This window comes from Clostridium sp. CM041, from assembly GCF_055081035.1.
The window spans coordinates 403,699-461,369 of record NZ_CM143648.1; the positions used below are offsets into that span (position 1 = coordinate 403,699).

A 57,671-nucleotide genomic window follows, 5' to 3' on the forward strand; every position below is an offset into this window, starting at 1 on the left:
ATATTTGTAAAAGGTGCTCGTTTTGATCAATTTCCTATTTCTATTGTTGTTTGCGTAGGGTTAGGTTTCTACCTTTTATTTTCAAATCATTTTAAAAGTATTAGCAATAAAAACAAAATTTTAAAAGCAATATCTAATTTAGGCATACTACCTATTATAGCACTTGCGATAATATTTGCGCCTATAGTTGGGGAAACAGCTTGGCCTAAGGTAGAATGGGGTATAACAAAACCAGCTTTTGGAGTTTTATGGACACAATGGACTTTTTTTCTAAAGATATAGGGTTTCCTCCAGTTAAAATGTTTATTAATGCTCTACCAATGGTTATTTCTGCATATATAGTTTTATTTGGTGATATGATACAATCTCAAGCGTTAATAGGAGACTGTAAGAAGGATCGTCCAGATGAACTTATAGATTATAATTCGAATAGATCTCACATAATATTTGGTCTTCGTAACATGCTAATGTCTGTAATAGGACCAGATCTTACAATGTGTGGACCACTATGGGCAGCAATGCAAGTTGTTATTTGTGAAAGATATAAGCATGGCAAGGAATCTATGGAGTCGATATTTGGTGGAGCGGGTTCCTTTAGATTCGGTACGCTTACTGGATATTTACTCTTACCAATAGTTTCCCTATGCAAACCTATCTTAGGAATTGCACTAGCATCTACAATGCTAATACAAGGGTATGTTTCAATAAGGGTAGGAGTTTTGAAGTCACGTACAGCAAATGACCTAGGTATTGCAGGTGTTATGGCTGCTGTAGTTGCAACAAGAGGGGCAGCTTGGGGATTAGCAGCAGGCATTGTACTTTGTATAATCATTCAATCAGGAAATAAACCAAAATTTGATGTTATGCTGTTTGAAAATGAAGAGATGGAGGCATAAGCAAGAGAAAGACTTTGAATAAAAGGAATAGAAGCGAGGTGATTTTACACTTAATTATCCTGCTTCTATTTATTTTCATGTCTTAGTACCTTTTTTATTTTGTTAAGTTTTGTACAAAATAAAAAGGCTAATAAGATTTATGAATTTTCAAAGCAATGACTTTAATAAATACATGGAAAATATGGTTATATATATAATAGAAGAACTTTATTTAGGTATACAAGTTAAGAGAATTAGTGTATACTAAAAGAACAATAAGTGGAAAGAGAAGCCAATTAGTATGATGTGAAAATGAACAAGTTGAAGAAATGCAGGAAGAAGAACAATAATTATTAGTATATATATTATGCAGGAGTTTATAAATTTCTGTAAATTTACTTTCTAACATTTGTGAAAAAAATCACAATAATCTGTTGAAATGCTAGCAAAAATGTGCTAATACAAATTTTAAGAAATATTATAATCTTATTTATGACAACGTTTCCTTGGAAATGAAACTATGATATTAAAATATTTAATATATAGTAAAAAAAAAATTTATAATTTAGGAGAGTGATTGGTATGAACTTAGAAGAGATTTATAAATCAAAGGTGATTACGGCGCAGCAAGCGGCTGGGAAAATAAAGTCTGGAAACAGGGTAGTGACAGGACATGCTTGTGGAGAGCCAACAGAGAGTATAGCTGCGATGGTAGCTAATTGTAAGGCTTATGAAAATGTTGAAATTGCACACATGGTTCCTATGGGAAAAGCCGAGTATACTAACACTGGAATGGAAAAACATTTCAAGCACAATGCTTTATTTGCAGGTGCTCCTACAAGAGAGGCTATTAGAGATGGAAGAGCAGACTTTACACCTTGTTTTTTTTCTAAGATACCTGAGCTATTTAAGAAGGGTTATCTACCAGTAGATGTGGCAATTGTTCAAGTTTCAGCACCAGATGAGCACGGTTATTGTAGTTTTGGTGTATCTGTTGATTATACTAAGACTGCAACGGAATGTGCAAAAATGGTAATTGCAGAAGTAAATAATAAAATGCCAAGAACTATGGGAGACTCTTTTATACATATTTCTGATATTGATTATATTGTAGAAGTAAGTCATCAAATAATAGAGCTTAATCCTCCTAAAATTGGAGATATTGAGAAAGCTATTGGAGAGCATTGTGCTTCTTTAGTTGAGGATGGTTCCACACTTCAACTTGGAATAGGGGCTATTCCGGATGCAGTACTTTTGTTTTTAAAGGATAAAAAAGACTTAGGTATACATTCGGAAATGATTTCAGACGGAGTAGTTGAACTTGTTGAAACGGGAGTTATAACAAATAACGCTAAGACACTTCATCCAGGGAAAATAGTAGTAACTTTCCTTATGGGAACTAAAAGACTTTATGATTTTGTTGATAATAATCCAATGGTTGAAATGTATTCTGTAGATTATGTAAATGATCCGGCTATAATTGCAAAAAACAGTAAAATGGTTTGTATAAATTCTGCTATTCAAGTAGATTTAATGGGACAGGTAAATGCAGAAACTATTGGATTAACTCAGTTTAGTGGGACAGGTGGACAGGTTGACTTTATTAGAGGTGCAAGTATGGCAAAGGACGGTATATCTATCATTGCAATGCCTTCTACAGCAAGCAAAGGAAAGATTTCAAGAATTACGCCTTTGCTTGATGAAGGAGCAGCGGTTACAACTTTGAGAAACGAAATACAATACGTAATTACTGAATATGGTATTGCGGAGCTAAAAGGTAAAACATTAAGAGATAGAGCGAGGTCGCTCATAAATATTGCTCATCCAGACTTTAGACCTTCACTTATTAAGGAATGGGAAAAAAGATTTAACTGTAAGTTTTAGTAAAATAAATAATAAAAGCTAAAGTTATAGTAAAAAGAAGCAGTGACTTTGTATTTAGTCATCCTGCTTCTTTTTATTTTCATATTTTACTGTAGTATCTAATGAAAATGGATATAACACAAAAAAATGAAAAAATATTACATAAAAAAAGAAGGAAAATCATGTAAGTTATAGAATATAGAATAAAGGTACATTATTTAGATAATATTGAAAAAATGTTTTAATTTAAAATGATTTGGGGGGAAGAAAATGCATTTAAATTTTGAAAATAGCGAGGACAAATTGATAGTTTACATGTTTGGAGAACTAGACCATCATAGTGCTGAAGAAGTAAGGAACATTATAGATGATCGTTTAGAACGAGATAGTTACAATAAATTAATTATGGATTTCAAAGATGTGACGTTCATGGACAGCTCCGGTATTGGTGTGGTCATTGGAAGATACAAAAAGTTACATATGAGAAATGGGAAAGTATGCGTAACTAATATTAAATCTTCAGTAAAAAGAGTATTCGAATTGTCAGGAATGTTTAAGATTATTATGTCATATGATGACGTTGAACAAGCTGTAAACAACATTTAGTGGGGGGATTAGTATGTGTTACAATAGAATTAAAATTGAATTTTTAAGTAAATCGCAGAATGAAAGTTTTGCAAGAGTAGCAGTAGCAGCATTCGCTTCACAATTAGATCCTACAATTGAAGAAATTACCGATGTTAAAACAGCGGTATCAGAAGCAGTTACTAATGCAATTATTCATGGATATGATAATGAAGAGGAAATGATTAATATAGAAGCTATTATTAATGGAACCGAACTAACCGTGATAATAGAAGATGTAGGAAAAGGAATTGACAATTTAGAACTCGCTAGGCAACCATTATACACTTCCCGCCCAGATTTAGAGAGGTCAGGTATGGGTTTTACTGTAATGGAGACTTTTATGGACAGTTTAGAAGTAAAGTCTGATAAAGGTAGGGGAACAAGTATAATAATGAAAAAAATATTTAATCCTTTAGGTTAGGTGGAATATTATGGATCAAAAAATAGTAAGAAAAGAAAACTATACTTATGAAGATAATATGCAACTTATTCAATTGGCTAGAAATAAAGAACCGGGTGCATTAGATGCGTTGGTGGAAATGAATTTACCATTAGTTTCATCAATAAGTAAAAAATTTCTTAATAGGGGATATGAATATGATGATATATTTCAAATTGGATGTATTGGCTTAGTAAAGGCAATTAATAATTTTGATACTAAGTATAATGTGAAATTTTCTACATATGCTGTACCTATGATAATGGGTGAAATCAAAAGATTTCTTAGAGATGATGGAATTATAAAAGTAAGTAGAAGCGTTAAGATTACTGCAAGACAATTACATTATGATAAAGATACTCTAACCAAACAATTGGGTAGGGAGCCTACTATTGACGAACTATCGGTTTTTTCAAAAATTGAAAAAGAGGATATAGTATATGCATTAGAGTCTGCTAGCAATATGCTGTATTTATTTGATACAATACACCAAGATGATGGTGCCCCAGTACTATTAATAGATAAATTAAGTGAAAAATACGAAGAAGATAATCAGGTTTTAGATAAGATTTCCCTTAAAGAAGCACTTAGAAAACTTGATGCAAAATCAAGGCAAATAATTATGCTCAGATATTTTAAAGATAATACACAAATTCAAGTTGCAAAAATGATGGGAATTAGCCAGGTACAAGTATCGAGAATAGAAAAAAAAGTTTTAAAAATAATGAGGGAAAAGTTGAGCTAATAAAAGTGAGTGTATAAGATGAGATATAAATAAGGAACTTCAATTTTAAATTTTGAAGTTCCTTATCTATAAATTCGTCTTATTTTTTTGACTAAAAATAATATTAATGTAAATACTAACATAAAGAATTAACATATTATATTTGCATAATACAACATAATAAATGATTAATAGTGACTATTAAAAGCGACAAGGAGGACATTTCATGAAAGTGGAAGAAAAAACTATTCGAAAAAAATTTGATAAACTTAATTCTAATAACATCCCTAAACCTAATTTAGGATTGCATTGCTTTAATGCTTTTTGGGTTGGAGGCTTAATATGTGTAATAGGACAATTTATCAGTGACATTTTTTCTGGAATTGGTATTCCTAAAGATGAGGTAGGGACATATGTTTCTATAGTTATGGTTTTTCTGGGAGCTGTGCTTACTGGCATAGGGGTATATGATAAGCTAGGTGATTTTGCAGGAGCAGGTTCGGTTGTACCAATCACAGGGTTTGCAAATTCAATCGTTTCACCAGCAATGGAATTTAAAAAAGAGGGTTTTGTTTTTGGTGTTGCAGCTAAAATGTTTACTATTGCAGGACCCGTTTTAGTATATGGAATAGGTTCATCTGTAATTGTAGGAATTTTATATTATTTTTTAAGGTGGTGATTTAAAATGGGTAGAAGAATTGGTCTTCAAACAGTAGAAATCGAAAGTAAACCTAGAATTATCAGTACATATAATATAGTTGGGCCTAAGGAAGGTCAGGGACCATTAAAAGAGTATTTTGACCGAATTTTAGAAGATGATCTTAATGGAACTGAAAGTTTTGAAAAGGCTGAAACTAGTTTATTATATACTGCTATATCAGAGGGCATAAAAAAAGCAAAACTAAAAGAAGTTGATATAAATTATCTACTAGCAGGTGATTTATTAAATCAGTTATCTTCTTCATGTTTTGCAGCTAGAGATTTGAATATACCATTCCTGGGGCTTTATGGAGCTTGCTCAACTATGGCAGAGTCCCTAAGCGTTGCCTCAATGATAATGGAGGGTGGGCTGGCTAATTATGTTGTAGCAGCTACTTCATCACATTTCTCATCAGCTGAAAGGCAATTTAGATTGCCACTGGAAATGGGTAGTCAGAGAGCTCCAACAGCTCAATGGACAGTTACAGGTGCAGGAGCAATGATTTTAGGTAAAAAAGGTAAATTTCCATATGTTACTCATGTTACAACTGGAAAGGTCAAAGATTATGGAATAATTGATGTGAATAATATGGGAGTTGCAATGGCACCAGCGGCTGTAGACACTATTAAACAACATTTTATGGACACGGGTCGAAAGCCTTCGGATTATGATATTATAGCTACTGGAGATTTGGGCATTATAGGAAGAGAATTTACAGAAAAACTACTACTAGAATATAAGTACGATATGAAGGGTCATTACATTGACTGTGGTGAGGAAATTTTCGATGCACAGACACAAGGAACTAATGCGGGTGGTAGTGGTTGTGGATGTTCTGCAGTGGTTGCAACAGGGTACTTACTAAAAAATATGCTAAAGGGAAAATTTAAAAGAATACTACTAGTTTCCACAGGTGCACTTTTAAGTTCAACTTCACCGCTTCAAGGAGAAACAATACCAGGAATTGCTCATGCTGTTTCAATAGAGTTTGGGGGTGAATAAATGAATAATTATATTATGTCTTTTATAGTTGGAGGGGTAATTTGTATAATAGGTCAAATACTTATGGACACTACTAAATTAACTCCAGCTAGAATACTAGTTTTATTTGTAACTGCTGGTGTAATATTAGGTGCATTAAATATATATGATGTGGTGATAAAATATGGAAAAGCAGGTGGAAGTATACCTCTTCCTGGGTTTGGGTGTAGTTTAGCTAAAAGTGTAATGAAGGAAGTAGATGAAGTTGGTATTATAGGAGCATTTACAGGAGGTATAAAGGGTACTGCGGGCGGTATTACCGCTGCAATTTTCTTCGGATATATTATGGCGTTGTTATTCAATCCTAAAACTAAAGGGTAATAAAAAACTACTATCAAATATTTGATAGTAGTTTTTTATTTATGTGTTAAGGTTTAGTAAAATACTTACCTTTAGTTTTAGGAGTGCTAGATTTAGGAGTGACAACTGGGGGGGATATACTATTATTTGAAAAGGTGTCAATTGCTGTTGGCAATACAAAAGCAGAGTCCTCTAGAAATGCATTAGGTATATAATTTCTCTTTATAAAAACTTTTGTTTCAATTTTGCCAGGTGGCGTGAATTCTGATGCAAGAACATATTTACCACTTGGGTCTTTGATAACCTTAGCTAAAACATGTATGCTATCAAGGGATGTAGGTTGAGTTCCATCAATAAATAGTTCCGAGTAAACTCTATTTCCTCTTGGGTCTGCATAAGTTAAATCAGTAGGTATATCACCTGAATCTTTTGATACGGAATAGGGAGATATACCAGAAGGCATTTCTAAGTTTTTCACTGGAAGAGACGTATGGGCTTTTTTCATAATATTTCCCCATAGTAAAGCGGCATCATTACTTCCAATATTTTCAAGTTCATCTCCCTTATCTGTTCCAATCCAAACAGCTGTAGAGTAATATGGAGTTAAACCAACAAACCACAGATTCTTAGAATCGGAAGAAGTACCAGTTTTACCTCTGACTGGCATGTCGCCAAAAACAGCATTTGTTCCAGTACCACCAGGACCTACAGGGCCTTTTAATAAATCATACATAATGTATGCACTTTGAGGAGATAAAACAGGTTTTATTTCAAGTTTTGTTTCAAGCAATACTTTACCAGATCTATCGACTACTTTAGTGTATAATCTGGGAGTTGTACGTAGCCCATTGTTACCAAAAACACCATATGCCGCTGACATAGTGAGGGGATTAGTGCCCTTATAAGTACCACCATCTAATTGTCCAAGGGCCATAGCAGATATACTATTCTTATCTTGGTCATCTAACTGCAACCCAAACTTTTCGCCATAAGAAACGCCAGTCTTAAGACCAATCATATCCTCAATTTTTACAGCGGCTACATTAACAGAATATTTTAAGCAATCTCTAAGAGGTAAATATCCCTTATATCCAAGCGGGGAATTTCTAGGATTATAAGGAGGTGCACCTGGAGCAGAATATTTCTTGCCAATGTCTTCAGGTATAGGTGAATCTTCAATAATAGTAGAAGCTGTAGCTATTTTTGAATCGATAGCTGGACCATATACGGTTAGCGGCTTAATGCTTGATCCAGGAGCCTTTAAGTAGTCATTCGACGCACCTCTGTTATAAGACATAGGAACTTGGTCACCACGTCCACCTATAATAGTTTTAACTTCACCTGTATGATAATCTGTGATAACACAGGCTGCTTGGAGGCCTGCTTGCATTGATTTCATAGGATCATCAATTAGTTTCTGTGATGCATTTTGCATATCTCTATTCATGGTTGTATAAATTTTTACACCATCGTACATAAGCATTGAATATGCTTCTTTCTTACTGATATTATTTTGTTTCATTAAATCCTCAGCAACCTGTAGGAGTACAGGTCTTGAGAAGTACTCATAGTTCATTTTGTTTGCATCTTTTTGTGAAAAACTAAATTTTAAATCTTCAGCCATAGCTGAATCAAATTGTTCTTTGCTGATTTTGCCACTATTGTACATATTATCAAGAACGGCTTTTGTTCTATTTGAATCAAAAGCTTCTTTATTTTTATTTGATTTAGATGCCAAATTATATGAAACACTAGGGTTTTGTGCAGCGCTAGCAAGAAAAGCGCATTGTTTTAAGGTCAAATCTTGAATAGATTTGTTAAAATATTGATGAGAGGCTGCTTCTACACCATGAGCATTTCCTCCTAGAAAAATAGTGTTCATATAAGTCTCTAAAATTTGAGACTTGGTCAAAACTTTTTCTATTTGTAAGGATAAAGACATTTCTTGAACTTTTCTCTTAATAGAGGTTCTGTTTTCCATAGAATCTTCTAAAAACACTCTATATTTAACTAATTGTTGAGTTATAGTTGAAGCGCCCTGGAGACTTTGACCGCTACCAGCTATTTTTATCTTTATATCATTTAAAATAGCACCACCAAGTCTTTTTAAGTCAACACCTGGGTGTGTTTCAAATCTAACATCTTCAATACTTATAAATGAATCCTGAAGGATGACCGGAACTTTATTAATAGGTACATTAATTCTTCTTTGTGAAATAACATATTCATCCATAGTCTTTCCAGCATCGTCTAATAATATTGTAATCTCATCCAATTTTAAAAATTCATTAATATCTAAGATAGGAGCTGTCTTAATCATAGCTAGAACTGCTCCTCCAATAACTACACTGCTTATTAAGGCTATAATTAGAAAAGTAAAAACAAGGGTTCTAAAAACATGTTTCTCAGTTTCTTTTTTTTCTTTTTTATTAGGTTCTTCTTTTTCCATTAAGTATCCTCCTTGCATTTCTCAGGAGCAGAAAACACTTATTAAGTAGCTTTCCGCATTCTAAAAATCCATCTTGTTTAACTATAAGTAGCTTTTAATATTATACCATATAATCATATTATTTATTTGAATGTGACTTAATATAAAATATTGAGTTTGAGTTGGTTATTTAAATTCTTTACCGTAAAAAAGTTACATATAATAGCATATAACCTTAGATGGAGGTAATAAATATCAAAAATAAAATTAAAGTTAGGATATTAATAATTATAGCCATAATTATGATAAATTTTACAATATTCATATACATTTTTGATAAAACCATAATGCCAACAGTAATGGCGGTAGCGGATGCAGAAATGAGAGCAAAAGCTACAGAGATTGTAAATAGATCAATTATTAATGAATATTCCAAGCAATTTAACTACGACCAGGTTATAAGGGTGGATAAAGATTCACAGGGGAATATTGTAATGCTAAAAGCGGATACTCTAAAAATGAATAAAATAGCATGTGATGTTGCTTTAGAATCCCAAAAGGAACTTATGAAATTGGGGGAGGTTGGTATGAAAATTCCAATAGGTTATATAACAAGAAATAGTATTTTATCTTATTATGGCCCTAAAGTAACAATAAAAATGCAGCCTATAGGCCATGTAGAAACTAAATATTCTTCTGAGTTTGAAAGTGCAGGTATAAATCAAACAAGGCATAAAATTTATGTTAAAGTAAAAACTACCGTTAAAGTAATTGCTCCTTTAAAAAGTAATGATATCGAAGTAGCTAATGAAGTGCCTATTGCTGAAACTATTATAGTGGGAAAAACACCTAATACTGCAGTTCAATTAGATTTAAATGGTACAGGTTTTAAACTGGGCAATGGTGGTAGTGATTAATAAGAATATAAAAAATAAAGTACGCTATTAATAATAACGTACTTTATTTTTATAAACTAACAATATGTATTTAAGGAGTATTGAAAAAGCGAGTTATTAAATAATCTTCTGCGGAGATGCAATATTAACGACTTTCCTTCTGAAATGCCGTTAATATGGACTTCTCTGATATAGAAGGTTATTAGTCTTCCCAATTAAATACGTATGGTATATTCCTATAGTAATCTCCGTAATTTAATCCATACCCAACTACAAAAAGATCTGGAATTTCAAAACAACAGTAATCAGGTGTTATATCAATTTTTCTTCTAAGTGGTTTATCTAAAAGAACGCAAGATTTAACGCTGGTGGCACCTAAAGACCTAACGTGAGCCACAACGAAATCCATAGTTATTCCAGTATCAACAATATCATCTACTATTAAGACATCAAAACCTTCAATATTGTCAGGAATATCATTTATAACATTAATCGATCCGCAAGACTCTTCATCATCACCGTAGCTTGAAGTTGTCATAAATCCTATTTTTGTAGGCACAGTAATTTGACGCACAAGGTCCGCAGTATATATAAAGCTACCTCTTAATAATGAAAGAACATACAATTTTTTTTCGTAATAATCTTTCGAAATCTCAGCGCCAAGTTGCTCTATTCTTTCATCAATTTGATCTTTAGTTATAAGAATATTTCTTTTTTTATCATCCAATGTTAATCCCACCCTCTATATATATTTACAATAATGCTCTAATGGTATAAAATTATATGAAAGTTGTCAAGTATAAGTATAAGGATAGTGGTTAAATATTATTAGAATGGAGTGATTTACGTTGATATATGGAAATATTGGTGGAGTTAAAAATTCAATTTTAAATAAATTGGAAAATGCTTGTGATATAAGGGTTTCCAAAGATTGTATTTTATCTGAAGAACTGGTAGACATACTAGTCGAGGTAACAAAAGATTTGGATAGAGAAATTAGCGCTGCAATTGATAGAAAAGGTAAAATAATTAGTATGGCAATTGGTGATAGTAGTACAGTGGAATTGCCGATAATCGATATAAGAGAAGGTCGATTATCGGGGGTTAAAGTAGTACACACTCACCCAAATGGTAATTCTAGATTATCTGCGCTGGATATGTCAGCTTTAACAAAATTAAAGTTAGATTGTATAGTAGCTATTGGTATAGGAGAAAAAGAGAATTTAAAGTATAACATAGGTTTTTGTGGAATAGAAAAGAGCATTTTAATAGAAGAAGAAATAGGACCAATCAACATAAATGAAGTAATGGAATATGATATTTTAGGCAAAATTAGATATATTGAAAAATTAATGAAAACAAATGAAATTGTTGAGGATGATGCAGAACGAGCTATTTTAGTAGGAATAGAAAGTGAGGATGATTTAGTAGAACTTGCAGAACTTGCAAAAGCCTGTAATGTAGAAACTATAGATACAGTACTTCAGAATAGACATAAAATAGATTCGGCTTTATATATAGGTAGAGGTAAAGCAGAGGAGGTAGCTGGTCTTAGGCAAGCAATAAGAGCGAATATAGTTATCTTTGATGATGAATTATCAGGCTCTCAAGTTAGAAATTTGGAAGAAGTACTTGGATGTAAAGTTATAGACAGAACTACACTAATACTAGAAATATTTGCACGAAGAGCAAGAACTAGGGAAGCAAAAATTCAAGTTGAACTTGCACAATTAAAATATAGATTACCACGTTTAACAGGACTTGGAACTATACTTTCAAGAACAGGTGCGGGAATTGGAACAAGAGGACCTGGAGAGAAGAAATTAGAAATAGATAAAAGGCGAATAAGAGAAGGTATTTATGAATTAAATAAAGAACTCGAAAAAATAAGAAATACTAGAAATGTGCAAAGAGAAAAGAGAAGTCGCGATAGCATTTCAAAAGTATCTTTAGTTGGATACACTAATTCTGGAAAATCAACACTTAGAAATGCATTATGCGATGTAGCAGCGTTAAAAAGTATTGTGCAAAAAGAAAAAGTGTTTGAAGCAGATATGCTTTTCGCAACTCTAGACGTAACAACAAGAGCACTACTATTGCCTGATAATAGAGTGGCAGCAGTAACTGACACAGTAGGTTTTATAAGGAAACTTCCCCATGACTTAGTAGAGGCATTTAAATCAACCCTTGAAGAAGTGGTATATTCAGATTTGTTGCTGCACGTGGTAGATGCATCATCTGAAAACGCAGTTCTACAAATAGAGGCTGTAGATGGGGTCCTAAGAGAATTAAGCGCAATTGATAAGCCAACAATATTGGTGTTGAATAAAATTGACAAAGCATCACAAGAAAATATTTTAAAAATCAGAGAAAAATATAAAAATTTGAAATCAATTGAAATATCAGCTAAAGATGGTACAAATTTGGAGGAACTTCTAAAAGAAATTTGTAAAGATCTTCCATATAATCTTAAAAAATTTAAGGTGCTTATTCCATATACTGATCAGGCAATAGTGGCATATTTGCATAGAGGATCAAAGGTTGATTCAGAAGAGTATATGGAAGAAGGAACCCTTATGTCAGTACAAGGGGACGACGAAGTTTATAATAAGTGTGAAAAATATATTTTAGTGTAGTTGAAACTTCTTTTTTATAAAAAAATTCTTCATAAGTGTAATAAATTCAATGGGCATCTTATATAATTTAATATTAGACCCGTAGCATTTATCAAAGAACTTAGGAGTAGATATGGGAGAAGAAAGGTCAAATCCAGATAATGAAAAGAGAAAAAACAAAAAAATAAATCAGTATAATGTCAATAACCTAATTAAAAAAATTATAGATGATATTAATGAACAAAATAAGGTACCCAATGATGGTCAATTTGATACCTGTGACACATCCAATAATTTTGATGTTAAATCATTAGCAGATAAGGTTGTAAATATAAATGTTTTAAGATTCGAATTAGATAGATTGCAACTAAATTTTAAAGCAAGTGCGTATTTTGAAAATGACGTAAGACCATTAATAGACACTCTATATACTTTAGGCCTTGCATCTATTAATTTTTCAACTGCTGCAAGTAATATGTCAAATACAAATTTTGGACGCAGTTCAGAAATAAAAAATGCTATAGGCTTAGCTGAAGATGTTAATGATATTTCTGAAGATTTAATTAAAGTATTGAGATGTAAAGTTGATAACATGCTGAAATTATCAAAACACGATTGTAAATAATTTTCATAATGATAAGGAGAACAGGGTTATTAGTATTAAACTTGTTTCTCTTTATTTTTTTATTAGAAAATCATAGGCTTTTCTTTTTTATATTAAGATTATTATAATAAAAACTGGTAAAAATAGATATGATAATGAATTAGGAGGTAATATCATGAAAAAAATATGTCCAGTTTGCAATAATTTAGAAAGGAATATTTGTAATTGTGAAAAATGTAGTGCTATAATGAACGATAAAGGAATAATACAAGAATTTTATGATGATTATACTGCTAATATGGAGATTGATGACAAAGATCAATTTTGTATTCATATATATCAGTGCAGTAATTGTGATTTTTATGAGAGAATTAAAGTTAATAAAATATTCATTTAGGAATTTGATTTTTAAGACACCTAAACATATTTTAAAATAATAAGGCACATAAAAACTTGGGGGAGGCAAGGAAATGATAAAAACTATTTTGCAATATCAAAAAGCTTTTAATAGTGTAGTAGATAGAATAAAAATGGACGAATCTGTTTTATCAGTAATGGTTTTTGGAAGTATGGTAACAGGCGATTTGTGGGAAGAATCAGATATTGATATTTTCGTAATTGTCAAGGAGAAATTCAGTGAGATTAGGGACATATATGCACAAGAGAAGGATGTTCCTATTCATATTAAACTCATGGGTAAGGAAAAATTCATACAACTTTATTCTGATAATCTAAAGGGCGGATATATACATAGAATTTTCTCATCCTCAAGACTTATATTCTCAAAAGATATGGATATAACAGTAAGGTACGACGGTGGTAGATTTTTCCCGGATGTAGATAGAGAGCGGTGGGGAATGTGTTTCCTAGGAAAACTCTTAAAAGATATTGGCGTATGTAAAAAATATTTATCAAGTGGTGGTATATATACGGCATATAGTACTGCGATAAGATGTATAGAGAAGTATTCAAGATTATTTGTCAACTCGTCGGGATATATGATTAGTAAGGATGTAATGACTATGGCGCTTAATTTAAATGAAGACTTTAAACTTTGCGTTGATAAATTGTTTTTTGAAAAATCAAATACAGTGGAGACAATTCAAGAAACTATGACATTTTTAGAACAAAGCATAAACTCAAGTATTAAGAGTAATTGTAGCCTGCTTTTAAACTATATGAGAGAAAAAGATAAGTTTTTAAGTGCTGAGGAAATTATGACGGAGGATTTGTTTAAGGATTTTGATATAGAAATGGAAGAATTGCTTAATAAACTATGGGAAAGAAATATTATTAAAAAGGAAATTAGGGATTTTAAGATAAACAATGATAAAATCTTATTTAATCAAAATGTTTACTTTGTTTAATACCTTCGGGATAGATAGGTGGAGATATGCATAAGTATGAAATTAAATTTATCTCCGAAATTCCTAAGTATATAGAGATATCAAAGCATATAAAAAAAATGATTGATGAAAATATGGTTGACGACGGTGAGAAATTACCCTCAATAAGGAAATTATCAAAACTGTTGGTGGTTAATGATGTTACCGTAGTTAGTGCTTATAAAAAACTTGAAGCTGAGGGCTATGCGTATCAAAAGATGGGGAGCGGAACTTACGCTAAACGTAGAGATACAAACAGCAAGTTTAAAAAGGAATATTCTAATACCTTAAAAAAAATTTCTGGTCAAGACCTGAAAAAATATATAGATTTTACAGGAGAAATTACAAGTAGTGAATATTTCCCTGTAACAGTCTTTAAAGAGGTATTAAATGAGGTATTAGATAGAGATGGCACGGAAGCCTTTGCCTACAAGGAATCTTTGGGGTATGAGGGACTTAGAAATAGTATAAGTAGTTTTTTTTGGGATAATAAAGTAAACACTGAAGATATATTGATTCTCTCAGGTGCGCAACAGGGTATTGATATAGTTTCAAAATCTATAATAAATGTTCATGATAACGTTGTTGTAGAAAAGCCGACCTATGGTGGGGCACTAACGGTCTTTAAATGGAGAAGGGCAAATATATTTGAAGTTGATATGTTAGAGGATGGCGTGAATTTACTCCAATTTGAAGAGATACTGAAAAAGAATAGGATAAAATGTTTTTATGCCATGAGTTATTTTCAAAATCCTACAGGGGCCACCTATAGTTTGGAGAAGAAGCTAAGGATATTAGAACTCGCAGAGCTATATAATTTTTATATCGTTGAAGACGATTATTTATCTGAACTAATATATGACCAAAAGCAATATAACAGTTTTAAGAGCTTAGACATATTTGATAGAGTTATCTATATAAAGAGTTTTTCAAAGATATTTCTACCAGGAATAAGGCTCGGATACATGATATCACCAGAGAAATGCAAGGAGCATATTCAAAATTCCAAAATTAACACAGATATATCAACTTCAAGTCTTATGCAACGTGCTTTAGATTTATATATAAATAAGGATCTTTGGAAAGAACATATAAGTCGTCTAAATATGGCTTATAAGGACAAATATAACTTTATGATAACCTGTATAGAAAAAAACATGGGTGAAAAGGCTAGTTGTTATACCCCTGGAGGGGGAATTCATTTTTATTTTAAGGTAGCTACTGGTTTGAAGATTAATTCCATGGAATTGTTTTATTTGTGTAAGAATAGAAAAGTTTTAATAACACCAGGGGTTTTATTTTATAAAAATGCTAAAGAAGGTAATGATTACTTTAGATTAAGTTTTTCAGAAATAAGAAAACCAGAAATAGAAGAAGGAATTAATATTATTTCAGAGATACTAAGTGGAAAGTAGAAAAAATGGCTACAAGGTAAGGAGAGGAGCTTTTGAAAAAGGGATTAGTGGACATTGATTGGTTGTGCATTAGTAAATATTCTAACGAAGAGATATCTTATTTCTTGTTTTTGGAAGGGAAAACTATGGAAGCCATATGTAAAATTAGAAACTTGGATAATGCCATTGTGCAAAAACACATTATAGATGGTAAAATAAAATATAGATTTTTAGTGCATAGCAATGATACTGATGAGCTTTTTAAGAGTATTGCTAAAGCAGGAAAAGAGGATAAAATTTATTTCTTAAATTCATTGGAAGAGGATAATAAAAATAAATTAACGCAGCTAATAAAAACGAGTTATGTGGAGATGCACCCTAAAGATAAAGAAGTCGCAGTTTGGATATTAGGAGAATTAAAAGAAAAATCTTGTTTAAACATTTTAATCAAAGCTTCCGTGCATAAATTCTTAAATGTACGCAGAATGGCAGTTTCAGCTATGGGTAAAGTGGGAGATGCAAGAGCTGAAGGAGCATTACTTAGAGCCTTAGAGGATGAGAATCCACAAGTAATAAGCTATGCAATAAAATCTCTAGGTAAAATAAAAAGTGAAAAAGCTATTACAAAAATAAAATACATATATGACAACACAGAAAAAAAATACATAATTGATGCTGCTGAGAGGTTTTTGTTGCTAATGGAGCAAATATAAATAGAAATTAGAGTGGGATCTTAAATTTTTATTTGGAATATTTAGTAATAGTTAGGAGAAATGAAATGGGTTACTTTACAATAAAAGATGAATCAATCGCTGAATTTAAAGAGAAAAAGTCCATTTTTATTGGACATGGAAAAAGAGTTGAAAGCGAAGATGAGGCTAAGGAATTTATCCAAGCGGTTAAAAATAAACACAAACAAGCAAGACACAATGTTTATGCCTATACAATTGGCGAAAATAGAGGGATACAAAGGTATAGTGACGATGGAGAGCCTCAAGGTACGGGAGGAATTCCTATGCTAGAAGTTTTGAAAAAAAGTAATATTACAGATGTAGCGGTGGTGGTTACCAGATATTTTGGAGGAATTCTTCTAGGCACTGGAGGCCTTGCAAGAGCATATTCGAAAGGTGCATCACTAGCTATTAAAGAGGCAGGGGTAGTGGAAAAGGTTGAAGGTATTTCAATAGATATTCTAATTGAATACGATTTACTAGGGAAGCTACAACATGTCTGTGCTAAAGAAAATTTTTATATAGAGAACGTAGAGTATACTGACAAAGTGAGGATTAAAATACTTTGCAAGTTTAGTAATCTAGAAAAATTAAGGGCAGAAATAACCCAGGTTACTTCAGGAAAAGCTCTGTTTTATGAAGAAGATCCAAAAATGTACTTTAAATTAGAACATAGATTATATGATAGTGAAATTATAAACACTATCCTTTAACAATATTTCAGCTCCGCAGGAGATGATTTAACATATTTAAAATGTATTGCCGATTTGTGCTTTTTTATTTGAAAAATGCTTTATTTCTATGATATAATGGGAATGTAATGTATTTAAAACCAATTGATAGAAATATTGGTATTTATTAGAGAAGGTTAGAATATTTCATATGAAAAATAGTTAGTTGGGGGGGATATCAAATGTCAGGACATTCAAAATGGCATAACATACAACAGAAAAAAGGTAAGATTGATGTTATAAGAGGTAAGGTATTCACAAAATTAGGTAAAGAAATAATAATGGCAGCTAAAAATGGTGGGTCTAATTTAGACATTAATGCTCATCTTAGAGATGTAGTTGCAAAAGCTAAATCTAATAATATGTCTCTAGAGACAATAACTAGAGCAATTAAAAAAGGTGCTGGAGAGCTCGAAGGCGTAAACTATGAAGAAATAGTTTATGAAGGCTATGGAGCAGAAGGCGTTGCTATAGTAGTTAATACGCTAACGGACAAGAAAAATAGAAGTGTGGCAACTGTAAGGCATGCTTTTGATAGACATGGTGGAAACATGGGAGCGGCTGGATGCGTAAGCTGGATGTTTGCTAAAAAAGGACAAATCATCATAGAAAGAAATGAAACTATGGATGAAGATGAGATCATGATGGTAGCATTAGAGGCGGGTGCAGAAGATTTTAATGCGGAAAAGGAAATGTTTGAAATAATTACAGCTGTAGAAAATTTCGCAGAAGTAAGAGAAGTGTTAGAAACAGCGGGTTTTGAATTTGCTTCTGCAGAGATTACAATGATACCAGATAACATGATGCCTATTAGCCTGGAAGGCGCCGGTAAAGTGCAAAGACTTATAGATGCACTTGAAGATGATGATGACGTGCAGGACGTTTATCACAATGCAGAGTACCCTGAGGAATTTGAGGGATAGATGGTTTGCAGGTGATCATCAGATTTAGATGTGTGTATAATGACATGCATGTTACCGTAGAAAATTTAAGACAATTATATACTAAATTTAACCACTTTCCACAATAGATACACAATGTATCGTTATTGGAGGTGGTTTTTTATTTTACAGGTAAATATAAGATGAATTTATATAGTAGTAAAATAGTATATTTTTATTCAATTATTCTAATAATATAAAGAACAAATAATCTTAGGATGGTGTAAAAAATGAAGAATGTAAAAATTGCTTCAACATTTATAATAATTAGTATATCTATTCTGCTATTTACTGCTTGTAATTCCATGAAGTCGCCGACTAATACTACTAAAAAAGCTATCCTTCCAACAGCAACAAAAACAATTTATTCTGACACTCTTAAAGGACTAGTTACGGCTAAGACAATAACACAAACCCAGTCAGATAAAGTAATGGAAGAGGCAACAAAAAATGTGTCGCAAGTTAAAGGTAGTATTAATAGATTAGGTACATTAGTAGAAAATCGTGTAATTACTCAAATACAAGCTGATAAAATAAACCAAGAAATTGAGAAAGGTATGAAAAGGATTGAGGGTAAGTAGCTAAGGGTAAGATTACCCGTAGAATAATAGGGAAGCTTAGAGATGAGCTTCTTTTTTGTTGCAAAAAGGATGGTAATATAGGGGGCTCTATGAAAGATTGCTCTAATGTAATATTTACATCATATTAGTAGGAGAACTACTACTTTTGTTTTTTGTTTATAAAAACATCAAGTTTATTTAAGAAAATTGAAAAATTAGTTAACCAAATTTTTCATAATTATAAAATATTATGTAAATTATGATATAATATGGATATGTATAAAATGGATATATAAAAACAGATATATAAAAACGGATAAAAAATAATTATATACGAGGTGGATAAGATGAAGTATTTTAATAGTTTCTTAAAAAATATGTTAATTAATGATTTAGAACGTAAGGCATATTATGAAAGTAAGAAAATATTAGAAAAAAGAAAGCCTATTTATGTATCAAGAAAAAAATGGTTAAATATTCGCAAAATCGCTATAGATGAATTTGTAGGAGAAAACAAAAATCCTAGAAATATTAGAGAACTTGAATTTAGTACATGCTATAAATTTTTGAATAATAATAAGCCTTCTTATATTAATAACAATGAATGGGATTATATATTGAAAAAATCTACAGAGATATTAGAGGAACAAATCAAAAAAATAGTTTTGGAAATAAATTATTACAATGATTTTTCAGTGCTTTTAGGTTTGAATAAACCTAAAAATATTAAGCAAGATATATGGAATATAATACAAAATAAAATTTTTGATGTATTTATTTTATTAAAAAAATACAATGCTAGTCAATATTGTTTTAATACAGATAAAATCCTGGATTTACTAAAAGAAAAAAAACAAAATGGGATGGCAGAAGATAAGTGGCTGGATTACTATAATTTTTTAACAGAGTTGTATTTACAAAATTTATTAGGCAAATTATATTCTATAAAGTCTCCAATTGAATTTATAAAAAATCATCCGCTAGAATATTTGGAAGACGAAAAAATTTATGAATTAAATCATGAAGCATATAGATTAGAATTACTTGCCTTTAAAATACTTTGTTATACTAATAATCCAAAAGAATTAATTAAAAAGGAAAAACCAGCTTGGATTAAAGATATTGATTTTAAAATAATAGTATTAGATTTAAAGGGTAAAATTGAGATTGACGAAAAGAGAGAAGAATATAAAGAAAAAGTACAATTGATTAATGGAATTTTAAAATGCAATAAATTACAGATGGATAAACCCAAAAATATAAATGAAGAAGACTGGTCATACTTATTTCATCTAGAAAAAAGTATAAAAGATAAATTTGATAATAACAAGAAAAATGATAAAGCGAAAAAACTAATTGAAGATGAAGAAGAAACAAAATATATGAAAAAAATCACTAACATATTATAGGATAATAAATTAGTACAATAGATATTCTAATAAAATTGTTTCATAATGGCAAAACACCTTAGTGTATTGATTAATTATAAATACACTAAGGTGTTTTTGCTTTGATTTGGCTGAAATTAGCATTATATGTTGTAAATTGGTTTGTAATGCATTATTATTAAAATTACTAGTAGAAATTGGACAAGCCTATTTTTCATTGCTATTTCTATGAAGTTGAAATGCAAACAAAGTTAAATATATTTATCTTATTTGTATTATTAAGACTAAAAAGGGGAATAAAATTAATGAAAGATATTTTGAAATATATACCGGGTTTTAGAACAAATAAAAAATGGAAAAGAATAGTTGCAATAATATACTATCTATTTTGTTTGTTCATATTAATAGATGGGATTTTTTCATTTTTAATAGTGGCATCTATTCCAATTATAATATTTGCTATTGCGAGTTTTGGGAAACATATAAATAAAACAGCGGTATTAATGCTCATAGTGGGCATAATAATATTTAGCATGGGTATAAAATTAGATGACTCAGCATCTAAAAATAAAACTGCAAGTGCAACAACACAAGTTATATCTAACAAAGTAGTTTCACAAAAGAAAGAAAAAATTGCAATAGAGATTAAAAAAGAATCAGATACAAAAGAAAAGACTGATTCTGAAATTAAATTGGATGCAGATGCAAAGGTGAAATTCTATGCTAAAGAGGGGTTAAACGTACATTACATAGATGTTGGCCAAGCAGATAGTATTTTAGTGCAACAAGGATCAAACTCTATGTTAATAGATGCAGGAAATAACCCTGATGGTACTCTAATTAAAAAATATATAACGGAGCAAGGGATTAGTAAATTAAATTTCATAGTAGGAACACATCCTCATGAGGATCATATAGGTGGATTAGATTACGTAATAAACAGTTTTCAAGTAGGCAAAATATACATGCCTAAAAGAGCAGCAACAACCAAAACCTTTGAAGATGTAATTAATGCAATTAAAAATAAAGGACTAAAAGCTACAGCGCCAACTCCAGGAGAAAGTTTTAAGTTAGGCGAGGCTACATGTACTATATTAGCCCCTAATGGAAGTGATTATGAAGATATTAATAATGAGTCTATAGTTATTAAAGTAAACTTTGGGAGTAGTTCATTCTTATTTACTGGAGATGGAGAAGATATATCGGAAAAAGAAATGCTATCAAAAGGGTTTGACCTTAAATCAGATGTGCTTAAAATAGGCCATCATGGCAGTGATAGTTCAACAACACAAGAGTTTTTAGATAAAGTTAGTCCCAAATATGCAGTTGTAAGTGTTGGAGTAAATAATAGTTATGGTCATCCACATAAGGTAAGTATGGATAGACTTAAGGCAAAGAATATTTCTGTGTACAGAACTGATGAATCCGGAACAATTATTGCAACTAGTGATGGTAAGGATATAACTTTTAATGTTAAACCAGGAAGTTACGCTTATAATGGCACTGGAGCATCTGATAATAAGACAATTAGTTCGTCAACTAATGTAGTCAATAAAGCATCATCAATCATAGTTGTACCCCCCGTGGTTAATCCATCCCCTGAGAAAAAAGCAATAACAAATCAAAATAAGAGTATTACAGTATATATTACTGAATCAGGTGAAAAGTATCACAGTGATGGGTGTAGATACTTAAAGAAAAGTAAAATACCTATAAGTTTGGATAATGCAAAAGCGGGCTATGTACCATGTAGCGTTTGTGGGGCACCTCGTTAAGGAGTTGATTGTATGAAAATAATAATAGATAGATTTGAAGGCTGTTATGCGGTATGTGAAAAAGAAGATAGAACTATGATTGATATTAAAAGGATTAAATTACCTCATAGCGCTAAAGAAGGAGACGTACTTAATATTGATAATGGTATAATCACTATTGATACAATGGAAACAGAAAAAAGAATAAGAAAAATTGAAAAATTAACTGAAGATTTATGGGGATAGAATTAAGCAAGGTGTTTTTTATGTTAATGAAAATAAATTAAGAATAACAGCACCTGGATTTCACAAGTGCTGTTATTCTTCATTTATATTATAAAGTCTAAGATATACTCATCATTTAGACTTTTATATTTTTCTACAAGATCTTGTAGCGTTACTGAATCCATTACTTTATTGATTTGTTCATTAACCTCTTGCCATACTAGAGTGTTTATACAAACTTTTATGGTTTTATCAACATCTAAGGCGCCACCATCATCTCCAGTAATTTCTAAATCGCCTTCAAGGGTTCTTAAAACTTCACCTACTGTGATTTTTGATGCTTCTTTTGATAGGGTATAACCACCCTGGGACCCTCTTGCACTTTTTACAAGATTAGCCTTTCTAAGTACTGAGAAAACTTGTTCTAGATAATTTTCTGAGATAGACTGCCTTTCAGCGATAATCTTTAAGGGTATATAGTCTCCAAATGAATGCACAGCTATATCAACCATTGCCCTTAAACCGTATCTTCCTTTAGTAGAAATATTCATGGTAAGTTAATTCTCCTTATCTATACTAAAATATACATATTATGTGTAATGTAATATTTATTTATCAAACTAAATGATACTATATTGAAAAGAATAAGTCAACTTAACAATGCCACAGCGATGCTTTCTGGGGAACTATAAATTTTCGAATTCATTTAGTGTTTTTAATTTGCTCTCAACTTTAGCCTTTTCACTTCTTATATTATCTAATTGCTGTATTAGTTTTTTGTTTTCTACTTTTATGTTTTTGGTCGAATTGTGCTTAAGACCTGTTTCTGAAAGTTCTAATGTATATTGAATTTCTTGCTCAAGCTTGCTTTTATAAGTTTCCTCAAATTCCTTCTCTACCTCAGTTAATTCTTCATTTAAAGTTGTTTTCATATTGTCAATAACCTGCCTAGTAACTTCTGATTTAATTTGTTCTTCAGTCTTCATAATTATTTACCTCCTTATAGTTTATTGATTTAATATTTTTGTTAATAATGAACTCTAACTAACCAAAATTTAATGTTTTTATCGCTCCATCCAAGATCCCAAGGAACTTTATTTCTATCTGAATTATGACAGCTGACCAAGGAATATCCTCTTGAATCAGATCCTGTAACAACAGAAATATGAGTTATGTCATTTTTCTTTTCATAGGCAACAAAATCTCCTGGCAGTAGATTATAACTAGCTTTATATACTTTGTCATAGCTGCCATAGGAAATTATTGATGCTCTACCACTATATAGCATATAGTTTTTAAAACCATCCGCATTTAGCCAAGATCTTGTTGCTCCATTTTTGTCGTAGTTCCAAGCAGGATTTTTTCTGAATTTACTTCCTTCTAAAAGAATTTGTGATGCAAAGTTTGCACAATCACCACCTTCGGGATTATAATTTCTGTACTTTTTATTATACTTGTATTCGTATTCTGCGGTGCTTGCAGCCCCGCAATATTTATCAGCATATTCTATAGCACTTACTCTTCCTTTATCTATGGCAGATAGATCTCGTGCGCTTTGGGATAGTATAAATTTTTTTATAGAATCTGCCTTAATATTATCTAAGTTTAAAGAGTTTGCAAAAGGGTCTTTATACCATTCTTTGGAAATTACCCAAGAACCATCTTTACTCATAAGTTGTAAATTGTGATAGGTTCCAATTCTAGACGTATTTTCTAGTCCGGGCTGATTTTCATATTCATATTTATATTCTGTGGAGCATAATAAATAAACTGAAAGATTATTATTGCTACCTTTAATATTTTTTACAATTACAGTTGGTATAATATGTGTAAACTTAACTCCTTGTTTTTCTGCCCAATTATTAATATACTCCATCTTTCTTTTTTCATATTCATATGCCCAGGTTCCATATTTTGTGTCCATATTATAAAGTGACTGTATTAATTTTAAATCACCGCTAAGTAGGGCTTTGTTTCTTTTTTGAAAAATTTGATCTATATAACTAGTAACTTCTTTTTTTGAATAATCCGTAATAGCATATGTGTAACTATTGCTATATAACTGTATTAATAAAAGAAGTATGATAAATATAAGTAATCTACTTTTAGATAATTGTAACTTTTTAATTTTACAAAAATTCATAATATTATACTCCTATTATTTTATTAATGTATTGATTCTATCAATTGCATTTTTTATAGGCACTTGGTGCCATGGTGCACCTTCATACCAAGCATTTTTTGCATCTACAGTACCTGTAAAATAACGAGCTTTTAAAATGATTTCAGGTCTATATTCGAAATGTAGGATATCAAAGTGTGACCATTTACCACCCCATACAAAGCCATTATTTTCAAAAACTTTTACAAGCTCATACGGATATGAGGATAATCTGTTTTCACCTGCATCTTTAGAGGCCCATTTCCAATAATCACTTTTATCACTAGCGAGATCAATAGCGATACCAAAAGAATGAGGGCTTAATCGATTTGTACCTGCAATTACGCGATAATTAAAAGTGCCACTACAGGGAAGAAGACATCTTCTAACATTTTGGTTTCTTTCTGAAAGAGGAATCAGTTCACCCATAACAGATTGAAGTGAATCGGATGCACTATTACTATTATTGAATTGAAAATTGCTATAACCTACCTTGACTTTTGTAAGTTTGGATTCTACAACTTTTTTGGAAGTGCCATAAACCTCTGATAATAAACCATATGACCGAAGGCGACCAGGATCAAAGTTAGACTCCATAATGTTTTTAACAGCAGAAAGGGGATAAATTTGATCTAACGTATCTTGAAGATCTGGGTTTGCTAGTTTTTCTTGTAAATCTTTCTCTTTTTTGTCATCATAGCAAATCTTTTTTCCAGACTTCATTATTAAATATACGTGCCCATTATTTTCTTCAATATTTGTAATATATTGAGGATAAGCTAACATTAGGCAGAGTAGGTCCTGCTTCATTATTATGTTATATTTATTAGCATTTTGATCTGTAAAAGTAAAACTTGTAGCCGAGGCTATTGTCATATTGCATGTATTAAGAAGTAAACTAATAAAAAGCGTTAAAGTAAAAATTTTGCTTTTGATAATATCCTCCTCCTTAAAAAAATAAATTATTTTTAGAGATTTTTAAGAGATATATAAGGTGCAAATTACTTATTGATAATAGTACATTGGTATATATATTTGCCAATGTGCTATTATTATATGTGTGGATATATTAACAAATTAAGTGAAGGTATTTCCAATAAAAATAAAATAAATTTTAGAAAAATTACAAAAGGAGAGAAGTAGAAATAAGGATACTACAAAGCGAACAAAATAGGCCTCAAAAAATTGATGCCTATTTTGTATTTTTCTACTTAGTTGTGATAAGAAACATGCCACTTGAAACCTGGATGATGCCAAGTATTAACCATTTATAATATTGCCACCATTTACATGAATAGTTTCACCACTTGTAAAGGAGGCACCTTCGGAAGCTAAAAACACATAAGTTTCAGCGAGTTCTACAGGTTGACCTGGTCTTCCCATAGGAGTGTTGCTTCCAAATTTACCAACCTCGCTTGCGCTGAAGGAAGACGGTATAAGAGGTGTCCATATGGGGCCTGGAGCCACTGAGTTAACTCGTATTTTTCTACTTGCTAGTGAAAGAGCTAAAGAACGAGTGAAGGTAACTATTGCTCCCTTAGTTGAGGAGTAATCAATTAAGGTTTCGTGGCCTTTGTAGGCTGTAACCGATGAAGTATTTATAATAGTAGCACCCTCTATTAAATGGGGTAATGCAGCTTTAACCATATAGAACATGGCAAAAATATTTGTTTTAAAAGTTTTCTCTAGTTGCTGCTTTGTAATATCTTCAATACTATTTTGGGGATGTTGCTCACCGGCGTTGTTCACAAGAATATCTAATTTGCTCAATTCTTTTATTACTTTGTTTACAGCATCATTGCAAAAGGTATCGTCTCCTATATCTCCGGCAATTAAGATACATTTTCTACCCTTTGCTTCAATAAGTTTTTTTGTCTCTTCTGCATCTTCATGCTCATCAAGATATACTATGGCTATGTCAGCTCCTTCTCTGGCGTATGCGAGAGCAACTGCTTTTCCAATGCCACTATCGCCACCTGTAATTAAGGCAACTTTATTCATTAATTTTCCAGAGCCTACGCAATTTAAATTTTCAAAAATAGGTCTTGGATTCATAAGAGTTTCTAATCCGGGTTGATTATCTTGTTTTTGCTCAGGTACGTTCATAGGGTAATTAAAGTTTTCATTCATATAAATGTCTCCTTTTGTAAAAAAAATTTTATAGATATAGTTTGTGGAAAATCAACATTTATATTCAACATTTATTTATGAAAAATAGAAGAATAGCAACAAGAGTCGAAATATGTTATAATAAAAAAATATGAGTGCAACGAATAGTTGAATTAAAACAGTTATAAGATTGAAGTTGATATAAAAGAAACATATTTATTTATACATCATAGACCTACAAAGTCGGAGCTAAATGAAGAAAAATCAGCCTAAATATGCTCATATCAATAATAAAAGGGTGGTTTCTTAGATGCAATATAATCATGTAAGAAAGTTGTTGTTTCCAATTTTCGGGAAAATTCATAACAGGATATCAGTGATTTGTGACATTTAAAGTCAAAGACAGCCACTTCCAAAGGAGAAAAAATGTTATTCGAAGACTTAAATCTTATTACGCCAATAAACAAGGCTTTAAAAACTGAAGGTTATGTGCAACCTACGCCTATACAAGAAGCTGCAATTCCTACTATATTGGAAGGGAAAGACTTTCTAGGCTGTGCTCAGACAGGGACTGGAAAGACAGCAGCTTTTGCTATTCCTATACTGCAAATTCTTTGTGGGAGACAAAAAGTTATAAAGGGACCCAAAAATATAAAGGCCTTAATACTCGCGCCTACTAGGGAACTAGCAATTCAAATTGGAGAAAGTTTTACAGCCTATAATAAACACATGAATCTTACTAGTGCAGTTATTTTTGGAGGCGTATCACAAAAAAAACAAACTGATGATTTAAAAGATGGAGTAGATATTTTAATTGCCACTACTGGTAGATTACTCGATTTAATGCAACAGAAATACATTAACATACACCATGTGGAAATGTTTGTGCTTGATGAGGCAGACCGTATGCTTGATATGGGATTTTTGCGTGACGTAAAAAAAATTATAGCGCAACTACCTAAAATTAGACAAACTATGTTATTTTCAGCAACTATGCCGCCAGAAATCTCAAAGCTAGTGGATTCTATTCTTGTGGATCCAGTAAAAGTAGCAGTGACACCTGTTTCATCTACCATTGAGCTTATTGAACAATCAGTATATTTTGTGGATAAAAAAGATAAGAAACCGCTACTTATTCATTTGCTAAAAGATAAGTCCATAGTTTCTGCCTTAGTATTTTCAAGAACAAAGCATGGTGCAAATAAAATCACTAAAGACCTTAACAATGTAGGAATAGAAGCACAAGCTATTCATGGTAATAAATCTCAGAGTGCGAGGCAACTTGCTTTAAATAATTTTAAAACGGGTATTACAAGAGTATTAGTCGCAACGGATATAGCAGCGAGAGGTATTGATGTTGACGAATTGTCTCATGTAATCAATTTTGATTTGCCAAATATACCAGAGACTTATGTTCATAGAATAGGAAGAACTGGCAGGGCAGGACTTGGTGGAGTTGCACTTTCGTTTTGTGATGAAGAAGAAAAACCTTTTCTTAAAGATATTCAAAAGGTTATATCAAAATCAATTCCAGTAATAGGAGATCATCCTTATCCTGCAAGTAATGAACCTGTAATAGCAAGTAATGATAAGGTAAATAAACCTTCAACAAGAAAGCCTCAACAATCAGGAAATGCTAGAAGAAATGGAAGAAATCAGAGTGGGAATCAGCAACCTAAAAATTTTAGATCAACAAGATAAAAAATATAAAGCCAATGATTATATAAAATAATCATTGGCTTTACTAATCCATATTAAAATATGGATTTATAACTCCGTATTTTAATTTACATACGGAATTACTTAGTAGTCCCCATTTTTAGCCCCAGCAATATTGCCTACGCTTAAAATTACAAGTGGTTTACTTATTAACATAACTAACATCTCCCTTTTATAAGTTTAATGTTTGTTTGTCGACTACAATAATAGTATATCCCGTGATTAAAAAGATATACATGAAAAACTAAAAAAATGTAAGAAGATAATTTAAAATTATATTCTTACATTTTTAGTTTATTAAAATTATTTTAATGCCTTTTCAAATATACCATTAATAATATTTTTAGAGGCAACGCCTTCATGAACTTTAACTCCGTCAACATAGTAGGTAGGGACATAATAGTATGTATATTGTTTTGCTATATCCGGTTGAAGCTCTTCATCAATTATTTTAATATCAATACCAGCGTATTCTGGATTTTGTTTTTTTATAGTGTCCATCCAAGTAAGTGCTTTTTTACAATATGGACACCATTCAGTTACAAACATAATTACAGGTTTCATTTATTATCATCACCAAACTTTCTTATTAGTATATATATTATACACCATTTTTCTTATTCTTCGTGTATTATAAAATTTTAAATTTAGTACATAGAGTAATTAATAGAAATAAGTTAAATAATTTGATATAATGAAATAGCCGAAAAATAATTTATTGTAGCGAAAAATCAAAATGATGTTTAAATTTCAACGAATTTAAACAAAAAAACAATGAAGGAGCGCCTTAAATGCAAACAATAACACCATTATTTAACAGAAAATTCTTAGAAAAAATGCTATTACTTTTATCAATAATATTATTTGCATATTTAATAAGATCCATTTTAAATTTGATTCTATTAACATTTGTGATTACTTATTTAGTTAATAGTCTACAAAGTTTATTAGTTAAACAAATTAACAGGGTAGTAAAAGTAAATCCAACTATTATTACTATAATTATATATATGTTTATGACAGGAACTATGGTTCTTCTAGCAGTTAAATATATACCAATTGCTATTTCTGAAAGTATATCTATTTTAGACAAGATGGAATATATTGATTTTTCTGAAAATACAAAAGGATTTACGAAGTATTTAACACCAATGTTTGATCAAATTAATATTTCAAATTATGCTAAATCGAGTATTCAAAGTATTATGACTTTTGTAACTAATTTTGGAAAGTGGAGTTTAAATTTTTTTATGGCACTTCTACTAAGCTTAGTATTTATATTAGAAAAAGACAGTGTGTTAAAATTTGTACATAAGTTTAAATATAGTAAAGTATCTGTGGCATATAACCATTTGAGCTATTTTGGTAATAATTTTTTAAATTCCTTTGGTAAAGTAATACAAGCTCAAATAATGATAGCCATTGCAAATACAGCATTATCAGTGATAGGACTAACTATAATGGGATTTCCGAAATTATTCGCTCTTGCATTTATGATATTTATTTTAAGTCTTATACCAGTAGCGGGGGTATTTATTTCGTTAATTCCCCTATGTTTAATTGCTTTTAAAATGGGTGGGTTAGTTAAAGTAGTTTTTGTGCTTATTATGATTTTTATAATTCATGCTATTGAAAGTTATATTTTAAACCCAAAGTTTATGTCTGATACCACCAATCTTCCAATATTTTTTACTTTTGCCACATTAATAGTGTCAGATCATTTTATGGGGATTTGGGGTCTACTCCTTGGAATACCAATATTTATGTTTATATTAGATTCAATTGGAGTAGAGTTTAGCAAAAAAACCATTTCAAAATTAAAGAAGATTAAAGAAAGGCAGTGATTTTGTGACAATAGAAAATAAAGAATCTATATTGAAATGTCCCGTGTGCAATTTAAGTTTAAAAAAGTATGAAAAACAATATATATGTTTAAATAATCATAGTTATGATATAGCAAGTAAAGGACATATTAATCTTTTGCTTGCTAATCAAAAGAAAACAAAAGACCCTGGTGACTGCAAAGAAATGATGGAAGGGCGTAGAGACTTTTTAAATAAAGGGTATTATCACACTTTTTCTGATAAACTAAATGATGTAATTATATCAAATATAAGTGGAAATAATATAAATATACTTGATGCTGGGTGTGGAGAAGGATATTTTTTATGCAGGTTAAAGGAAGCCATATATATAAAAGAAGCTAGCTACACTCGAAATAAAGTAATTGATTTTTTTGGCGTAGATATTTCAAAAGCTGCAGTCACTTATGCAACTAAGAGAGATAAAAAAATAAAATTTATAGTAGGTAGTAATTTTAACCTACCCATAATGCCAAACACAATAGATATAATTATAAGAAATTTTGCACCGTCAGATGAGACTGAGCTTAATAGGGTTCTAAAGGATAACGGTAAGCTAATTGTTATAACGCCTGGAGTTCAACATTTATATGGATTAAAAGAAATATTATATGTAAATGCTAGAAAACATGAGGAAAAAGTAACAACATTTGGGGGATTTAAGTTAACTCAAAGCGTGGAAGTTAAGTACAGCAGCGATGTGGGAAATGCTGAAGATATAAAGAGTCTTATTGCAATGACTCCTTACTATTGGAATATTGATAATGCTATGAGAGAAAAGGTTAATGATACCTCAAAGCTTTCAACTTTGCTCCATTTTAATATAAGTATATATGAAAAGAATTAATAATCACCCCCATTTGCGCTTTTATAATTTTATTGAGAATCCATGTTAGTTTTGCCGAAATTAAAATATAATTGTAACTAATGAATTATTAGAGGAGTTTGCGTGGGTAATATCATAAATATTCGATTTTTAGAAGAATTTTTAAAAAAAAATACTAATTTAATTAGAAATGATTTATTGATGTTATTTAAGATGGTATAATGTATTTGATAAATAAGAAATTTGAGGTGCATCCATGACTAATGATGAAATGTATAAACGTATAATAGCTATGACTAGTGTTAAAACTGCAAAAAGCTTTATTAAAACTTGTGATATAAGTAAAGGGGACCTAGGCAAGCTTTGCAAGAAATTTAACATATTTGTAGAAGGTAAAGCTACTAAGGAAGAAATGATTGATAGATTTATAGGCGAAACCCTTGGGAAAAAATTAAAAAAAAAGGTGATCAATAAATACAACACTAGATAAAAAATATTAAGTTTATAAAAGCACTGAAATATAGGGAGAACGGTATATATTTTTATACCGTTCTCCCTATATTTTGGTTTCTATGGTAAATATAAAACCGCGGTTTTATTATGGAATCAGTAGGTGCAATAATTATTGTGTGCTTTTAAGTGATAATAAGTAAGAAATAAGAAATAAGGAAGACTATAAAGGAGCTGAGATGTATAAATAACTTTGTTTAATAAAATAATTAGTATAGTCGGAAAACAATAATTAACAATTTCCATATTTAAGTATTAAAAGTGCTTATTTGAATGAAAAGTTATATTTGAATTAATTACGGGCATGACAAAAAGACTTTTTTATACACTATTAAAAAAAGCCGTAGGCTGGTTATTGAATTGAAATTTATTTTAAATTACGCAGCTATATTTTTAAGAGTTGGGAAAATATCAGCAAGGGCTATTAATTTTTCTGATGCCCAAGCATCTATGAAACAGCAAAATGCACCAAGAAATACCCTTGTTATTCTATACCCAACAGAATAAATAATTGCATCTTCAGCATGAAAATTATTATTTATTCTATCCCAACACCTTTCAGTAGTTGAACGTCTTTTATAAAGAGATTTCCATTGTTTTGAACCTCTTAATATTGGAGTAAAATACCTTGGGTTATCTAATGTTTTAGTGTAATAAGATTTATTGCTTTTCATAGGACATTTTTCACAGTTTTCACATTGAACTGGGAATAACCATTTATGTCTATATTGTTTAGTAATAATTCCCCAATTACGAAGCTGATGTCCACAAACAGTTCCGTGTGGAATAGCATTCTTATCAAGTTTAACAAATTCACTATTTGATGATGGTTTTGAAGAACGTGAATTTAAATCAATAATAGGATTTATTCCATAATGCATGCATAAAAGATAAAAAGCATTAGCATCATAAGCAGAATCTAAGGCTACAGAATGAAATTTAATTTCAGGATATAAATCTACAAGTTCTTTAAGTGCATAAACTCCAGTAACAGCATCATGGCGTGCCGCGCTAACAAATTTAATATGGATAGGTAGGCTGTAAAAGCTATCACAGGCAGTAAATCCATGATAGGTATGACCATAGTAATAATGTTCATTAAAGCTATCCCAACCCCAGCTAGCACTGGGGTCGGTAAACTTTCGATAACAGTCACAATGTTCTCCTGGTTTAAGTTTGCAATCACAAACTTTTTTACCGTAAGGCGAAGCCTGTGTTGGCATACAGGTTCCGTCGCCAGCAATATTTAGTTTAGAAGGATCGCCCAAAATACCCATTGATAAAGAAGGAATAACAAATAATTCTTTAAGTATGTTGTTCATTTTGGATTCGCTTCTGTCAAGGAGCTTTAAATTATCAAATTTTAAGATTCTTTTAACTAAACGGTCAACTACACCAGATTTGGAGTTATTCATCTTTTGGTTTTTCTTTTGCTTTTTACGTGGTTTACGTTTAATTTTACGCAGTTTGGATTTATTAAGGATCTTATCCTTATGAATCAGCCTATCCATAAAATCATAAAAAGTACCTACACCAGGAAGTCGGTCAACATGTATGCCTTCGGCTTTAGAGTCTGAATAGCAAGCGGGTATAAAACCAGATAAAATTGAATAGAAAGGGTCTGAACGTAATGTTTTTACCCAAGAGGATATACTAGTTTCTTTACAATAAGCCATGATAATAAGTGACCTGAGTAATGCTGCCGCATCTTTTGGCGGAGCTCCTTGATTAGATTTAGAATAAGTACTTTCTATTAGAGGGACAATTCCGGTTAGGTCGGTAGACCATATTTTAGTTATTTGTGAACTACGCTCAAACAAAGTGATTTGTTGATTGGTTTGAATATAGAATTTTTCTAAAAATGTTTCAAGAAAATATTGATATTGGGAATGAGAAACCTTAACAGTTAACATAAAAACACTCCTCGCAAATGAAATAATGTAAAAAATATACATATTTAATTTTGCGAATTTTTACTAGCTGTCAAGTCTTATTTCACAATGTTTAAGTAAAAAAAATAAAAAATAATACGAATAGCTTAAATTTTCTAGGTTATTCGTACAATATGAGGCACCACGAATTTTTGAGGTGAAGTTGATTTTTGAGCAAAATGAATCAAGAGTTAGCAGTGCCTTAAGAGTTTCCGAGAGTGCACAAAATAATACTTATGAGGTGAGGATAATGGAGTTATTTATACCAGACATTGCATATATAGATCCTAAAGTTCTGAAATATGATGCAGCAAAAAAAGTTATAGAGCACTTAGAAAGCTTAAAGGTACCCATAGTTAATTCTAAAAGAGTAATAATAGATTGTGGATCACCTGAAAAAAATTATGCAATGTCTAAAAAGGTTGTTCTTTTTACGATAAACGGTCAAAAAAGATTATCGAGTTGCAAACCATCTGCTGATTATCAATTTTCACTATCAAGTTCATGCCCTGCAAATTGTGAATATTGCTATCTTCAGACTACTCAAGGTGAAAAACCTTTCATGAAGATTTTTATGAATATTGAAGAAATTTTAGAGAATATACAAACTTATATAGAGGATAACAAGCCGAATATTACGACCTTTGAATGTGCAAGTATAACAGATCCCATTGCGCTTGAACACTTAAGTGGGAACTTAAAAAGATGCATAGAGTTCTTTGGAGAAAGTTCCAATGGTAGATTGAGGCTTGTAACGAAATTTAATGATGTTGATCCATTTTTAAAGCTAAAACATAACAAGCACACAAAATTCAGATTTACTTTAAATTCGCGTTATGTAATAGATAATTTCGAACACAATACTTCTAGTTTTCATGAGAGAATAGACGCAGTTAAAAAAATTGCTGCTGCTGGATATCCAATAGGATTCATAATTGCACCTATTATGATATATGATAATTGGAGGGAGGAATATAAGGAGTTATTTGAAACACTAAAAATAGCACTAGGTGATTATACTGGGGAAGTAAGCTTTGAACTTATTCAACATAGATTTACTAAAGCGGCAAAGGAGTTGATAGTTCAACGATTTAAAAATACTAAGCTTGATCTGAATGAAGAAAAAAGGCAATTGAAATGGGGGCCGTATGGAAAATTCAAATATGTCTATAAAAAACCAGACAGCGAGGATATTAAAAATTATATCTCAGAACTTATAAATAATAATTTTAAGCAGGCAATAATTGAATATTTTACTTAGTATTCTTTACCAAAGATAAGATGGTAGCATACTATTAAGAGTAGTGTTGATTTCTAACATAATAAAAGACTGCACTATTATATTATGAACGGCACCCTGCACAACGTGCAGGGTGCCGTTCACTTTTTTTAGATTCTGACTCTATAGTGTATATTGTATAATATTCGATAGCTTTTGTTTTTGTAATAAAATAAAAGCTATCGAATGGAGCGTGATAGTATGTCAAATTGGCGGATGCATAGAAATATCATCTTTGAGATAATTCTTTATAAGGAATAAGCTCAACAATAAGGTAATCACTTCTGCACACGGAATAGTTAACCAAACTCCTGTCATTTGCAGAAAATGCGGAAGAATGAAAATCAAAGGGATAACAGTAATAAAACCTCTTGCAAGAGAAACGGTAAATGCTTTTGCAGGTTGATTAATAGAAGCAAAAAATGAAGACGTTAGAATATTAAAACCCATGAAGAAGAAGGAAATAAAATACAGCCTTATACCTTGTGTCGCCATATCAGCAAGCGCAGCATTATACTCCTTGTTAAACAGTTGGATAATAACATTCGGGTAAACCGCCCCTGCAATATAGAAAGCGAAGCCAATACAAAATGCAAGTATCACAGCGTATCTGAATACTTTCTTTATATTGTCTTTATTTCCTGTACCGAAATTTATACTCAAAATGGGTTGTATACCCTGTGCAATACCAGTAAAAACAGCGACAACAATTAAAGCAAGGTTAGCGATAATTCCATATGCTGCAACGCCGATGTTTCCGATGAGATTTAAAATTTCAATATTGAACAAAAGTATAATGAGTCCTGAAGATACCTCGGTGAACAAAGACGGTAATCCGAGAGAAAATATTTTTTTTACATACTTCTTTTGTAAGGATGTTTTTACTAATTTAAAACGGTTTTTCTTCTGTATAAGATGGATAGACAGTATGCCAATACTTATGATAGGGGCAAGACCTGTCGCAAATGCGGCGCCGAACATACCAAGATTCATGTGAAATATAAAAATATAATCAAGAATGACATTGCCAAAGCTTCCTGCAAGCATGGCAATCATCGAGAGCTTCGGATTGTTATCATTCCGTACAAAACAAACAATCACAGTGTTTACCATAAAAGCACAGGAAAATAGCAGTATTGTTCTTAGGTATGAACTTGCCATTGGCATTACCTCTGCATCAGCACCTAGCAGTCTCGCAATATCACCAGAGAAGAATGCTCCGACCGCCGTAAATAGGAACCCAAAGGCAAGAGCCAAATAGATGGTTTGCGTAAAGGTCTTGCTTGCATTTTTGAAATTTCCCTCGCCGCAGAGGATGGAATATCTTATGGCACCTCCCATGCCGAGCATTAAACCGATACCATTCACAAGACTATAAATAGGCAATACTAAATTCAATGCAGTTAAACCGTTATTACCCATATTTCTTGATACAAATATCGTATCTGCCAATATGTAGAAAGACAACCCTATCATGCTGATTACATTTAACAACACATATTTAAAAAATAATTTATTAATGCTTGTATTAGTTTTTGTTTTCATACTTTTACATATCCCCTTTTTATTAATTATTTTATGTTTAATGCTTGTATTAATTTTTGTTTTATAATCCTCCTAACAAAAAAAAGCATTAGGCGATTCATACCCTAAGACCTAACGGCATGAATTCCTAACGCTTATGATTTCAGTACATTTATCCGGTGACAAAAGTACCTAAGCAATATTTATTTAATCATATTATAATACTTGGAGTTTGTCAATGCGTTTCCATGCTTCAGTGTTTCTGTTTGTAAGAAGTTTTAGAGCTTGAATAATTAAGGAATTGTGCAACTTAAAAGCACAATTTTAAAGGGTTTATTGAAATTTCTTTTTTCATAAGTTCCAAGAATTTTTCTCTTGGAATATAAACTGCTCCTAAACTTTCCAAATGAGTTGTATGAACCTGACAGTCAATCATAGAAAATCCTTTTTCTTCCAATGACTTGCCTAGAGTAGTAAATGCTACCTTAGAGGCATTATCCATAGTTGAAAACATTGATTCACCAAAAAAACATTTTCCCATACTTATGCCGTATAATCCACCAACTAACTTATCTTTGTACCAGGTTTCCACGCAATGGGCATAGCCGAGTTCGTAAAGTCTACAGTAAGCTTCAATCATTTCATTTGTAATCCATGTACCTGTTTCTTTTCTTGTATTAGAACAATTACATATAACATCTCTGAAACAAGTATCAAAGGAAACCCTATATGTATTCTTTTTAAGTAGTTTTTTCATAGAATGTGAAATTCTAATATCTTTTGGATAAACAATAAATCTTGGATCAGGTGACCACCAAAGTATAGGCTCGTCTTCTGAAAACCATGGAAATATTCCATTAGAATACGCAAGTAGTAATCTCTCGGGAGATAGGTCGCCTTCAATGGCTAAAAGTCCATCCGCGTCGCTTAGAGATGGATCTGGGAATACTAAATCATTTGATAATCTATAAATCGTCATAATAAACTCCTTTCAAGGTATATATTAATATTGCAGCTCCGAAGGAGGTGATTTAATTACATAAACTAAGGGTCTGTAAAATTTATTATATACTATTTGTCTCATTGATACATACTTTCACCTTTATGATTATATGAAATTGATATTTAACTTATATTTTTCAATTTATTGAATGAATACCCCCTTATATGGACATAATTTCAAATAAGGAGTGGTAATATGAAAAACAGAAAAATTTTATATTCAATATTTACAATAATATTAATAACTTTCGTTGGTGCTAACTATTCTCTTAATCACTATATGAATAAAAATGATTTAAAGCTTGAAGCTTGTAGCAAATTGCCATATTTAAAATTCACTGCGAAAAGTATTAATGATAATGACAAAAATAATTTAATGCAAACGTCCGTGAATACTAAATTGGTTAGGGTATCTCAGGATACAAAATTTATGTTTAAGATTAGATATAAAGACAATGAAGTTAGAAATATGGTGCTTGAAAAACAATTTAATGGTTCGGATGTGCTAAATAAAAAAACACAGTTAGAACTTAATGAATTTTTTAAAAACCAAGGTTACACAGTTTTTAGTATGAGTAATGATGAAATAGTTTTTGTTAATAATAGTAATAGGTACAGTTACAATGCTAACAGGTATTTTTTGGGAGTATATGAGGACCTTGTAACAATTTATAAAACAGATGAAAATGGAGACATAACAGCTCATAAACTATTTAACTCAAATGTTTATATAGCAAATGGTAAACAGCAGAAATATGACTTTGAAGCTCGAGACAAAGGGGAATTACAATATGTCAAGATAGGTGATTTGAAAGAGAAAGATGGCTTGGTGGATGACCTAATTCGCGGTAGAAAATATAGTAAAGACAGTGATGGTAGTAAGGATGCGGAAGAAAGCGCCGAATATGAAAAAGGAGAATTTAAAACACCCGAAAAGGCTTTTGATTATGCAAGGGGTTTATTAAAGTCTTAACATCCTAATGTGAAATAAAAAAATATGTACTAAAACCTTAAGAAAAATGTATTTCTTAAGGTTTTTTGACTTATTATTTATTTTCATGCATCTTAATTATTGAATTAATACCGTTTAGGTGGTAAAGTGTTATGTAGCCTTTATAAAAATGTGATGATAGCAATTAATAATTTATATTCACGAAGAAAGCATCAAGGAGGAAATATATGTACGAATATATAAATGGAATTTTTGTAGGCATTAATAAGGACTATATTGTAGTAGATAATAACGGCATGGGTTACAAAATATATACCTCTGGAAGTACTATGGCAAAGATGCCCAAAACTAACGAGCATGTATTATTATATATAAAACAAATTGTTAGAGAAGATTTTATTGGACTATACGGATTTCTAACAAAAGAAGAGATAGAGATGTTTAGCCTTGTAATTAGTATAAATGGAGTTGGGTCAAAAGCTGGCTTATCATTACTTTCTATTTGCAGTGTTACAAATTTAAAATATGCAATTGTGTCGGGAGATGAAAAAACTTTAATACGGGCACCTGGAATAGGCAAGAAAATTGCTCAAAGAATAATTCTAGAGCTCAGAGAAAAAATTCATATTGAACAGTCAGCAGCTAACACTTTATCACAAATTTCAGGTAGTAATTTAGAAGATGATAGAAAACTTATAGAGGTTTTAGGAGCGCTTATTTCCCTTGGATATTCTGAAAAGGAAGCAGAAAAAGCATTAAAAGCTATAAGTAAAGAACAATCACTTGAAAATATGATTAAAGATTGTTTGAAATATTTGATGAACTAAGGTGGGAGTACACTATGGATGATATTGAGGAAAGAATTATTACTTCATCGGTCATTGAAGAAGATATGGAAGCAGAGTATTCGCTAAGACCCCAAAAACTTAGAGAGTATATTGGTCAACCAAAGATTAAAGAAAAATTAAATATATTCATTAAAGCAGCTCAAAATAGGGAAGAAGCTCTTGATCATGTGCTTTTATATGGTCCTCCTGGGCTTGGTAAGACAACACTTGCCAACATTATTGCAAAGGAAATGAAGGGTAACTTAAAAGTAACCTCCGGGCCCGCGATTGAAAGAGCAGGGGATTTGGCAGCTATTTTAACTAGTTTGAGCGATTATGATGTTATTTTTATTGATGAAATACATAGACTTAATAGAGCTGTAGAAGAAATATTATATCCTGCTATGGAGGATTATGTTTTAGATATTGTAATTGGAAAAGGAGCTTCAGCAAAATCTATAAGACTAGATTTGCCTAAGTTCACACTTATTGGTGCAACTACCAGGATTGGACTATTAACAGCACCTCTTCGTGATAGATTTGGTGTGCTAAGTGCCATGGAATATTATACGCAAGGTGAGTTAAAAGAGATAGTAATTCGTTCTGCATCTATTTTAAAAGTAGATATTACGGAAAATGCTGCAATTGAAGTTGCAAGACGTTCAAGAGGTACTCCGAGAATTGCTAATCGTTTGCTTAAGAGGGTTCGCGATTATTGTGATGTTAAGGGGAATGGAATTATTGATTTGAATTTAGCAAAGTCTGCTTGTGAACTTCTTGAAATAGACGACGAAGGATTTGATAGAATAGATAATAAAATGCTTGAAGCTATTATAGATAATTTTAATGGGGGGCCAGTAGGCATAGAGACCTTATCTTATTTTATAGGAGAAGAATTAGGAACTTTAGAAGATGTCTATGAACCTTATTTAATTCAAAAAGGATTCATAATAAGAACCCCAAGAGGGAGGATGGCTTCTAATAAGGCTTATCAACATTTGAATAGGCCTTTTAAAAAATAGAATAAGCATAAAAATCTAAAACAATTCACAGTATTAATGATGAAGTTTGAATGATTTTTGCTAAAGAAAGGATGTAGTTTTTTTGAAAGTAAAGGATTTTTATTTTGACTTACCAAAGGAGCTTATTGCTCAACATCCAGTTGAAAAAAGGGATGAGTCAAGGCTTATGGTAGTCAATAAAACAAATAAGGAAATACAGCACAAACAGTTTAAAAATATAATAGAGTATTTAAACCCAGGAGATTGCTTAGTGCTAAATGACACCAGAGTTTTACCAGCAAGGCTTTTAGGAATGAAAGAGGACACCGGAGGTAAAATGGAATTCCTGCTACTAAAGAGAATAGATGTTAATCATTGGGAAACCTTAGTTAAACCGGGTAAAAAAGCAAAGATTGGAGCTAGGTTTATTTTTGGAAATGGAGAACTAAAGGCAACAGTCATGAGTGTTTCTGAGGGTGGAAGTAGAATAGTGGAATTTGAATTCGAAGGAATTTTTGAAGAGGTTTTAGATAAACTCGGAGAGATGCCGCTACCACCATACATAACTGAAATATTAGAAGATAAAGAAAGATATCAGACTGTATTTTCAAGAGCAGCAGGATCTGCAGCAGCCCCTACTGCAGGACTCCATTTTACAGATGATTTGCTAAGTCAAATTAAAGCTAAGGGTGTTAAAATTGTATTTGTAACACTTCATATAGGTCTGGGTACTTTTAGACCTGTAAAAGCCGCAACAGTGGAAGAACATGAAATGCATTCAGAGTACTATATGCTTAGTAGTGAAGCAGCAGCGATAATTAATGAAGTAAAAGAGACAGGTGGCAGAGTAATTGCAGTAGGTACTACATCTAATAGAACACTCGAAAGTATAGCAGATGATAATGGCAGAGTAGAGGAAAAATCCGGATGGACAGATATATTTATTTATCCAGGATATAAATTCAAAATTGTTGATGCAATAATAACGAATTTTCATTTGCCAGAGTCCACATTAATAATGTTAGTTAGCGCTTTTGCGGGCCAAGATTTAATTATGGGTGCATATGATATGGCAGTAAAAGAAAGATATAGATTCTTTAGTTTTGGAGATGCAATGTTTTTATATTAATTATTGTATAGAAAGTAGGGTAAATATGTATAAATTACTTAAGAAAAGTGGTAAAGTAAGACGTGGTGAGTTTACAACACCTCATGGAACTATTCAAACACCTGTATTTATGAATGTGGGAACTCAGGCAGTTATTAAGGGCGCTGTTTCCACTATGGATTTAAAAGAAATCAACTGCCAAGTAGAATTATCTAATACCTATCATTTACACTTAAGGCCAACAGATAAGGTTATAAAGCAAATGGGAGGACTTCATAAATTTATGAATTGGGATAGACCTATTCTTACAGATTCTGGTGGGTTTCAGGTGTTTTCTCTATCTAAAATGAGGAAAATTAAAGAAGAAGGAGTTTACTTTAATTCACATATTGACGGGAAAAAAATATTCATGGGGCCAGAAGAAAGTATGCAGATACAAAGCAATTTAGGATCTACTATTGCAATGGCTTTTGATGAATGTATATCAAACCCATCTACTAGAGAATATGTAGAAGACTCAGTAGCAAGAACTACAAGATGGCTAATTAGATGTAAGACTGAAATGGATAGATTAAATTCTCTTGAGGGCACTATAAATAACAAACAGATGTTGTTTGGAATAAATCAAGGTGGTATTTGTGAGGATATCAGAACAGAACATGCTAAAACAATTAGTAAGATGAACCTAGATGGTTATGCTATAGGAGGACTTGCAGTAGGGGAGACTCATGAAGAGATGTACAGAATCATTGATGCAGTTGTTCCACACTTACCACAGGATAAACCAATATATCTTATGGGAGTGGGCTATCCAAGCAATATTTTAGAAGCAGTATCTAGGGGAGTAGACTTTTTTGATTGTGTATTGCCAGCAAGAAATGGTAGGCACGGAAATGTTTTTACGAGTGATGGTAAAATAAATATAATGAATTCTAAATTTGAGCTGGATAGCGCTCCGATTGATGAAGGATGTCAATGTCCTGCTTGCATGCACTATACAAGAGCCTATATAAGACACTTATTTAAGGCAAAAGAGATGCTCGCCATGAGACTTTGCGTGCTTCACAATCTATATTTTTATAATAAACTTATGGAAGACATTAGGGATGCCATTGATAATGATTGTTTTGAAGAGTTTAAGGCTGAGAAACTTGCTCAGTGGAATGAGTAAATATAATTATTTACTATAATATGATTAACCTATAAATGTACTAAGGGATGTTGTGGTCTTTTAGGAATTAAGTTTATGGGGAATTATTTTATTATAAGTTTAAAAAAATTTATTGAAAGGAGGGGAACATAAATGGGACAATTCGGTTCTTTAATATCTATAGTGTTAATGCTTGCGGTATTTTATCTAGTAGTATTTATACCAGAAAACAAAAGAAAGAAAAAATATGCTACACTTTTAAATAATTTAAAATTAAATGATGAAGTAATGACTAAGGGCGGTATAATGGGAAAAATAATCAACATTCAAGATGACTACATTATATTGGAAAGTGGTCCAGACAGAGCTAGAATTAAATTATCAAAAAGTGGAATAGGCACAGTTATAAATTTAAACAGTGATGAAGTAGTAGAGAAAAAGTAGAAAATTAGTAATAAACCCCCCTTTTTAATCATAATTAATACTATAGATTTCAATGAAAACAATATTGAAATTTATAGTAAGGGGGGATATACATGGAAAACAAAAAAAAATATTCTTATGCTGCAGAAGGAGTATTTAGGGCTGCAATTCTAACCTTAATTATATTAGTGATTTATTCTATACTAACAACCTTTTTACCAGCTAGCATGAAGGTAACATCCGTTTTTTACATTGTAATAACATTAGTCAGTGTACTTTATGGATCTGTATTTGCTGCAAAAAAGGCTGGAGAAAAAGGTTGGCTAATGGGTATCATGGTGGCAGCTACTTACATGTTAGTTTTATACCTAGTTAAAGTAGTTGGTGGTGGAAGCACTGCTATAGGTATGAGGGAAGTAGTAAGAACAGCTTTAGCTCTAGGCACAGGTGCTTTTTCAGGAATGCTTGGAATAAATCTATAAGAATACTTTATTTAGCTAAGATATTATGATATAATTATGCAGAAACTTTACGATATGGAGGAATAATAATGAAACATATAAGAACTATAAACAAATCAAGCATTAAAGAAAGTTTGAAAAAACCAGGATGCAAAGAATGTGCTAATTCATGCCAATCAGCATGTAAAACTTCTTGCACAGTAGCAAACTTAGCTTGTGAAAACGAATAATATTAATGTGGCAGTAACTTAAGGTTACTGCTTTAAATTTGTTAGGAGGAATAAAATTGTCACTAATTCATAAATATATCCAAAATGGAGAATACTACGTAATAGATGTAAATTCTGGAGCGCTACATGTAGTCGATGAAATAGTTTATGATCTTTTAGATGAGGTTTCCCTTGGGGAAAAAGAAGAGTTAATAGAAAGCTTAAAAGATAAATATAATGTAGAAGATATTGAGGAAGCGTATAGTGAAATTCAAAGTTTAATACAGGAAGAAATGCTATACACAAAAGATTTATATGAATCAATTGCAATAGAAAGTGGACAAGCGGAGTCGTACATAAAAGCTTTATGTCTTAATGTAATACACGATTGTAATTTAAGATGTAAATACTGTTTTGCTGACGAGGGTGAGTATCATGGTGCTAGAGAAGTAATGTCAGCGGAAGTTGGAAAGAAAGCAATAGATTTTGTTCTGGAAAAATCTGGAACGAGAAAAAACATTGAGATAGATTTATTTGGTGGAGAACCACTCATGGCTTTTGATATGATAAAAGAAGTAGTGGAATATGCTAAAGTGCAAGAAAAAAAATATAAAAAAAGTATAAGATTTACAATGACGACTAATGCTACATTACTTAATGATGAAATCATGAAATATATGGATGAAAATATGGGGAATATAGTACTTAGCATAGATGGTAGAAAATCTGTTAATGATAAGGTTAGAGTAAGAGTTGATGGAAGCGGTTCCTATGATAGGGTACTTCCTAACATCAAAAAAATGGTTGATATGAGAGATAAGTCAAAAGCTTATTATGCGAGGGGAACCTTTACCAGAGGAAATACTGACTTTTTTGAAGATGTAAAACATATGGCAGATTTAGGTTTTAAAGAAATATCTATAGAACCAGTAGTGTTACCAAAGGAACATGAACTTTCAATTAGAGAAGAAGATTTACCAGTTATTTTTGAGCAATATGATAAATTATATACGGATATGCTTCAGAGACATAAGGATGGAAATGAATTTAAATTTTACCATTTTAATATAGATTTAAAAGGTGGACCTTGCGTTTATAAGAGAATTTCTGGATGCGGAGCGGGTCATGAATATATAGCAGTTACCCCTAAAGGAGAAATATACCCTTGCCATCAATTTGTTGGTAATAAAGATTATATGCTGGGCGATATATACAATGGAATTACTAATAAAAAAATTGTGCAAGAGTTTAAAGAAGCACATATTTATAACAAACCTACATGTATGCAGTGCTGGGCCAAATTTTATTGTAGTGGGGGATGCCAAGCAAATAACTTTAACTTTAACGGAGATATGCATATTCCTTATGAACTTGGATGCAAGATGCAAAAGAAAAGGATAGAATGTGCTATAGCTTTAAAATCAAAAACCATGAATAAGTAAAAACATTTTGACAAATATTGACTAAATTAGTAAATCATAATATAATTTACTTATGAATATGCAGCGAAGGGGTGATAAGAATGAAAAAGAAAAAAAGTATGATGCTTTTTCTTACCAGTGTTTTAGTTGTGGGGGTATTTGCATTTGCAGGTTTCTATGGACTTGAAATAGGAAATTATAGGTTTAAACCATTTACTGAAACAATAAATAAAGGGTTAGATTTACAGGGTGGAATTTCTGTCTTAGAAGAAGTTCAAGGTGGGAAAGTTGATTCAAAAACATTGGACACAACAATTGAACTTATATCTATGAGAGTCAACAAAATGGGGGTTAGTGAGACATTAGTTACCAAAGAGGGTGATAATAGAATTAGAATTGAGATACCAGGAAAATTCGATTCAAAAGAAATTCTTGATACTGTTGCAAAATCAGGGGAGCTTAAATTTGTTGGTCCTGATAAAGTGACAATTCTTACTGGTAAAGATGTAAAAGATGCTACTGCATACATAGGTCAAGATAATAAACCTACTATAGGGCTTGAACTTAATGAATCAGGGAAGAATAAATTTGCAGTAGCTACAAAGAAGTTTTTAGGACAACCAATTACTATTTATATGGATAATGAGGTGCTAACAGATCCTACAGTAGACTCAGTTATAACAGATGGTAAGGCTATGATCTCAGGAACCAAGACATTAGAAGAAGCTACAACAAAATCTCAAATTATTAAATCAGGAGCATTGCCTGTAACTTTAAAAGCTGTTTCCGTTAAAACAGTTGGAGCTACTTTAGGTAAAAATGCATTGCCATTAAGTATGAAGGCTGGAGCTATAGGGATATTAGTTATATTAATATTTATGCTTTTATATTATAGGGTACCAGGTATGATTTCAGGTATATCTTTAATTTTATATGTGGTTTTGGTTCTTGGAGCATTCTCAGCCATTAATGCCACTTTGACACTTGCAGGGATAGCGGGATTCTTACTTACAGTTGGTATGGCAGTAGATGCTAATGTGTTAATATTTGAAAGAATAAGAGAGGAACTTAAAACCGGAAAATCAATAAAAGCCTCTGTAGATGCTGGTTTTCATAGGGCACTGTCATCAATATTAGATTCAAACATCACAACTATAATTGCTGCCTTAGTTTTATATTCAGTTGGAACAGGCACAGTTAAAGGGTTTGCGCTTACATTGATGATTGGTATAGGTATAAGTGTATTTACAGCACTTACTAGCACTAAATTCTTATTAAAATTAGCTGTCGAAATGGGACTACTAAGTAAAACATCTCATTTTGGCGTGAAGAGGGGGTAAGCATATGCTAAAAATAGTTGAAAAAACTAAACTATGGTTTGCTATGTCTCTATTCATAATTGTAATAGGAATGGGGTTCATGGTAACAAAGGGGCTAAACTTAGGTATAGATTTTAAAGGTGGTACAGCGCTTATTATTAATATGAAGCAGGAATTTAAAAAATCCGATGTAGATCAAATAATTGATAAACACGCAAAGGGTGAATACTTATCAAAAACATTAAATGATGGTAAAGAATTGGAAATAACTGTGAAAAGCAATGCTCTTTCTGCTGATGAGACAGCAAGCATGCTAAAAGAAATTAAGACAGAGTTTAAATCTAGTGAATTAATTTCACAAGATACGATAGGTGCGTCTGTTGGTAGTGAATTACAGACAAAAGCTATGAGTGGCTTAATTATTGCTATGATTTGTATGCTAGCGTATATAGGATTAAGGTTTGAATTTAAATTCGGAGTTGCAGCCATAATTGCATTACTACATGATATTTTAATTATGGTTGGAGTGTATGCAGTATTTCAAATACCGGTAAATGCAACGTTTATAGCGGCTATTCTGACTATAGTTGGTTACTCTATTAATGATACTATAGTTGTATTTGACAGAATAAGAGAAAATCAAAAGAATATGAGAAAAGTATCTATAGAAGACATTACTAATACCAGTATTACACAAACCATGGCAAGATCAATAAATACAGTTGCTACAACTTTATTTACTATAATTGCGGTATATGTATTTGTACCATCTATAAGAGAGCTTAGTTTACCATTAATAATCGGTATATTAGTTGGATGTTATTCTTCAATTTTTATAGCAAGTCCTGTTTGGGTGGTGCTTAAAAAAAGAAGTAAGAAAGCAACACTCTAAACTGCTTCAGATTACTAATATGTATCAGATAACTAAGCTAAGGATTGTTTCAAATGGTTAAAAATTAAAGCAGAGAAGTATGATGTATTAATTACTTCTTTGCTTTTTATTTTCATAAAAGGAAATTAGAAAATTTAAAATTAATTATTGAGTAGGGAATCGTTGGAATATAATTACTTTTGTATTTATTAAAAAAACTAATTTAAATTATACCAATGTGTTTTTTATTAACTTTGGGGAGCTTTTATGCTGGATTATCTTAAAAACATGCAAATGAATAAAAATAGCTTTATAGATTACAATATGTATAATCCATTTTTATTAAAAGGAATGGAGGCCGCATTATATAGAGTTGTCAAAGCTATAAATGAGAGAGAAAAAATTGTCCTTTATGGTTTTTATGATGTGGATAGTATTACGGCAATTTCCTTATTGATGCTAGTACTGAAGTTTGTAAATGCTGATGTTGAGTATTTTATACCAAGCGAACTAAGTGAAAACCGTGATTTAAATGAAAAAGATATTAATAATCATATAAAATATTTAGGACCAGGACTTATAATAACATTAGGTTGTGGAATCAATTCTTTCAGCGAAATAGAATCATGTAAATACATAGGGATTGATGTTATAGTCACAGATTTTCACGAACCTATTAAAAATGTTCCTGACACTATTGTTGTGGATCCACAACAAAAGGGTTGCAATTATCCATTCAAGGGATTATGTGCTTCAGGACTTACATTTAAACTAGCGCAAGCAATTTCGTCTTACTATAAGATGAAGTCCATAAATAAATATATGGATTTGGTAATGATAGGTACTAGTTATAGTAAAACAAAGCTTGAGAGTGAAAATAAAATAATCGCAGAGGAAGGTATAAAGCAATTAAAGTGCACCAATAATTATGGAATTTGTGCACTTCTAAAAACTCATAATATTAAGATTATTAATGAAGATACAGTATTAAAATTGGCATTAAAGGTAATGCCTACAATTAATCCTGTTGGAAGAATGGATAATGCTAAAATTGTTGTTGAGTTATTTATTACCACAGATAAAAATAGAGCACTACAGATATCAAAGTACTTAGATAATGAACTAAAAAATAGTCTCGTATTTTAACGACAATTTAGAAGGAAAGTCTCCCACTTATATAAGTGGAAGTACATACCTTGATTTTACTTTAGGGGGAATAACTGTGGATTTAAAAAATAGTATAAGAATAATAGAAAATTTTCCGAAAAAAGGTATCAGTTTTAAAGACATAACTACGTTACTACAAGATGGTAATGCACTTAAGTACACTATAGATGGTATGGTAGCATATTTAAAAGATAAGCAAATAGATGTTATAGTGGGACCAGAAGCAAGAGGGTTTTTATTCGGTGTACCAGTGGCTTATGCTCTTGGCGCAGGATTTGTACCAGTTAGAAAACCTGGTAAGTTACCTTATGACTCAATAGAAATTGAGTATGCCCTTGAATATGGCACGGATAAACTTGAAATTCATAAAGATGCAATAAAGACTGGACAAAAAGTAGCGATAGTTGACGATTTACTTGCGACGGGTGGGACAGTTGTAGCAGTAACAAAACTTATAGAGCAAATGGGTGGAGAAGTTGTTTCCTTAAATTTTGTAATTGAATTAACAGAGCTTAATGGAAAAGACAAATTGCAGGGTTATGATATAAAGTCTCTTGTAAAATATGATATTTAGTTCTTATTTAAATTTAGTGTAGTGAATTACTAAATTAAAATTGCAAAATCCTACAAGATATTATATAATATTAGTAAAAAGTATTGGCTGGTTATTTAACCAGCCTTTGATTTTAGGAGTGTATAAGCATGTTAGAAAAATTGTTACATAAGATTGAAACTAATTGTAATGCTGTAGACAAAGATCTTATTATTAAAGCCTTTAATTTTTCTTACGCTGCACATAAAGAGCAAAAGAGAGAGTCGGGTGAGCCTTATATTGTGCACCCATTAGAAGTAGCCTGCATATTAGCAGAGATGGGACTTGATACTAGCACAATTGTTGCAGGTTTGCTTCATGATGTAATTGAAGACACCGTATATTCTTTTGATGATGTAAGCAGGGAGTTTAACATAGAAGTAGCAAATTTAGTGGAGGGTGTAACTAAGCTTGGACTAATAAAATATAAGACTAAGGAAGAGGAACAAGCTGATAATGTTCGCAAAATGCTCTTAGCCATGGCAAAGGATATTAGGGTTATCCTTATTAAGCTTGCAGATAGACTGCATAATATGCGAACACTTAAATATATGCCAGTTGCAAAGCAAAAACAAAAGGCAAAAGAAACTTTGGATATTTATGCACCTCTCGCTCACAGACTTGGAATGTCTAAGATTAAATGGGAACTCGAGGACTTATCACTCAGGTATTTAAATCCGAACGAATATTATAATTTAGTAAGAAAAATTGCAGAAAAAAGAGCTGAGAGAGAAGAAAATATAGATAACATAGTGATGGAATTAAAGTTCAACTTAAATATTGTTGGAATAGAAGCTGAAATGGATGGAAGACCAAAACATTTTTACAGCATTTATAGAAAGATGGTTACTAAAAATAAGACTTTAGATCAAGTTTTTGATTTAACGGCAGTTAGAATTTTAGTAAATGATATTGGAAATTGTTATGCAGCCCTAGGTATAGTGCATACTGTGTATAAACCAATTCCTGGAAGGTTTAAAGACTATATTGCAATGCCAAAACCCAACATGTATCAATCATTACATTCAACGGTGATAGGACCGCACGGGAAACCTTTTGAAATACAAATTAGAACATACGAGATGCATAAAACAGCAGAATATGGCATTGCAGCTCATTGGAAGTATAAAGAGGGGATAGAGGGCAGTGGAGAGCAAAATTCTGACCCTAAATTTTCATGGCTTAAGGATATTCTTGAGTGGCAAGGGGAAACTTTTGACGCAGAAGAGTTTATGGAAGGGTTTAAAACTGATTTGTTTTCAGATGAAGTTTTTGTGTTTTCGCCAAAGGGTGAGGTTATTAATTTACCACTTGACGCAACGCCAATTGATTTTGCTTATAGAATTCATACAGATATAGGGCATAAGTGCATGGGTGCGAAAGTAAATGGAAGAATGGTACCTTTAGAATACCACTTGAAAACTGGAGAAATAGTTGAAATTGTAACTTCATCTACGCCTAAGGGACCTAGTATTGATTGGCTGAATATTACAAAGAGCAATCAAGCTAAGAGTAAAATTAAAGCTTGGTTTAAAAAGGCTAAAAGAGATGAGAGTATTGAAAAAGGTAAAGAATTATTAGAAAGGGAATCTAAGAGACAAGGATATAATTTTGGTGAAATTGCTAAGGGCGAAACAATAGAAAAAATATATAAGAAATATAATTTTAGAACTGTAGACGATTTATTCGCTTATGTTGGAGTGGGAGATATTATGCCTCCAACTGTAATTAATAGGTTGAGAGAGAGTTTTGAAAATAAAAACAAGCAAGAGAATATGACCATTGAGGACATTGAGCAAAAGATAACCAAGAGTGAATGTAAAGATGATAAAAAAATAATGGATTACCAAGGTCTAATAGTTAAGGGTGAGGGTAATTTACTTGTGAGGTTTGCTAAGTGCTGTAATCCAGTTCCAGGTGATGAAATAGTAGGGTACATCACTAAGGGACGAGGAGTTTCTGTTCATAGATGCGATTGCAAAAATGTTGAAGCTTTAATAAATAGTGAAATAAATAAAGTAGTTGAGGTAAGCTGGGGAGCGCCCGAAGGAAAAGGATATATTACCGAGATTCAAATTAAAGCAGATGATACGTATGGACTATTGTCTCATATTATGGAGATAATAACGCTTACAAAAACACAATTATACTCTATTAATGCAAAAACTTTAAAAAATAATGTGGCTTTAATAAATATAAAGCTACGGGTTGCTGATATTGAGAATTTGAAAGAACTACAAAAGAAAATCACTAAGTTAACGGGTGTAATGGAAGTTTATAGAATAAAAAATTAAGAGAATTGTTTTGCTTAAATTAGGAGAGGAATATTTATGAGAGCAGTGGTGCAAAGAGTTAAATCATCAAAAGTTGAAGTTAGTGGTAAATTAGTTAGTGAAATAGGTTTTGGATTAAATGTTTTACTTGGAATCTGCGATGGCGACACGGAAGATGATATAAAATTCCTAAAGGATAAGATATTAAACCTGAGAATTTTTGAAGAAGATGGGAAAATGAGTAAGTCATTAATAGACGTAGGGGGGGAACTTCTTGTAGTTTCTCAATTTACGTTATATGGAGATTGCAGAAAAGGTAGAAGACCAAATTTTATGAGAGCTCTTGGTGGAGAGCAAGCTGAAATATTATATTTAGAATTTGTTAAGCAGTGTAGTGAAGTATTAGGTAAAGTTAAAACTGGAGATTTTGGAGAAGATATGCAGGTTTATATACAGAATGATGGACCAGTAACCTTACTTTTAGAGAGTAAAAAAGACTTCTAGGAGGATTAAAATGGAAATTAGAAAAGTTGTTACAGGAATATATGGATCAAATTGTTATATTGTAATGGATAAAAACACCAATGAAGCGATAGTGTTAGACCCAGGCGGAGATGTGGATGATATTGTTAAGGCCATAGATATTATAGGTGCAAAAGTTAAGTATATACTATTGACTCATGGACATCTAGATCATACATCAGGAGTCGCGCAGCTTAAAACCATCACAAATGCAGTAGTGTGTATGAGTAAAAAAGACGATGATTTAATAACTAAAGGCGTAAATTTATTTGGGCCGCTTATTGAAGGCGGGGCAGATAAGTTACTAAAGAATGGGGATATAATAAGAATTTCTAATTTGGAAATTAACTGTATAGATACACCTGGACATACACCTGGTGGTATGAGTTTTTTAATAAAAAACTGTGCCTTCACCGGAGATACTCTTTTTGCAGGGTCAATCGGAAGAACAGATTTTGCAGGAGGAGATTTTAATACTATAATTACTAGTATAAAATCAAAGCTTTTATGTCTGCCAGAGAACACTATAGTCTATCCTGGTCATGGACCATGTAGCACGATAAATAATGAAAAATTAAACAATCCATTTTTACAGAATTAATATAGGGGATAATAGCACAAGAAATTTTATAGGCTATGTTTCATTAAGGAGTTAGGATGATTAAGGTAAAATTAAATAACGCAGAATTTAATTATGATGTATATCAAATGATAAATTTATTTTTTTTATTTCCAGATATTAAATTTGTTGAAGAAAATTATGATTTTAATATTGAAGTAAAAGAAGATATGGTAGTTATACAAAAAGGCTTAGAAAGCTTTGAGTACACAATTAATAAATTATACAAACTTAAAGAAGAGGTTAAAAAAGCTGTTTTCTTATATTTTTCAAAGGATACAACCCGTGAGCTCCCGTGGGGAACTTTAATAGGAATTAGGCCTTCTAAAAGAGCGCTTGAGCTACTCCAAAAGGATATTTCTGAGAATGATATCATAGCTGAATTTAAAGAAAAACATATTACAAGAGAAGATAAGGCGCGTCTTTGTATTGATGTTGCAAAGTTTGAAAAAAATATTGTAAACAAAGAGAAAGAAAATATAAGTGTTTATATTGGAATGCCTTTTTGCCCTACACGTTGTTTATACTGTTCATTTGCATCTAATCCTATAAGCAGTTGCAAAAACATAGTAGAACCTTACCTTGAGGCCTTGTCGCATGAAATTAAAGAGATAAGTGATTACATTAAAGGTAAGAAGCTTAACATTGAATGTGTATATTTTGGAGGTGGTACTCCAACTTCCGTAAATGATGAGCAATTTGAATTTATAATGAAGTGTATTTATGAAGCTTTTATTCAAAATGATAATGTGAGTGAATTTACAGTAGAATGCGGAAGACCAGATAGTATAACCTTTGAAAAATTAACTACAATGAAAAAGTATGGAGTACATAGAATAAGCATAAATCCTCAAACTATGAACGATGATACTTTGGAATTGATTGGGAGAACTCATTCTGTAAATAGTGTTAACGAAAAATTTGCCATGGCAAGGGAACTAGGTTTTGATAATATAAATATGGATTTAATAGTAGGGCTACCGGGAGAGAAGATTTCACATATAATAAGAACTTGCGATAAAATATTCCAAATGAAACCTGATAGTATTACAATTCATGGAATGTCCATAAAAAGAGCTTCGAAACTCCATGAAAATATGCTTAATAATTATAGATTTCAAGTTCCAGCTCAAGAAGAATTAAACCAAATGTATGAGCACACTGTTGAATTATCTAAAAAACTTCATATGAAACCGTATTATATGTATAGGCAGAAAAATATGGTGGGCAATATGGAAAACATTGGATATACCACGCCTGAAAAAGAAGGAATATACAATATTCAAATGATTGAGGAGAAACAGACAGTTATTGCACTTGGTGCAGATGCAGTTTGTAAAGTTGTTTTTTTAGAGGAAAACAGACATGAAAGGTTTGCCAATATCAAAGATGTTAGGGAGTACGTAAAAAGAGTAGATGAGATGGTTGATAAAAAAATTGAATTGCTCAATACTTTATATAATTGATAATTAAGGGTTAATAAATAAGTAATAAGTAATAAAAATAGTATTTAGAGAGGAAGGAAGCAAAATGGCAGAAGCATTAGATGGTTTAAAGAGAACCAATATGTGTGGTGACCTTCGGGAATCACATATATCAAATAAGGTAACAGTAATGGGTTGGGTTCAACGAAAAAGAAATCTAGGAGGACTTGTTTTTATAGACTTAAGAGATAGAACAGGTTTATTACAATTAGTATTTGGAGAAGAAATAAATAAAGAAGCTTTTCAAAAGGCAGATTTAGTGAAACCAGAATACTGTATTGCTGTAACTGGAGAACTTATTAGAAGACAGTCTCCAAATGAAAATATGCCTACAGGACTTGTAGAGGTTAAAGGTGAAAACATAAAGATATTATCTGAATCAGAAACTCCGCCTATATATATAAAAGAAGGTTTAGATGCCTCAGAAAATATACGTCTAAAATATAGATATCTTGATTTAAGAAGACCAGATATGCAAAAAATATTTATGATACGCCATAAAACAACTAAGGTTGTTCGTGATTTTTTAGATGAGAATGGTTTTTTAGAAATAGAAACACCTATGCTCACAAAAAGTACTCCAGAGGGCGCTCGCGACTATTTAGTCCCAAGCAGAAATTATAAAGGAATGTTCTATGCACTCCCACAATCACCACAATTGTTTAAGCAATTATTAATGGTGTCTGGATATGATAAGTACTTCCAAATAGCAAGATGTTTTAGAGATGAAGATTTAAGATCAAATAGACAACCAGAGTTTACACAAATAGATATAGAAATGTCATTTGTTGAAGAAGAAGATGTTATAGCTGTTAATGAAGCTTTAATTAAAAAAGTATTTAAAGAAGTTGTAAACGAGGATGTTAAACTTCCTATAAAAAGAATTACATATAAAGAAGCTATGGATAAATATGGATCAGATAAACCGGATTTAAGATTTGGAATGGAAATAAAAGATATTACCCAAGAGGTTAAAGAATGTGAATTCGTAGTATTTAAAGGTGCCATAGATAATGGCGGCAGCGTACGAGCTATAAAGGTTAGTAATGCTGCAGATATGGGAAGAAAGAAGTTAGACAAATTAGGTGAATTTGTTAAGACTTATAGAGCAAAAGGACTTGCTTGGATTGCATATAAAGAAGATGGAATTAAATCGCCTATATCTAAATTTTTAAGTGATGAAGAAATGCAATCTGTTCTAAATAAGGTAGACGCCAAAACTGGAGATTTAGTACTTATTGTTGCAGACAAAGACAGCGTTGCATTGCAGTCTTTAGGGGCATTAAGATTACAGGTAGCTAAAGATCTTGAAATTTTAAAAGATAATAAAGAGTTTAACTTTGTATGGGTTACAGAGTTCCCATTATTTGATTATAGCGAAGAAGAAAATAGATATGTTGCTGCGCACCATCCCTTCACGATGCCAATGGATGAAGATCTACAGTATCTAGAAAGTGAGCCAGGCAGAGTTCGTGCTAAAGCTTACGATATAGTCTTAAACGGAGAAGAATTAGGTGGAGGAAGTATTAGAATACATAATTCTAAATTGCAAGAAACTATGCTTAAAGTTTTGGGATTTACGCAGGAAAAAGCATGGGAAAGATTTGGATTCTTACTAGAATCATTCAAATACGGTCCACCACCACACGGCGGCCTTGCTTTTGGACTAGATAGAATGATAATGTTCTTAGCAGAAACTGAAAACATTAAAGATGTAATAGCATTTCCTAAGAATCAAAATGCTTACTGTCCAATGAGTGAAGCTCCAAATATGGTTGATGATAAACAGCTTAAAGAACTTGGTATTAAAAAAGAAGAGGAGAAATAGGATACTGGCTTATTTTTTATTTGTTTGTGACAAACTGTCAATTGTCCACTATATTGCATAGGGGAGTGGTAAAATGATAAATGAAAAAGAAAAAACAATGAACGATGAATTAGTGAAAGATATCCAAGTGAGACTAAGAAAAATTGAAGGTCAGGTTAAAGGTATTGAAAAGATGGTTTCCAGCGAAGCTTGCTGCAAAAACATATTGGTGCAAGTCGCAGCAGCAAGAGCTGCTATGAATAAAGTTGGTGGTCTTGTTTTAGAGAGATTTACAAAAAACTGTCTTATACATGAAGAGGACGCAATAGAGGAAAAAGAAATCGAAGAGTTAGTTTCAACTTTCCTTATGTTTTTAAAGTAAAAAATAAAGAAGTAAAATTTGATGCTAAATTTTACTTCTTTATTTTTTTTAAAATTGAACTTATGGAGGATACGAATACAATTCCAATTGCAATTGAAATTGCGCTAAATAATGTTTCAGCACCTTTGGATAGAGCAGAATTAAAATTACCCTTTACGGCCTCAAGAGTAGAATAATACATTCCACCACCGGGTACAAGTGGTATAATTGCGCAGATTACAAATATAGTCACAGGATTTTTATATATTCTTGCCATTATTTCTGAGTAAATACTTCCAACCATGGAGGCAAGAAATAATGAAAAAACTATGGAGGCTTGTAGTCTTGAGGCAAGAAGATAGGTGAACCAGCTGATGCCTCCTCCAAGGGCGGCGATTACTAAGTTTTTACCTCTAATATTAAATAGTATTCCAAAACTAAGAGAACTTAAAAAAGCATAAAAAGAATTAACAATCATATAAGAGTACCTCCAAATAATAAGAACCATGTTTTGAAAACTATACTTGTGCCTGCAGCTATAGCAATGGCTATAAATAAAGCTTCTATTGTCCTAGAGATACCAGAAACTAAATCACCAGCAATAGTATCCCTTATTGCATTTGTTATGGCAATGCCAGGTGCTAGTATCATTATAGATCCTATTATTATAGTATCCATATTACCTACTAGACCTAAAGACTTGGATAAGAGGGCTATGAATGCAGCTAAAGAACCACCAAGCATGTATTTTAGAAAGCTATTTACATCTAATTTTTCTAAAAATAAACTTAAACAATTTATAAGTGCCCCAATTATTAAGGCTACAAAAAAGTCCTTATAATTTCCACCAAAAAGTAAAGTAAAAAATCCTGCGCAGATTGCAGAAAAAAATGTGGTGGTCTTCGGAGAATAAGGTGATAAATTATTTATATAATCAATCTTTTTTCTTATATCACTCATAGATAATGGATTAGAAACTAATTCTCTAGATAGATTGTTAATCATGGCAACCTTACTAAGGTTAACTGTTCTAACATTTATTCTTCTAATTAATGATATAGTTTTATTTTCACTATTAGTTATGGAAACCATAATACCAGTAGGGGTAACAAAACTTTCAGTGATTGGTATGCCATAGGATTTACATATCATAGTGATTGTTTGCTCAACCCTGTAGGTTTCTCCACCATTTTCTAATATGATTTTACCAGCTTCAGTAGCTACATGAATGATATCATCAATATGCATGTGATCTCCTTTCAGTATAAAATTAGTTTTAGTTTTTGTAGACTATTATAAGGTTTAAATATTTAATTTTGTATTGCATGTAATAAAATTCCTACACTATTATATACCATAAATCTATTAAATAATTATTAGTTGGAAAATAATTATTTATTAGTAGGGAAATTAATACCTATACATAAACGTGTATAATATGACCATGGAATTAGAAGTGTGAAAATCCTATAATGATTATAGTTATTAAAAAAATCAGGAGATTTTCATATTATTGTTGATAAATATGCCATTAACTTTTATAATATAAGTATAATACATATTTATATAATTTTAGAGTATTATTCTTATTTATTTTAAATTACTAATGAAACCGGTTTAGTGAATTGTTTAATCTAAAAGATGAGAGGGAGGATATGACATGACAGAATATTTAAAAAACAATGATTTCAAGGTTTACGATATTATTAAAGAGGAAAACGCGAGGCAAGAGGATCATATTGAACTAATAGCTTCTGAAAATTTTGTTAGCAGAGCTGTACTTGAAGCAAATGGTTCTATATTAACTAATAAATATGCAGAGGGATATCCTGCTAAAAGATATTATGGTGGTTGTGAAGTAGTTGATAAAATAGAAAATTTAGCTCGTGATAGGATGAAGGAACTTTTTGGAGCAGAACATGCTAACGTGCAACCTCATTCAGGTTCTCAAGCTAACATG

Annotated in this window: 60 protein-coding genes (2 of these 60 only partly in view); 47 read left to right on the top strand and 13 right to left on the bottom strand. The window is 31.5% G+C overall.

Annotated elements, in window-relative coordinates; translation table 11 throughout:
- The 9 genes from ACWJJT_RS01970 to spoVAE all read left to right on the top strand — a co-directional run.
- On the top strand, nucleotides 1-282 hold the 3' portion of the coding sequence (locus ACWJJT_RS01970) for a hypothetical protein (protein ID WP_462955863.1). The gene continues 477 nt to the left of window position 1, outside the view; 282 of the gene's 759 nt are visible here — the last part of the coding sequence; its start codon lies beyond the left edge, outside the window; its stop codon occupies nucleotides 280-282.
- Nucleotides 258-896: a hypothetical protein gene (locus ACWJJT_RS01975; protein ID WP_462955864.1), complete on the top strand. Its 639-nt coding sequence runs from the start codon at nucleotides 258-260 to the stop codon at nucleotides 894-896. The genes ACWJJT_RS01970 and ACWJJT_RS01975 overlap by 25 nt, the downstream gene beginning before the upstream one ends.
- A gap of 561 nt (nucleotides 897-1,457) precedes the next feature.
- Nucleotides 1,458-2,759 carry an acetyl-CoA hydrolase/transferase family protein gene (locus ACWJJT_RS01980; RefSeq protein ID WP_462955865.1) on the top strand — a complete coding sequence of 434 codons (1,302 nt, stop codon included), beginning with the start codon at nucleotides 1,458-1,460 and terminating at the stop codon, nucleotides 2,757-2,759.
- 249 nt (nucleotides 2,760-3,008) lie between these two features.
- Nucleotides 3,009-3,344 (top strand): anti-sigma F factor antagonist, encoded by a 336-nt coding sequence (gene spoIIAA, locus ACWJJT_RS01985; RefSeq protein WP_462955866.1) that lies wholly within the window; start codon nucleotides 3,009-3,011, stop codon nucleotides 3,342-3,344.
- Between the two features lie 13 nt (nucleotides 3,345-3,357).
- Entirely contained in the window at nucleotides 3,358-3,786 is a 429-nt protein-coding gene (gene spoIIAB, locus ACWJJT_RS01990; protein WP_462955867.1) for an anti-sigma F factor, read from the top strand.
- 10 nt (nucleotides 3,787-3,796) lie between these two features.
- Nucleotides 3,797-4,549 (top strand): RNA polymerase sporulation sigma factor SigF, encoded by a 753-nt coding sequence (gene sigF, locus ACWJJT_RS01995; RefSeq protein WP_462955868.1) that lies wholly within the window; start codon nucleotides 3,797-3,799, stop codon nucleotides 4,547-4,549.
- Between the two features lie 205 nt (nucleotides 4,550-4,754).
- Nucleotides 4,755-5,207, top strand: a complete 453-nt coding sequence (gene spoVAC / locus ACWJJT_RS02000; protein WP_165413397.1) for a stage V sporulation protein AC — start codon at nucleotides 4,755-4,757, stop codon at nucleotides 5,205-5,207.
- 6 nt (nucleotides 5,208-5,213) lie between these two features.
- Nucleotides 5,214-6,230: a stage V sporulation protein AD gene (spoVAD, locus tag ACWJJT_RS02005; RefSeq protein WP_462955869.1), complete on the top strand. Its 1,017-nt coding sequence runs from the start codon at nucleotides 5,214-5,216 to the stop codon at nucleotides 6,228-6,230.
- Nucleotides 6,231-6,590 (top strand): stage V sporulation protein AE, encoded by a 360-nt coding sequence (spoVAE, locus tag ACWJJT_RS02010; RefSeq protein WP_462955870.1) that lies wholly within the window; start codon nucleotides 6,231-6,233, stop codon nucleotides 6,588-6,590.
- Nucleotides 6,591-6,636: 46 nt separating this feature from the next.
- On the opposite strand, the gene ACWJJT_RS02015 is transcribed toward spoVAE, so the two are convergent.
- The gene (locus ACWJJT_RS02015) at nucleotides 6,637-9,018 is read right to left on the bottom strand and encodes a transglycosylase domain-containing protein (RefSeq protein WP_462955871.1); all 2,382 of its coding nucleotides are present in this window, start codon (nucleotides 9,016-9,018) and stop codon (nucleotides 6,637-6,639) included.
- Nucleotides 9,019-9,236: 218 nt separating this feature from the next.
- On the opposite strand from ACWJJT_RS02015, the gene yunB reads away from it, so the two are divergent.
- Nucleotides 9,237-9,914: a sporulation protein YunB gene (gene yunB / locus ACWJJT_RS02020; protein ID WP_462955872.1), complete on the top strand. Its 678-nt coding sequence runs from the start codon at nucleotides 9,237-9,239 to the stop codon at nucleotides 9,912-9,914.
- 181 nt (nucleotides 9,915-10,095) lie between these two features.
- Here yunB and hpt read toward each other — a convergent pair whose 3' ends face one another.
- Nucleotides 10,096-10,620, bottom strand: a complete 525-nt coding sequence (gene hpt / locus ACWJJT_RS02025; protein ID WP_462955873.1) for a hypoxanthine phosphoribosyltransferase — start codon at nucleotides 10,618-10,620, stop codon at nucleotides 10,096-10,098.
- Between the two features lie 121 nt (nucleotides 10,621-10,741).
- Here hpt and hflX point away from each other — a divergent pair, with 121 nt between their 5' ends.
- From hflX to ACWJJT_RS02085, 12 genes are all read left to right on the top strand, one after another.
- Entirely contained in the window at nucleotides 10,742-12,529 is a 1,788-nt protein-coding gene (gene hflX, locus ACWJJT_RS02030; protein WP_462955874.1) for a GTPase HflX, read from the top strand.
- A gap of 112 nt (nucleotides 12,530-12,641) precedes the next feature.
- On the top strand, nucleotides 12,642-13,133 hold the full coding sequence (locus ACWJJT_RS02035) for a hypothetical protein (RefSeq protein ID WP_462955875.1): 492 nt from the start codon (nucleotides 12,642-12,644) through the stop codon (nucleotides 13,131-13,133).
- A 154-nt stretch (nucleotides 13,134-13,287) separates the two neighbouring features.
- A complete protein-coding gene (locus ACWJJT_RS02040) occupies nucleotides 13,288-13,509 on the top strand; it encodes a hypothetical protein (protein WP_462955876.1) in 222 nt (73 codons plus the stop codon).
- A gap of 73 nt (nucleotides 13,510-13,582) precedes the next feature.
- Complete coding sequence (locus tag ACWJJT_RS02045) at nucleotides 13,583-14,479, top strand: nucleotidyltransferase domain-containing protein (protein ID WP_462955877.1); 897 nt, start codon at nucleotides 13,583-13,585, stop codon at nucleotides 14,477-14,479.
- 26 nt (nucleotides 14,480-14,505) lie between these two features.
- Nucleotides 14,506-15,912 carry a MocR-like pyridoxine biosynthesis transcription factor PdxR gene (pdxR, locus tag ACWJJT_RS02050; protein WP_462955878.1) on the top strand — a complete coding sequence of 469 codons (1,407 nt, stop codon included), beginning with the start codon at nucleotides 14,506-14,508 and terminating at the stop codon, nucleotides 15,910-15,912.
- Nucleotides 15,913-15,944: 32 nt separating this feature from the next.
- Entirely contained in the window at nucleotides 15,945-16,604 is a 660-nt protein-coding gene (locus ACWJJT_RS02055; RefSeq protein WP_462955879.1) for a HEAT repeat domain-containing protein, read from the top strand.
- Between the two features lie 65 nt (nucleotides 16,605-16,669).
- Nucleotides 16,670-17,335 carry a YigZ family protein gene (locus tag ACWJJT_RS02060; RefSeq protein ID WP_462955880.1) on the top strand — a complete coding sequence of 222 codons (666 nt, stop codon included), beginning with the start codon at nucleotides 16,670-16,672 and terminating at the stop codon, nucleotides 17,333-17,335.
- 200 nt (nucleotides 17,336-17,535) lie between these two features.
- The gene (locus tag ACWJJT_RS02065; protein WP_462955881.1) at nucleotides 17,536-18,276 is read left to right on the top strand and encodes a YebC/PmpR family DNA-binding transcriptional regulator; all 741 of its coding nucleotides are present in this window, start codon (nucleotides 17,536-17,538) and stop codon (nucleotides 18,274-18,276) included.
- 248 nt (nucleotides 18,277-18,524) lie between these two features.
- A complete protein-coding gene (locus tag ACWJJT_RS02070; protein WP_462955882.1) occupies nucleotides 18,525-18,875 on the top strand; it encodes a hypothetical protein in 351 nt (116 codons plus the stop codon).
- Between the two features lie 326 nt (nucleotides 18,876-19,201).
- The gene (locus ACWJJT_RS02075; RefSeq protein ID WP_462955883.1) at nucleotides 19,202-20,263 is read left to right on the top strand and encodes a hypothetical protein; all 1,062 of its coding nucleotides are present in this window, start codon (nucleotides 19,202-19,204) and stop codon (nucleotides 20,261-20,263) included.
- Between the two features lie 284 nt (nucleotides 20,264-20,547).
- Nucleotides 20,548-22,017: a ComEC/Rec2 family competence protein gene (locus ACWJJT_RS02080; RefSeq protein WP_462955884.1), complete on the top strand. Its 1,470-nt coding sequence runs from the start codon at nucleotides 20,548-20,550 to the stop codon at nucleotides 22,015-22,017.
- A 12-nt stretch (nucleotides 22,018-22,029) separates the two neighbouring features.
- The gene (locus ACWJJT_RS02085; RefSeq protein ID WP_462955885.1) at nucleotides 22,030-22,242 is read left to right on the top strand and encodes a DUF3006 domain-containing protein; all 213 of its coding nucleotides are present in this window, start codon (nucleotides 22,030-22,032) and stop codon (nucleotides 22,240-22,242) included.
- 83 nt (nucleotides 22,243-22,325) lie between these two features.
- Here ACWJJT_RS02085 and ACWJJT_RS02090 read toward each other — a convergent pair whose 3' ends face one another.
- From ACWJJT_RS02090 to ACWJJT_RS02110, 5 genes are all read right to left on the bottom strand, one after another.
- The gene (locus ACWJJT_RS02090) at nucleotides 22,326-22,772 is read right to left on the bottom strand and encodes an RrF2 family transcriptional regulator (protein WP_462955886.1); all 447 of its coding nucleotides are present in this window, start codon (nucleotides 22,770-22,772) and stop codon (nucleotides 22,326-22,328) included.
- A 135-nt stretch (nucleotides 22,773-22,907) separates the two neighbouring features.
- Nucleotides 22,908-23,207 carry a hypothetical protein gene (locus ACWJJT_RS02095; protein ID WP_462955887.1) on the bottom strand — a complete coding sequence of 100 codons (300 nt, stop codon included), beginning with the start codon at nucleotides 23,205-23,207 and terminating at the stop codon, nucleotides 22,908-22,910.
- Between the two features lie 41 nt (nucleotides 23,208-23,248).
- Nucleotides 23,249-24,364 (bottom strand): amidase domain-containing protein, encoded by a 1,116-nt coding sequence (locus ACWJJT_RS02100; RefSeq protein WP_462955888.1) that lies wholly within the window; start codon nucleotides 24,362-24,364, stop codon nucleotides 23,249-23,251.
- Between the two features lie 15 nt (nucleotides 24,365-24,379).
- On the bottom strand, nucleotides 24,380-25,258 hold the full coding sequence (locus ACWJJT_RS02105; RefSeq protein WP_462955889.1) for a M15 family metallopeptidase: 879 nt from the start codon (nucleotides 25,256-25,258) through the stop codon (nucleotides 24,380-24,382).
- Nucleotides 25,259-25,642: 384 nt separating this feature from the next.
- Nucleotides 25,643-26,512 carry an SDR family oxidoreductase gene (locus ACWJJT_RS02110; RefSeq protein ID WP_462955890.1) on the bottom strand — a complete coding sequence of 290 codons (870 nt, stop codon included), beginning with the start codon at nucleotides 26,510-26,512 and terminating at the stop codon, nucleotides 25,643-25,645.
- 405 nt (nucleotides 26,513-26,917) lie between these two features.
- Between ACWJJT_RS02110 and ACWJJT_RS02115 the strand changes: the two genes are divergently transcribed.
- Nucleotides 26,918-28,192 (top strand): DEAD/DEAH box helicase, encoded by a 1,275-nt coding sequence (locus ACWJJT_RS02115; protein WP_462955891.1) that lies wholly within the window; start codon nucleotides 26,918-26,920, stop codon nucleotides 28,190-28,192.
- A gap of 321 nt (nucleotides 28,193-28,513) precedes the next feature.
- Here ACWJJT_RS02115 and ACWJJT_RS02120 read toward each other — a convergent pair whose 3' ends face one another.
- Nucleotides 28,514-28,774 (bottom strand): glutaredoxin family protein, encoded by a 261-nt coding sequence (locus ACWJJT_RS02120; RefSeq protein ID WP_462955892.1) that lies wholly within the window; start codon nucleotides 28,772-28,774, stop codon nucleotides 28,514-28,516.
- Between the two features lie 227 nt (nucleotides 28,775-29,001).
- Here ACWJJT_RS02120 and ACWJJT_RS02125 point away from each other — a divergent pair, with 227 nt between their 5' ends.
- The 3 genes from ACWJJT_RS02125 to ACWJJT_RS02135 all read left to right on the top strand — a co-directional run bounded on the left by ACWJJT_RS02125 (nucleotide 29,002) and on the right by ACWJJT_RS02135 (nucleotide 31,388).
- Entirely contained in the window at nucleotides 29,002-30,054 is a 1,053-nt protein-coding gene (locus ACWJJT_RS02125; protein WP_462955893.1) for an AI-2E family transporter, read from the top strand.
- 4 nt (nucleotides 30,055-30,058) lie between these two features.
- On the top strand, nucleotides 30,059-30,919 hold the full coding sequence (locus ACWJJT_RS02130; RefSeq protein ID WP_462955894.1) for a putative RNA methyltransferase: 861 nt from the start codon (nucleotides 30,059-30,061) through the stop codon (nucleotides 30,917-30,919).
- 235 nt (nucleotides 30,920-31,154) lie between these two features.
- Nucleotides 31,155-31,388: a hypothetical protein gene (locus tag ACWJJT_RS02135; RefSeq protein WP_462955895.1), complete on the top strand. Its 234-nt coding sequence runs from the start codon at nucleotides 31,155-31,157 to the stop codon at nucleotides 31,386-31,388.
- Between the two features lie 397 nt (nucleotides 31,389-31,785).
- On the opposite strand, the gene ACWJJT_RS02140 is transcribed toward ACWJJT_RS02135, so the two are convergent.
- A complete protein-coding gene (locus ACWJJT_RS02140; protein WP_462954445.1) occupies nucleotides 31,786-33,321 on the bottom strand; it encodes a transposase in 1,536 nt (511 codons plus the stop codon).
- Nucleotides 33,322-33,589: 268 nt separating this feature from the next.
- Between ACWJJT_RS02140 and splB the strand changes: the two genes are divergently transcribed.
- A complete protein-coding gene (splB, locus tag ACWJJT_RS02145) occupies nucleotides 33,590-34,600 on the top strand; it encodes a spore photoproduct lyase (RefSeq protein WP_462955896.1) in 1,011 nt (336 codons plus the stop codon).
- 222 nt (nucleotides 34,601-34,822) lie between these two features.
- Here the strand turns inward: splB and ACWJJT_RS02150 are convergent, their stop codons facing one another.
- A complete protein-coding gene (locus tag ACWJJT_RS02150) occupies nucleotides 34,823-36,163 on the bottom strand; it encodes an MATE family efflux transporter (protein ID WP_462955897.1) in 1,341 nt (446 codons plus the stop codon).
- A gap of 289 nt (nucleotides 36,164-36,452) precedes the next feature.
- Nucleotides 36,453-37,121 (bottom strand): leucyl/phenylalanyl-tRNA--protein transferase, encoded by a 669-nt coding sequence (gene aat / locus ACWJJT_RS02155; RefSeq protein ID WP_462955898.1) that lies wholly within the window; start codon nucleotides 37,119-37,121, stop codon nucleotides 36,453-36,455.
- A gap of 219 nt (nucleotides 37,122-37,340) precedes the next feature.
- Between aat and ACWJJT_RS02160 the strand changes: the two genes are divergently transcribed.
- The 19 genes from ACWJJT_RS02160 (at nucleotide 37,341) to ACWJJT_RS02250 (ending at nucleotide 55,732) form a co-directional block, all read left to right on the top strand.
- Entirely contained in the window at nucleotides 37,341-38,117 is a 777-nt protein-coding gene (locus tag ACWJJT_RS02160) for a hypothetical protein (protein ID WP_462955899.1), read from the top strand.
- Nucleotides 38,118-38,323: 206 nt separating this feature from the next.
- Nucleotides 38,324-38,923, top strand: coding sequence for a Holliday junction branch migration protein RuvA (gene ruvA / locus ACWJJT_RS02165; RefSeq protein WP_165412779.1), 600 nt, complete (start codon nucleotides 38,324-38,326; stop codon nucleotides 38,921-38,923).
- A 14-nt stretch (nucleotides 38,924-38,937) separates the two neighbouring features.
- On the top strand, nucleotides 38,938-39,945 hold the full coding sequence (gene ruvB, locus ACWJJT_RS02170; protein ID WP_462955900.1) for a Holliday junction branch migration DNA helicase RuvB: 1,008 nt from the start codon (nucleotides 38,938-38,940) through the stop codon (nucleotides 39,943-39,945).
- A gap of 82 nt (nucleotides 39,946-40,027) precedes the next feature.
- Nucleotides 40,028-41,053 carry a tRNA preQ1(34) S-adenosylmethionine ribosyltransferase-isomerase QueA gene (gene queA, locus ACWJJT_RS02175; protein WP_462955901.1) on the top strand — a complete coding sequence of 342 codons (1,026 nt, stop codon included), beginning with the start codon at nucleotides 40,028-40,030 and terminating at the stop codon, nucleotides 41,051-41,053.
- Nucleotides 41,054-41,078: 25 nt separating this feature from the next.
- The gene (gene tgt / locus ACWJJT_RS02180; RefSeq protein WP_462955902.1) at nucleotides 41,079-42,203 is read left to right on the top strand and encodes a tRNA guanosine(34) transglycosylase Tgt; all 1,125 of its coding nucleotides are present in this window, start codon (nucleotides 41,079-41,081) and stop codon (nucleotides 42,201-42,203) included.
- Between the two features lie 132 nt (nucleotides 42,204-42,335).
- A complete protein-coding gene (gene yajC / locus ACWJJT_RS02185; RefSeq protein ID WP_165412775.1) occupies nucleotides 42,336-42,626 on the top strand; it encodes a preprotein translocase subunit YajC in 291 nt (96 codons plus the stop codon).
- Between the two features lie 92 nt (nucleotides 42,627-42,718).
- A complete protein-coding gene (locus ACWJJT_RS02190) occupies nucleotides 42,719-43,087 on the top strand; it encodes a TIGR04086 family membrane protein (protein WP_462955903.1) in 369 nt (122 codons plus the stop codon).
- A 68-nt stretch (nucleotides 43,088-43,155) separates the two neighbouring features.
- Complete coding sequence (scfA, locus tag ACWJJT_RS02195) at nucleotides 43,156-43,296, top strand: six-cysteine ranthipeptide SCIFF (RefSeq protein ID WP_165412773.1); 141 nt, start codon at nucleotides 43,156-43,158, stop codon at nucleotides 43,294-43,296.
- Nucleotides 43,297-43,352: 56 nt separating this feature from the next.
- Nucleotides 43,353-44,717 carry a thioether cross-link-forming SCIFF peptide maturase gene (gene scfB / locus ACWJJT_RS02200; protein ID WP_462955904.1) on the top strand — a complete coding sequence of 455 codons (1,365 nt, stop codon included), beginning with the start codon at nucleotides 43,353-43,355 and terminating at the stop codon, nucleotides 44,715-44,717.
- 80 nt (nucleotides 44,718-44,797) lie between these two features.
- Nucleotides 44,798-46,036 (top strand): protein translocase subunit SecD, encoded by a 1,239-nt coding sequence (gene secD / locus ACWJJT_RS02205; protein ID WP_462955905.1) that lies wholly within the window; start codon nucleotides 44,798-44,800, stop codon nucleotides 46,034-46,036.
- Between the two features lie 4 nt (nucleotides 46,037-46,040).
- A complete protein-coding gene (gene secF / locus ACWJJT_RS02210) occupies nucleotides 46,041-46,907 on the top strand; it encodes a protein translocase subunit SecF (protein ID WP_462955906.1) in 867 nt (288 codons plus the stop codon).
- Nucleotides 46,908-47,153: 246 nt separating this feature from the next.
- Nucleotides 47,154-48,032: a DHH family phosphoesterase gene (locus tag ACWJJT_RS02215; protein ID WP_462955907.1), complete on the top strand. Its 879-nt coding sequence runs from the start codon at nucleotides 47,154-47,156 to the stop codon at nucleotides 48,030-48,032.
- A gap of 76 nt (nucleotides 48,033-48,108) precedes the next feature.
- Nucleotides 48,109-48,627, top strand: coding sequence for an adenine phosphoribosyltransferase (locus ACWJJT_RS02220; protein WP_462955908.1), 519 nt, complete (start codon nucleotides 48,109-48,111; stop codon nucleotides 48,625-48,627).
- A 128-nt stretch (nucleotides 48,628-48,755) separates the two neighbouring features.
- Nucleotides 48,756-50,939 (top strand): RelA/SpoT family protein, encoded by a 2,184-nt coding sequence (locus ACWJJT_RS02225; protein WP_462955909.1) that lies wholly within the window; start codon nucleotides 48,756-48,758, stop codon nucleotides 50,937-50,939.
- Between the two features lie 36 nt (nucleotides 50,940-50,975).
- Nucleotides 50,976-51,422 (top strand): D-aminoacyl-tRNA deacylase, encoded by a 447-nt coding sequence (gene dtd, locus ACWJJT_RS02230; protein WP_462955910.1) that lies wholly within the window; start codon nucleotides 50,976-50,978, stop codon nucleotides 51,420-51,422.
- Between the two features lie 10 nt (nucleotides 51,423-51,432).
- Nucleotides 51,433-52,041: an MBL fold metallo-hydrolase gene (locus ACWJJT_RS02235; RefSeq protein ID WP_462955911.1), complete on the top strand. Its 609-nt coding sequence runs from the start codon at nucleotides 51,433-51,435 to the stop codon at nucleotides 52,039-52,041.
- A gap of 56 nt (nucleotides 52,042-52,097) precedes the next feature.
- Nucleotides 52,098-53,525 carry a coproporphyrinogen III oxidase gene (locus ACWJJT_RS02240; protein ID WP_462955912.1) on the top strand — a complete coding sequence of 476 codons (1,428 nt, stop codon included), beginning with the start codon at nucleotides 52,098-52,100 and terminating at the stop codon, nucleotides 53,523-53,525.
- 64 nt (nucleotides 53,526-53,589) lie between these two features.
- On the top strand, nucleotides 53,590-55,371 hold the full coding sequence (gene aspS / locus ACWJJT_RS02245) for an aspartate--tRNA ligase (protein ID WP_462955913.1): 1,782 nt from the start codon (nucleotides 53,590-53,592) through the stop codon (nucleotides 55,369-55,371).
- Nucleotides 55,372-55,444: 73 nt separating this feature from the next.
- Complete coding sequence (locus ACWJJT_RS02250; protein WP_462955914.1) at nucleotides 55,445-55,732, top strand: metal-sensitive transcriptional regulator; 288 nt, start codon at nucleotides 55,445-55,447, stop codon at nucleotides 55,730-55,732.
- A 31-nt stretch (nucleotides 55,733-55,763) separates the two neighbouring features.
- On the opposite strand, the gene ACWJJT_RS02255 is transcribed toward ACWJJT_RS02250, so the two are convergent.
- Nucleotides 55,764-56,189, bottom strand: coding sequence for a threonine/serine exporter family protein (locus ACWJJT_RS02255; protein ID WP_462955915.1), 426 nt, complete (start codon nucleotides 56,187-56,189; stop codon nucleotides 55,764-55,766).
- On the bottom strand, nucleotides 56,186-56,959 hold the full coding sequence (locus ACWJJT_RS02260) for a threonine/serine exporter family protein (protein WP_462955916.1): 774 nt from the start codon (nucleotides 56,957-56,959) through the stop codon (nucleotides 56,186-56,188). Before ACWJJT_RS02260 ends, ACWJJT_RS02255 begins: the two co-directional genes overlap by 4 nt.
- Before the next feature lie 412 nt (nucleotides 56,960-57,371).
- Here ACWJJT_RS02260 and ACWJJT_RS02265 point away from each other — a divergent pair, with 412 nt between their 5' ends.
- Nucleotides 57,372-57,671 carry the beginning of a serine hydroxymethyltransferase gene (locus ACWJJT_RS02265; protein WP_462955917.1) on the top strand. The gene runs 930 nt beyond the window's last position, so the window shows 300 of its 1,230 coding nt (coding positions 1-300); the start codon lies at nucleotides 57,372-57,374; its stop codon lies off the right edge, out of view.

Coding starts and splice junctions, on each gene's coding strand:
- ACWJJT_RS02045 (WP_462955877.1), top strand. CDS start 13,583: ATGATAAAAACTATTTTGCAATATCAAAAAGCTTTTAATAGTGTAGTA.
- aspS (WP_462955913.1), top strand. CDS start 53,590: ATGGCAGAAGCATTAGATGGTTTAAAGAGAACCAATATGTGTGGTGAC.
- ACWJJT_RS02125 (WP_462955893.1), top strand. CDS start 29,002: ATGCAAACAATAACACCATTATTTAACAGAAAATTCTTAGAAAAAATG.
- spoVAC (WP_165413397.1), top strand. CDS start 4,755: ATGAAAGTGGAAGAAAAAACTATTCGAAAAAAATTTGATAAACTTAAT.
- ACWJJT_RS02135 (WP_462955895.1), top strand. CDS start 31,155: ATGACTAATGATGAAATGTATAAACGTATAATAGCTATGACTAGTGTT.
- ACWJJT_RS02080 (WP_462955884.1), top strand. CDS start 20,548: ATGAAAGATATTTTGAAATATATACCGGGTTTTAGAACAAATAAAAAA.
- ACWJJT_RS02040 (WP_462955876.1), top strand. CDS start 13,288: ATGAAAAAAATATGTCCAGTTTGCAATAATTTAGAAAGGAATATTTGT.
- ACWJJT_RS01975 (WP_462955864.1), top strand. CDS start 258: ATGGACTTTTTTTCTAAAGATATAGGGTTTCCTCCAGTTAAAATGTTT.
- ACWJJT_RS02150 (WP_462955897.1), bottom strand. CDS start 36,163: ATGAAAACAAAAACTAATACAAGCATTAATAAATTATTTTTTAAATAT.
- ACWJJT_RS02260 (WP_462955916.1), bottom strand. CDS start 56,959: ATGCATATTGATGATATCATTCATGTAGCTACTGAAGCTGGTAAAATC.
- yajC (WP_165412775.1), top strand. CDS start 42,336: ATGGGACAATTCGGTTCTTTAATATCTATAGTGTTAATGCTTGCGGTA.
- ruvA (WP_165412779.1), top strand. CDS start 38,324: ATGTACGAATATATAAATGGAATTTTTGTAGGCATTAATAAGGACTAT.
- spoIIAA (WP_462955866.1), top strand. CDS start 3,009: ATGCATTTAAATTTTGAAAATAGCGAGGACAAATTGATAGTTTACATG.
- tgt (WP_462955902.1), top strand. CDS start 41,079: ATGTATAAATTACTTAAGAAAAGTGGTAAAGTAAGACGTGGTGAGTTT.
- ACWJJT_RS02090 (WP_462955886.1), bottom strand. CDS start 22,772: ATGAATATTTCTACTAAAGGAAGATACGGTTTAAGGGCAATGGTTGAT.
- ACWJJT_RS02160 (WP_462955899.1), top strand. CDS start 37,341: ATGAAAAACAGAAAAATTTTATATTCAATATTTACAATAATATTAATA.
- ACWJJT_RS02070 (WP_462955882.1), top strand. CDS start 18,525: ATGAAGAATGTAAAAATTGCTTCAACATTTATAATAATTAGTATATCT.
- ACWJJT_RS02240 (WP_462955912.1), top strand. CDS start 52,098: ATGATTAAGGTAAAATTAAATAACGCAGAATTTAATTATGATGTATAT.
- ACWJJT_RS02105 (WP_462955889.1), bottom strand. CDS start 25,258: ATGACAATAGCCTCGGCTACAAGTTTTACTTTTACAGATCAAAATGCT.
- secD (WP_462955905.1), top strand. CDS start 44,798: ATGAAAAAGAAAAAAAGTATGATGCTTTTTCTTACCAGTGTTTTAGTT.
- splB (WP_462955896.1), top strand. CDS start 33,590: ATGGAGTTATTTATACCAGACATTGCATATATAGATCCTAAAGTTCTG.
- ACWJJT_RS02015 (WP_462955871.1), bottom strand. CDS start 9,018: ATGGAAAAAGAAGAACCTAATAAAAAAGAAAAAAAAGAAACTGAGAAA.
- ACWJJT_RS01980 (WP_462955865.1), top strand. CDS start 1,458: ATGAACTTAGAAGAGATTTATAAATCAAAGGTGATTACGGCGCAGCAA.
- pdxR (WP_462955878.1), top strand. CDS start 14,506: ATGCATAAGTATGAAATTAAATTTATCTCCGAAATTCCTAAGTATATA.
- dtd (WP_462955910.1), top strand. CDS start 50,976: ATGAGAGCAGTGGTGCAAAGAGTTAAATCATCAAAAGTTGAAGTTAGT.
- yunB (WP_462955872.1), top strand. CDS start 9,237: ATGGAGGTAATAAATATCAAAAATAAAATTAAAGTTAGGATATTAATA.
- spoVAE (WP_462955870.1), top strand. CDS start 6,231: ATGAATAATTATATTATGTCTTTTATAGTTGGAGGGGTAATTTGTATA.
- ACWJJT_RS02095 (WP_462955887.1), bottom strand. CDS start 23,207: ATGAAGACTGAAGAACAAATTAAATCAGAAGTTACTAGGCAGGTTATT.
- ACWJJT_RS02100 (WP_462955888.1), bottom strand. CDS start 24,364: ATGAATTTTTGTAAAATTAAAAAGTTACAATTATCTAAAAGTAGATTA.
- ACWJJT_RS02140 (WP_462954445.1), bottom strand. CDS start 33,321: ATGTTAACTGTTAAGGTTTCTCATTCCCAATATCAATATTTTCTTGAA.
- ACWJJT_RS02235 (WP_462955911.1), top strand. CDS start 51,433: ATGGAAATTAGAAAAGTTGTTACAGGAATATATGGATCAAATTGTTAT.
- ACWJJT_RS02085 (WP_462955885.1), top strand. CDS start 22,030: ATGAAAATAATAATAGATAGATTTGAAGGCTGTTATGCGGTATGTGAA.
- ACWJJT_RS02250 (WP_462955914.1), top strand. CDS start 55,445: ATGATAAATGAAAAAGAAAAAACAATGAACGATGAATTAGTGAAAGAT.
- sigF (WP_462955868.1), top strand. CDS start 3,797: ATGGATCAAAAAATAGTAAGAAAAGAAAACTATACTTATGAAGATAAT.
- secF (WP_462955906.1), top strand. CDS start 46,041: ATGCTAAAAATAGTTGAAAAAACTAAACTATGGTTTGCTATGTCTCTA.
- ACWJJT_RS02075 (WP_462955883.1), top strand. CDS start 19,202: ATGAAGTATTTTAATAGTTTCTTAAAAAATATGTTAATTAATGATTTA.
- ACWJJT_RS02225 (WP_462955909.1), top strand. CDS start 48,756: ATGTTAGAAAAATTGTTACATAAGATTGAAACTAATTGTAATGCTGTA.
- ACWJJT_RS02255 (WP_462955915.1), bottom strand. CDS start 56,189: ATGATTGTTAATTCTTTTTATGCTTTTTTAAGTTCTCTTAGTTTTGGA.
- ACWJJT_RS02110 (WP_462955890.1), bottom strand. CDS start 26,512: ATGAATGAAAACTTTAATTACCCTATGAACGTACCTGAGCAAAAACAA.
- ACWJJT_RS02035 (WP_462955875.1), top strand. CDS start 12,642: ATGGGAGAAGAAAGGTCAAATCCAGATAATGAAAAGAGAAAAAACAAA.
- ACWJJT_RS02115 (WP_462955891.1), top strand. CDS start 26,918: ATGTTATTCGAAGACTTAAATCTTATTACGCCAATAAACAAGGCTTTA.
- aat (WP_462955898.1), bottom strand. CDS start 37,121: ATGACGATTTATAGATTATCAAATGATTTAGTATTCCCAGATCCATCT.
- ruvB (WP_462955900.1), top strand. CDS start 38,938: ATGGATGATATTGAGGAAAGAATTATTACTTCATCGGTCATTGAAGAA.
- scfA (WP_165412773.1), top strand. CDS start 43,156: ATGAAACATATAAGAACTATAAACAAATCAAGCATTAAAGAAAGTTTG.
- ACWJJT_RS02065 (WP_462955881.1), top strand. CDS start 17,536: ATGTCAGGACATTCAAAATGGCATAACATACAACAGAAAAAAGGTAAG.
- spoIIAB (WP_462955867.1), top strand. CDS start 3,358: ATGTGTTACAATAGAATTAAAATTGAATTTTTAAGTAAATCGCAGAAT.
- ACWJJT_RS02190 (WP_462955903.1), top strand. CDS start 42,719: ATGGAAAACAAAAAAAAATATTCTTATGCTGCAGAAGGAGTATTTAGG.
- spoVAD (WP_462955869.1), top strand. CDS start 5,214: ATGGGTAGAAGAATTGGTCTTCAAACAGTAGAAATCGAAAGTAAACCT.
- ACWJJT_RS02060 (WP_462955880.1), top strand. CDS start 16,670: ATGGGTTACTTTACAATAAAAGATGAATCAATCGCTGAATTTAAAGAG.
- ACWJJT_RS02215 (WP_462955907.1), top strand. CDS start 47,154: ATGCTGGATTATCTTAAAAACATGCAAATGAATAAAAATAGCTTTATA.
- ACWJJT_RS02120 (WP_462955892.1), bottom strand. CDS start 28,774: ATGAAACCTGTAATTATGTTTGTAACTGAATGGTGTCCATATTGTAAA.